A 57,671-nucleotide genomic window follows, 5' to 3' on the forward strand; every position below is an offset into this window, starting at 1 on the left:
GCGTACTCCGACCCGCAGTGGATCACCGTGGATCTCGGCTCCTCGCGCACCCTCTCCCGAGCCAGGCTGACCTGGGAGACGGCCTACGGGCGGGCCTACCAGGTCCAGGCCTCCGCCGACAACGCCACCTGGCGCACCGTCTACTCCACCACCACCGGGAACGGCGGCGTCGACGAGGTCACCCTCGACGGCACCGGCCGGTACGTGCGGGTCTACGGCACCCAGCGGGCGACCCAGTGGGGCTACTCCCTCTGGGATCTGAACGTCTACGGCGGCTGACCGGCCGTCCCCGCGGCGGTCCCGCGCCCGTCGCGGCGCGGGCCGCCGGCCCACCGGCGCCGCCTGAGGCGCCGTCCCCCCAGCCAGCGTTCCTGGAGCAACCATGTCTGCTTTCGCGCGCCTTCGAACGGTCGCCGGCGCGGTACTGCTCGCCTTCGCCTCGGTCGTGACGGCGGGAGCCGTCGACGGCACCGCCGGCGCCGCGGCGACCGCGGCGGGCCCGCCCGCCGCCTCGGTGCCCGCGGCCCCGCCCGCCCGCGCCGCCCTGCTGGCCCCGCCCGCCACCAGCGGGTTCGAGAAGGTCAAGCTGGACGGCGGCCTGTCGATGGGCGAGCCCATCGAGCTGTCGGTCCTGCCCGACGGCAAGGTCCTCTACATCAACCGGGGGTCCAGCGCCGCAGGCGGCCAGGTGCGGCTGTACAGCCCGGCCACCCGGACCACGAGCGTCGCGCTCACCGTGCAGCTCGACGCCCGGTTCGAGGACGGCCTCATCGGGATCACCCTGCACCCGCGCTTCGCCGCCAACCGCTGGGTGTACCTGTTCTACTCGCCGAAGGTGACGCCGCTGGTCAACCGGATCTCCCGATTCACCTTCAACGCCACCGCCAACGTCCTCGACCCGGCGAGCGAGGACATGATCATCGAATGGCCGACCGAGCGCGACCTGTGCTGCCACTCGGCCGGGTCGATGAGCTGGGACTCCAACGAGAACCTGTACTTCGCGGTGGGCGACAACACCAACTCCGGCGGCGACTCGGCCGGCATGGCGCCCATCGACGAGCGGACCGGCCGCAACCCCCAGTACGACGCGCAGCGCACCTCGGGCAACACCAACGACCTGCGCGGCAAGATCAACCGCATCCACCCGGAGAACAACGGGACCTACACCGTCCCGGCCGGCAACCTGTTCGCCCCGGGCACCGCGTCCACCCGGCCCGAGATCTACATCATGGGCACCCGCAACCCGTACCGCGTCTGGGTCGACAGGCAGGCGAACAACACCCTGTACTGGGGCGAGGTCGGCCCCGACGCGGGGGCGACCATCGCCAACCGCGGCCCGGCCGCCTACGACGAGTTCAACCGCGCCACCGGCCCGGGCAACTACGGCTGGCCGTACTGCGGCGGGCCCGACGTGGCCTACAACGACTGGGACTTCGCCGCCAACGCGCCCCGCGGCTGGTTCCCCTGCGGCGGCACGGCCGGGCCCGTCAACGACTCGCCGCGCAACACCGGCCTGCGTCAGCTCCCGCCCACCAAGCCCGCGCTGGTGTGGGAGCAGCACGGCGGCAGCAGGGAGTGGCCGGCCCTGGACAACCCCGGAGGCTGCGGCTCGCCCAACCACGCCGAGGTCTACCACTACAACGCGGGCCTCGTCTCGGACGTGAAGTGGCCCGCCTACTATGACGACAAGCTGCTGATCTCCGAGTACTGCCGCAACTGGATCAAGGAGGTCCAGTTCGGCGACGGCGACCCTTCCACCGGCACGCCGACGATCATCGAGCCGGTGCTGCAGGGCATGAGCTTCGTCCACCCCATCGACATGGAGTTCGGCCCCGACGGGTCGCTGTACCTGCTGGAGTACGGCAGCGGATACTTCTCCGGCGCCGCCGACGCCGGCCTCTACAAGATCAACTACGTGCAGGGCGGGCGGTCACCCGTCGCCGTCGCGTCGGTGAACAGGGACAACGGCCTGCCCCCGCTCGCGGTGACCTTCTCCAGCGCCGGCAGCTCCGACCCCGACGGCGAGCCGCTGACCCACGCCTGGGACTTCGACGACAACGGCACCACCGACTCCACCGCCGCCAACCCCTCCCACACCTACACCACCGCCGGCGACAAGCGGGCCCGCCTCACCGTCCGCGACCCCGGCGGGCGCACCGGGACGGTCGTGGTCGCGGTCGTGGTCGGCAACGACCGGCCGGCCGTGACGCTGTCGGGCCTTCCCGCCGGCGGCATGTACGGCTGGGGAGAGAACCTGACCGCGACCGGGGGTGCCACCGACCCGCAGGACGGCACCGTCCCCTGCGCGAGCGTCGTCGTCCGCGCCGCGCTCGGCCACCAGGAGCACGCGCACGAGGAGGGGGAGGGCACCGGCTGCGGCTTCACGGTCAACACCGGCCCCATCCACGCCGGCCTGGACGCGACGCAGTTCTTCGTCATGCGCTCCTCCTACACCGACAGGGGCGCCGCCGGCACCGTCCCGCTCACCGGCCAGCGGGAGATCACCCTGTGGCCCAAGCAGTGGCAGGCCGAGCACTACGTGCAGCTCAACGGGCCCAGGGTCATCGAGCAGAGCGCGGCCGAGGGCGGCAAGCGGCTCGGCGACATCCAGAACGGCGAGTGGGTCCGCCACCACCCGGTCAGCCTGAGGGGCATCAACCAGGTCAAGGCGCGGGTCTCCTCCGCCAACGCGGGCGGCACCCTGTCGTTCCGCTACGACTCGCCCACCGGCCCGGAGGTCGCGCGGTTCACGGTGGCGAGCACCGGGGGGTGGGACAACTACGTGGAGCTCACCGCGCCGGTCACCAAGCCCGACGACGGCACCCACGATCTCTACCTGGTCTTCTCCGGCACCAACACCGGCACCAGCGCCCTGTACGACGTCGACAGTTACACCTTCGCGGGCCCCGGCGTCAGCACCCCGTCCGGCACCGGCACCGACCTCGCGCGGGGACGGCCGGTGACCGTCTCCAGCGTCGCCGACGGCCTGACCGGCGCGAGCGCGGTCGACGGCGACTCCGCGACCCGGTGGGGCAGCGCGTACTCCGACCCGCAGTGGATCACCGTGGATCTCGGCTCCTCGCGCACCCTCTCCCGAGCCAGGCTGACCTGGGAGACGGCCTACGGGCGGGCCTACCAGGTCCAGGCCTCCGCCGACAACGCCACCTGGCGCACCGTCTACTCCACCACCACCGGGAACGGCGGCGTCGACGAGGTCGCGCTGAACGGCACCGGCCGGTACGTGCGGGTCTACGGCACCCAACGGGGGACCCAGTGGGGCTACTCCCTCTGGGATCTGAACGTCTACGGAACCTGACCGGAGCCGGCGGGTCACGCCGCGCCACGCCGTCCGGCACGGCGTGGCGCGGCTCGTGCATACCGGGCGTTAAGCGAGTGATCAGGCGATATAAGCCTAAATGTTTGCTTTGACCGCTGTGACCGCCCATGTCCGAAGGGGTATGGCGACATTGATCTGTTCCGCGAGTTTTCGGAAGGCGGTGAGGTTATGACCAGACCGACCGGCCTTGAGGCGCATCCGGACATCGTCCAGATGCGCGCCAAGTACGAGACGGCGAGCTCCAGCATGGTCGCCCAGATGATCGACGGGCTGACCCTGCTCGCGGGGCTCTATCTGGCGATATCGCCATGGGTGGTGGGGTTCAACGGCCTGTCGAGGCTCGCCGTGAACAACATGGTCATCGGCCTGGCGCTGGCGGCCCTCGCTCTGGGGTTCGCGTCCGCCTATGGGCGCACCCACGGTCTGACGTGGATCGCCCCCATCCTGGGGGTGTGGACGATCCTGTCGCCCTGGATCATCCGGTCGGCCACGACGAGTTCCATCTGGAACAACGTCGTCACCGGAATCGTCATCCTGCTGCTCGGCCTGGGTGCGATGGCCGTCGGCAACCGCCACATACCGACGCCCGCGGCCATGAGGTGAGCCGAGTGGTCCGGGTGTGGCGGCGCACACCACGCCACGCCCGGCCCCCGGCCCGCCTCGGGCGGACGCCCTGTTTGCCGGTCCGGGCGCGGGTAAGTGTGCGCCCGTGACGGAGCTTCGACACAGCGACCCCGCCGAGCCCGGCATCCGCCGCAGACGGCACGGCAAGGGATTCAGCTACCGCTGGCCCGACGGCCGCCCGGTGACCGGCAAGACGACGCTTGAGCGCATCCGGGGCCTCGGCATACCGCCCGCCTGGTCCGACGTCTGGATCTGCCGCTCGCCCGAGGGGCACATCCAGGCCACCGGCACCGACAAGGCCGGCAGGCGCCAGTACCGGTACCACGACGTCTGGCGGGTGGAGCAGGACCGGGTGAAGTTCGACCGGGTCCGCGAGATGGCGGCCCGGCTCCCGGACTTCAGGCAGACCGTCCACGAGCACCTGCAGGGGGAGGACCTGTCGCGACGGCGCGTGCTCGCCGCCGCGGCGCGCATGCTCGACATCGGCTTCTTCCGCGTCGGCGGCGAGGAGTACGACTCCTTCGGGCTGGCGACGCTGCGCATGGAGCACATCAGGTGCGACGGCGGCCGGGTGTCGTGCCTGTATCCCGCCAAGGGCGGCAAGACCCGGGAGCTGGAGCTCGTCGACACCGACGTCTGCAGGGTGGTCACCGCCCTGCACAAGGGGAGGGAGGAGGGGGAGCTGCTGCGGTTCGAGGACAACGGCACGTGGGTCGACGTCCGCAGCGCCGACATCAACTCCTACCTCCGCGAGACGCTCGACTGCGACGTGTCGGCCAAGGACTTCCGCACCTGGCACGCCACCGTGCTGGCCGCCGTCGGCCTCGCGGTGTCCTCACGCGCCCGGCACAGGACCGGCAGGAAGCGCGCGGTCAACCGCGTCGTCTCGGAGGTGGCCGAGTACCTCGGCAACACCCCGGCCGTCGCCCGCGCCTCCTACATCGACCCGCGGGTGATCGAGGCGTACGAGAAGGGGCGGACGATCGAACGGGCGCTCGCCCAGCTAGGGGCCGACGCCGCCTTCGGGCAGCTCGCGACGCACGGCGGCGTGGAACGGGCCGTCATCTCCCTGATCCGCCGCTCCACCTAGTTTGCCCCGCACGTCAGGGGGCACCCAGGCGACAAGCCGGAAAGGGGGTACGCATGACAAGCCTCAGAGAACGTGACGTCACGGCGCGCCCGGACGCGGCACCCACCACCGCGGACCTCATCAAACGACTCTCCGAGGAGGTCTCCCGGCTGGTCCGGGACGAGATCCGCCTGGCCACGCTCGAACTGTCCCGCAAGGGGCGCCGGGCCCGCATGGGCGCCGGCATGTTCGGCGGCGCCGCCGCGTGCGCCCTGTACGGCGCCGGAGCCCTGGTCGCGGCCGTCATCATGCTGCTGGCCACCGTGCTCACGCCCTGGATCGCCGCCGCCGTGGTCGGCGTGGTCCTGCTCGTGGTGGCCGGCGTGCTCGCGCTCGCGGGCAAGGGACAGGTGGGCCGGGCGACGCCGCCGCTTCCCCAGGAGGCCATGAAGAGCATCAGGGCCGATGTCGACGCCGTGAAAGAGGGGGCACACCGATGACCGAGACCGATCCCGCGAACACCTGGCACCGCCCGACCGCGGGCGAGGTGGGCCTGCACCGGCAGGAGCCCGGCACCGCGACCCCCGAGTCGGCGGGGCCGTCGCTCAACGTGCCCGAGGTGCACGCCCCGCCCAAGCCGTACGTCAAGCCCGTGGTCTCCCACGGGGCGGGCGACCCGCTCGCCGGGCTGTCCGGCCCCGCCCGCGCGGCGCACGAGGCGCCGCCCGCCGAGCCCGGGCACGACCGCCCGCCCGCCGGGGAAGGCGTCGCCGAGCGGGACGGGCACCGGCGCGGGGGGACGGAGGAGGAGGCGCTCCGCCAGGACATCGCCCACACCCGCGAGGAGCTCGGGCGCACGGTCGAGGCGCTGGCGCACAAGGTCGACGTCAAGGCCCGGGCACGGCAGCACGCCGTCCGGACCGGGGTGGTGGCCCGCGAGAAGGCCGTGCGGACGGGGGCGGTGGCCCGGGAGAGGGCCACCATGCTGGCCGACCGGCTCCGCGCCGCGGCCACCAACACGGGCGAGCCCAAGGGCCCCGGGCGCACGTACGGCGGGGACGGCGCGGGCGGCCCGGCCGGCGTCGCCGACCGCCTGGTGCACGAGGCGGCGCGCCGCCCGGTGTGGATCATCGCCGCGGGCGCGGTGACCATGGTCGGCGCGGGCTGGGTGAACCTCATGGGCAGGCGCTCGCGGCGCGTAACCGGCCGCCGGGGCGCCGCCGCGTTCCGCCGGTAGGCGGGGACGCTCGTGTTCACGAGCAGGCGGCCCCCGGGCCGCCTGCTCTCACGTGCGCTCAGTCGACCTCGGCGCTGCCCCTGACGCGCAGCTTGCGGCGGGCGCGCTCGTAGAACGTCGTGGTGCCGAGCCGCACCACGCGGCCGGCGCCGCGCAGCGCGGTCACCGTGACGCTGTCGCCGGGGCCCAGGTTGCCGCCGATGGTGCCGTCGACCTCCACGGCGAGCCTGCCGCTGCTGGGAAGCAGGTCGAGCGTCACCTCCTCCTCGGCCGAGAGCACCAGGGCGCGGTTGAACGAGGAGTGCGCGGCGGCCGGGACGACGAGGAACCCCTCCACCATGGGGGAGACCAGCGGGCCTCCCGCCGAGAAGCTGTAGGCGGTCGACCCGGTGGAGGTGGCCACGATCACCGCGTCGGAGGCGTAGCGGACGAACGGGTTGCCGCCCACCGAGATCGACACCGCGGCGAGCCCGTCGCCGGGGATGCGCACCAGCGCGATGTCGTTGAAGGCGGTCACCGCCGGCCCGCAGGAGAGCGTGGCCCGCACGGCCATGCGCGGCTCGATCGTGAAGCGGTGTTCGTCGATGGCCGACAGCGCGGTCGGCAGCTCCTCCACGTCGATCTCGGCCAGGAACCCCAGCTTGCCCAGGTTCACCCCGAGCACCGGAGTGGTGCGCCCGGAGACCAGGCGCATGGTGCGCAGCATGGTGCCGTCCCCGCCCAGGCTGACCAGCAGGTCGGCCGAGTTCACCAGGGTGGCGCTGTCGACCGCCACGGCGCTGCAGTGGATGCGGTCGACCTCGTCGGGGAGGCCGAGCACCGTGTTGCCACGGCCCTGCGCCCACTCGACGATCGTGTCGATGGCCTGCTTGGAGTCGCGCTGCGGGTGGAGTACGAGCCCGACGGTCTTGACCATGCCCATGGCGCAACTGTACGGCGGCCGCGGGACCCGCTCGTGACGGCGCCGGGCTTCGCCGCCCGCGCGGCGGTGGGAACGGGACGGGCATGCCTTCCCGGCGGCCCGCTATAGGTGAGTCATGCTCAATGACGACCGGCCCTTCCATGATGGAAGACCTGCCGTCCACGATATCTGTAGTCGGCGATATGACCGCTCACGCGTGCATATGGTGCTGAGACCAGCTCAGGGTGACGGGGGGCGGCCCGCGGTTCGGCGCGGCGCTGGTGGGCCCACCGATAAAGGTGCGGCCGCCCGAAACCGCGGAGTTACGCCTAGGGGGCGGCAATGTGTCGTGGTGTTCTCCGCGTGGGAGAGGCCGGAAGGCGGGTATATTCTTGAGGAGTTGAACTAAGCCCTGTGAAAGGAGTGCGAGATGGCGACACAGATCCAGACGCTTCTCATCGACGACATCGATGGGGGCGAAGCAAAAGAGACCGTCGTCTTCGCCATTGACGGCACCAGCTACGAGATCGATCTGAACGACAAAAACGCCAGGAATCTCCGTGAGGCCCTTTCGCCTTTCGTGTCCAGCGCCCGCAAGGCCGATGGCGGCGGTGCCGCCCGCGGCCGTAAGCGGGGCGGTGGCCAGCGGCCCTCTCGTGACAAAAGCTCCGAGATCCGGGCGTGGGCCAAGGCGCACGGGCTGAACGTCAGCGAGCGCGGCCGGATCGCCTCGCACATCGTCGCGCAGTACGAAGCGGCTCAGTGAATGAGTAACCCGTCCCACCTCGATTGAGCCGCCCCGACGAGCACGAGATCCGCCGGCCGGATCATCCCAGGGCCGCCTTTGTGGCGGCCGTGCTCGCATCGGGCGGGGTGGCCGCGCCGTCCTTCGGCGCGGGCGCGCCCGCTTCCCGCCGCCGGCGAAGACGGGCCTGGCCAGGGCCGTCACGGCTGTCACGACCGTGCCCGGACCGCCGGCGTCACGAGCCGGCTTTCGGGAAGGTGATGCTGACTTCAGCGAATTTGTCAGCGTGAGCCCTATTCGTTGCCTGCTCGTGTGTTAGCCGCCCCCGGTGGTCACCGGGGTGCCGGCCCGGCGAAATCCCGGCATCGCGGCACACCGTCATCGCCTCCGTCCATTCGGGTGATAACCCCTGCGATGGGGCGCCGATCCGTGCTCGGCTTGAGCCGCCGGGCTTCCGGGCACCCGTATGCGGGCCGGTTCTCGTGGCAATCCCGAAATCTCTGCCCTCCGTGACACTTGACGCGGAGGGCGATCTCCGCGATTATCAGGCCCTCGGCCGCCCGGGAGCCGATCCCGCGCCCCGAAGATCCGCCGTGCGCCACGAGCGCCGGCCGCGACCGGGCGCCCCCAAACTATTGGCCCGTGGCCGAGCATTGCCCGGGCCTATTTCCCCGCAGGGGCCGGTCAATCGCAGGCCGGAGCCCCGGCCGGCGGTGTGCCGGCCATTCGGGCGCCCGCCAATGGCACGCCTTACGTGGCGGCCGATAAGGCAATGCCCTGGCGCCATCGTTTTGCGCCTCATCTCCGACAGAGAGTAGGAATAATACGAGCAGCATTTTGTCACCTTGTGTGAGCAACCTATGGCGGTATGTCGTGACTTTTATCGCCGCCATATGGCCGGGCCCTCGCATCCGGAGCACCGCCGGGGCGGGGGGCGCTTCCGGGGGACGGCGACGGGCGCACCTGCCACGCCCGTGCCGTTCACCGCATGGTTCACACCGTTGGCCGTCGCGCGATTACCGCCGCGAACGTCAAATGGCGATCCATTCGGTGACCACCACGGCGTCGCCGAACCGGCAGCGCAGGCTGAACGGCCCCGCGGGCACCCGCTCGCACACGAAGCGGCCGGCGGCGTCGGCCGTCACCGCGGCCGGGTGGCCCAGCACCTCGATCTCGACCGGCAGGGGAGGGATCACCTGGCCGAGGACGCGGCCGGTGGCGCCGGCGACCGTGACCTCCACGTCGATGGTCACCCAGGGGGTGTGGAAGGTGGCCAGGCGCGGCTGGTCGCCGCCCCGCACGCGCGCGGGCTCGGCCAGCGAGTCGAAGGCCAGGGCGGCCAGCTCGGCGTCCATCGTGCGCAGCGTGAAGGCCTCCACGGCGATCTGGAGCAGCTCAGGCGGCACCGGGTCGATGAGCGCCGCCGCCTGGCGCAGCGCCTCCTCCAGCCGTGCGTCCTCGTCCATGGCCTCCTCGCCCGGCCCGCGGCCGTCCGCCGGGTCCCCGCCGGAGCCCCCGGCGCTCATCGCCGCGCCCGCCCGGCGCTCACCGGACGCCCCGCTCGGCCAGCAGCGCCCTCAGGCGGCGCAGGCAGCGCTGGCGGGTCGGCCCGATGCCGCCGACCGGGATGCCCAGCGCCGCCGACACCTCGGCGTACTGCGGGCGGGGGCTGGCCATCAGCACGCGCAGCAGGCGCCTGCAGGCCTCGCTCAGCTCCTCGAACGCCGCCCACATCACCCGCAGGCGCTCCGCCCGCGCGTCCTCCTCCTCCGACGACAGCAGCGCCTCCTCCGGCGTCCACGGGTCGGGGACGCGCTCGAAGACCTCGGGGTCGCCGGAGGGGGAGACCCGGCGGGCGGCCTGGATGATCTTCAGGCATTCGTGCCGCGCCGTGCTGGCCAGCCATGAGCCCACCTTCCCGGGCTCGCGGACGCGCGTGAGGTTCTGCAGGAGCCGGAACCACGTCGTCTGGAACACCTCGCGCCCGTCGGCGTCCGACAGCCCGTAGGCGCGCACGACCGACCACACGAGGGGGGAGAGCCCTTCGACGAGGGCCTTCCACGCGGCGGCGTCACCGCCCGCGGCGGCCACGAAGACGTCGCCGATCGTCTCACGGTCCACGGGAGATCCCTTACGGCGGGGATCATCATCGTACGCCGCACGGCCCCCCGCGCACGCCCGCTCCGGCGCTCTCCCCCGAGGGGCGGTCTCATGGCTGCGGCGGCGCGGGTAAGGGCGGGAAGGCGGCCACGGGCTGGGCGTCCCACCCGTCGGGGCGCAGGGCGCGCGCCCGCCGTCCCCGCACCGTCACGTGCTCGGAGCGATCCTGGATGAGGTCGCGGGCGGCGGCCCGAGGATCGGACACGTTCTTCTCGAGCATGTAGTTGACGACCATGGCGGCGACGAGCGGTGTGGCGAACGACGTGCCGCTCCAGATGGCCCGCCCGTCGAACTCGGCGGTCGACACCCGCGCGGGCGAGTCGGCGTCCTCGACGCTCAGCCGCCCGACGCGCGGCGGGAATCCGCAGGTGCAGTCGTAGTAGAACGGGCGGGGATCATCGGGGTCGAGCTTGTAGCGGCAGTGGTCGAACGTCGAGTGCTGGTACAGGTACGGGTCGTCGGTGCCGGCGCGGCCGGCGAACGGGCCGACCAGGCGCTCGCCGGGCGCGAACACGCTCACCCAGTCGCCGTGGTTGCTGAAGCACGCGCTGCCGTCGCCGTCGGCGCGCAGCGCGCCCACCGACAGCACGCCGGCGCGGTGCGGGGTGAGGGTGTGCGCCGCGGGCCAGAACGGCACGTCGGAGCCGTTGTTGCCGGCGGCGGCCACGAGCAGCGTGCCCTCCCTGACGTCCAGCTCCCGCATGAAGTCCTCCAGGCCCATCAGCGGCCCGCCGTCGTCGCTCTCGGTGCCGGCCGAAAGGCTGATCACGGCCGGCCAGTCGGGCCCCAGGGCGTCCAGCAGCGTCTGGCCGAAGTCGTCCTCCAGGATGGACCCCGCGTCGTTGAGCGCGGCCGACACCCGCACCCGCGCGGACGGCGCCACGGCGACCAGCAGCCCGGCGATGAACGTGCCGTGCCCGGCGTACATCGGGATGTGGCCGTCGGCGAAGGCGGGCTTGTTGAACCCCTCCGCCCTGACGTGCGCCATCCACGGATGCTCGGTCTCGAACCCCTGCAGCAGCCCGGTGTCGATGATCATCACTTCGACGCCGGAGAGCGCGGCGCCCGTCATGGACGGGCGCGGGTGCAGGTCGGCGTCGGTCGGCGCCGGCTCGTCGGAGGGGCAGGAGTTCACCACCCCGGGGGTGATGGCGACGACGTTGTTGCGGCTGAGCATCCGCCGCCCGTTGCGCGTCTCCATCTCCCGCAGTTTGCCGAGGGTCTCGGTCACCCCGCCGTCACGCGAGTCGGACAGGGAGGGGTCGACGACCTCGATCCGCACCAGGCCCGCCCGCGCCTCGCTCTCGTGCGGCACCCGCACGGACTCGGTCCGCCCCACGTTGACCGCGGGGACGACGTCGGGCAGCTCCTCCACGCGGGCCAGCACGTGGCCGCTCTGGTAGATGTACCTGGGGTCGTCGTCGTGCGGGCCCGCGACCAGCTCCACGCCCCCCATCGCCTCGGAGATGAGCCTCATCTGTTCCCTGAACCGGTCGAGCGCCATCGCAGCTCCCCTTCGAGCGGTGGTCGGTGCATGTCTTCGCCCGTAAGAGCCGGATGACGCTCGGCTGATACACGTGGACGCCCCCGAGCCCCACGTTTAGCATCTCGTGCGTGGGTGGGGGAAGCGCACCGGTGCGCGAGAGGGCGGGGTCGGCCGCCGACCTGCTCCCCATGGTGTTCGCGCGCCCCGCCGAGGCGCTGGCCCGGGCCCGGGCGCTGCTGTCCTCGGCGCCCCCGCCGCACGACGCCTCCGTCGCCCACCAGGTGATCGGCATCTGGGAGCGCGACTTCGGCGACCTCACCGTCGCCATCGGCCACCTGCGGCGGGCCCGCTCGCTCGCCCGCCGGAGCGGCTCGCCCGACCGGGAGGCCGACGCGCTCGCCGCCCTCGGCGTCGCCGTCGTCCACGCCGGCCGCACCGCCGAGGGGCTGGCCTGCCTGGACGCCGCGGCGGTGCGCGGCGACTCCCTGACGGCGGCCCGCGTGCTGTTCCGGCGCGGGCGCGTCCTGTGGATCCTCGGCCGCCACCGGGAGGCGCTGGACGACCTGCGACGCGCCGTCCCGGTGCTGCGGGCGGCCGGCGACACGATCTGGACCGCGCGCGCCCTGACCCTGCGCGGGCTGGTGCACCTTTCCTTCGGCGCCATCGAGCAGGTCGACCTCGACTTCTCCGCCGCCGAGCGGCTGTGGGAGCTCACCGAGCAGGACCACGACCGCGTCCTGGCCGTCTGGAACCGCGGCTCGGTGGCGTACCGCGCCGGCGACCTGCCCGCCGCCCTGCGCCACTACGACGAGGTGGCCATCCGGCTCGGCGCCCTCGGCACCCCCGCGCTGGCCCTGTACATCGACCGGTGCGCGGTGCTGCTCGCGGCGGGGCTGGCCGAAGAGGCGCTCCAGGAGGCCGACCGGGCGGCGGCCCTGATCGACCAGACGCGCGGGCAGGCGACGGTGAAGGCCGAGCTGGTGCTCGTCGCCGCCCAGTCGGCGATGGCCGCGGGCGACCCAGGCACCGCGGTCGCGCGCGCCCTCACCGCCCTGCGGCTGTTCACCAGCCAGCGCCGTGGCTGGTGGGAGGCCCACGCCCGGCTCGTGCTGTTCCAGGCCCGCGTCGCCGGCGGCCGGGTCTCCGGGCGCATGGTGGGCGACATCGCGGTGCTCGCCGCCCGCCTGGCCCGGCTCGGCTCGCCGGAGACCGTCCAGGCGTCCCTGCTCGCCGGCCGCGCCGCCCTGGCCCTGGGCTGGGCGTCCGACGCCGACCGGCACCTGGCCGCGGCGGCCTCCGGACGCCACCGGGGCCCGGCCCCGGCCCGCGCCGACGGCTGGCTGGCCGAGGCGCTGCGCGCCGCCGCCGCCGGCCGCGCCCGCACGGTGTTCCACGCCTGCCGCAGCGGCCTGGACGCGCTGGACGAGCACCGGCTGACCCTGGGCGCCTCCGAGCTGCGGGCGCGGGCCACGGCGCAGGGCGCCGAGCTGGCCGCCGTCGCCCAGCGCGCCGCCCTGCGCTCCGGCGACCCCCGGCGGCTGCTGGTGTGGAGCGAGCGGTGGCGGGCGACCGCGCTGGCCGTCCCGCCGTCCCGCCCGCCGGTCGACCAGGACGTGCTCCGGGACACCACCGCGTACCGCGAGATCACCGGCCGGGTCGAGGCGGCCCGGTCCGAGGGGCGGCCCGCCCCGGCGCTGGAGCGCGAGCAGCGGCGGCTGGAGCGGGCGATCCGCGCGCGGACGCTCCGCTCGCGCGGCGAGGGCACCGCCGAAGGCCGGCCCTTCGACCCGCGCGCGCTCCTGGAGGAGCTCGGCGACGGCTGGCTCGTCGAGATCGTCGACGTCGACGGCGACGTCCACGTGCTGCTGTGCGGCAGGGGCAGGGTCCGCCGCTTCCAGGCCGGCCGGGTGGCCGACGCCGCCGGCGAGATCGAGCACCTGCGGGCGGGTTTGCGCCGCCTGGCCTACGAGCCCGCCCCCGCCGGGCCGGCGGCGCGGCCGTCCGGCCCGGCGGCCGCGCGGCTGCTGGCGCTGGAGGCCGGGGCGCGCCGGCTCCAGGAGACGCTGCTGGGCCCCGCCGTGCGCCACCTGGGGCCGGGCGCGGTGGTGATGGTCCCGCCGGGCCGGCTGCACGGGGTGCCGTGGGCGGCGCTCCCGGCGCTGCGCGACCGCGTGCTCGGCGTCTCGCCGTCGGCGCGCGCCTGGCTGCGGGCCAAGCGGGTGCCGGCCCCGGCCGGGGGCGGCGTCGTGCTCGTGCGCGGGCCCGGCCTCGCCACCGGTGGCGGCGAGGTCCCCTCCCTGGCCGGCGCGTACCCGGCGGCGACCGTGCTGCGCGACGGCACCGCCACCGTCTCGGCCGTGCTCGCGGCCGTCGACGGGGCTCCGCTCGCGCACATCGCCGCGCACGGGGACTTCCGCGCCGACAGCCCGATGTTCTCCTCGCTGCGCATGGACGACGGCAGGCTCACCGTGCACGACGTCGAAGGGCTGGGCCGCGCCCCGTACCGCATCGTCCTGCCGAGCTGCGACTCCGGCCGCCTCGCGCCGGTGGGAGCCGACGAGCTGCTCGGCCTGGCCGCCGCGCTGCTGCCCCTGGGCACCGCGGGGATCGTGGCCAGTCTCGTGCCGGTCAGCGACGAGGCGGTGGTGCCGCTGATGCTGTCCCTGCACGACGGGCTGCGCGCCGGCCTGGGCATGGCCGAGGCGCTGCGCGACGCCAGGCGCGCGCTGCCCGGCGATCCCGGCCACCAGGCCACCGGCTGGTCGTTCACCGCCATCGGCGCGGCCTGAGCGCACCGGCGCGCTCTGCCCGGGGCCGCGCGCCGGAAGATGGGTAGCGCCTTACTCATGCGCGCGCGGCGCCGGCTTCCCAGCCTTGTCGGTACATCGACAGGAGGCCGAAGATGAGCATGACCTACGACGGCGAGCACACCCGGTACTGCGAGCTGGCGGCCCAGTCCGTACTGACCCCGGCCGACGGGCTGGGCGGCAGGCGACTGGCGGCCCTCGTCTCGGGACGGCTGAAGTGGCTGAACGGCACCGTGCTGCACTACTACTTCTTCGACCGCGAGACCGACGGCTCCATGGTCCAGATCAGCGACGGGCCGTCCAGGTTCGTCTCCTGGGTGGGCGACGAGGCGCAGCGCGAGGCCGTCCGCCAGGCGTTCCGCCAATGGAAGGAGGTCGGCATCGGCCTGGAGTTCACCGAGGTCGCCGACCGCGACGAGGCCGAGATCCGCATCGGGTTCATGCGCGGCGACGGCTCGTGGTCCTACCTCGGGCGCGACGCGCTGGGCATCCCCACCGGCGAGCGCACGGTCAACTTCGGCTGGCCGCTGACCACCGCCCACGGGCGCGCGACGGCGCTGCACGAGCTCGGGCACGTCCTCGGCATGCCCCACGAGCACCAGAGCCCGTTCGCCGGCATCGTGTGGGACGAGGAGGCGGTCTACCGCGAGCTGGCCGGCCCGCCCAACATGTGGTCCCGGCAGAAGACCTTCCACAACATCATCCGCAAGCTCGACCCGGCGGAGGTCGACGGCTCGCCGTGGGACTTCCAGTCGATCATGGAGTACGAGTTCGGGGAGGGGATGATCCTGGAGCCCGAGGAGTTCCGCAAGGGCCTGGTCCCCCCGGGCACGCTCTCCCGGCTCGACGCCGAGTTCGCGCGCCGCTGGTACCCCGCGACCGGCCCCGCGGGGCCGGTCCGGCTGTCGGCGTTCACCTCCGTCCCGCTCGACCTGGGGCCCGGCGAGCAGGCCGACCACCTGATCGTCCCCGAGGGCACCCGCGACTACACCGTCGCCACGTTCGGCCAGAGCGACACCGTGCTCGGGCTGTTCGAGGAGATCGACGGCGAGCCCCGTTTCATGGAGGCCGACGACGACGGCGGACGGCCGCGCAACTCCTCGGTCACCGCCCATCTGGTGAAGGGCCGCCGGTACGTCGTGCGCGTGCGCCTGTACTCGGCCCGAGGGTCGGGACAGGCCGCGCTCATGTACTGGTGAGGCCGCGCCGTCCCCGTGACGCCGGGTCAGGTGCCCGTCAACTCCTGCCCAAGTGCGTGTGACATCCAGGTAGCCGTGGGGGGATATGGGTAGCCATCCGAGCAGTTGTCCATCAAGGGGGAGATGGCATGAAGCGTGCTGTCATGGGGGCGGTGACGCTCGGCGGGATCGGCATGGGGACGATGCGGTGGCTCGCGTCGCGCCGGACCAAGGAGAAGGCCTACCGCGAGGCGAGCAGGTGGTTGATGGTCACCGTCAACCGGCGGCCCGAGGAGGTGGTGCCGGAGGGGCGCCTGCCCGAGCCGCTGGCCAGGCTCGGGGACACGATCGAGGTGATGGTGCGCGAGGCGCCGGGCGACCGGGGCACCGAGCTGGGCGCCCGGCCGCTGGCCCCGGTGCCCTCGGGGGCCGAGGAGGTCATGGCCCGGCTCGGCGGCACCGATCCGCGCCAGGCGGTGCGGCGGGCGCTGCGCGAGTCGAAGTGCCTGATCGAGACCGGTGAGGTGCTGCGGTCGTCGAGCGTCTCGGGGACGAGGCGGCCGACTCCGGCGGGCGCGCTGGTGGACATGGCCGCGCGGCGCGCGGGCGGGGAGGGACGGCTGTGAAGGCACTGTGCTGGCAGGGTGTGAACGAGCTGATGGTCGAGCGTGTGCCCGACCCCGGCATCGTCAACGACCAGGACATCATCGTCCGGGTGCGGCTCACGACCACGTGCGGGTCCGACCTGCACCTGCTCGGCGGGTACATCCCGGCCATGCGCTCGGGCGACGTCATCGGGCACGAGTTCCTCGGCGAGGTCGTCGAGGTCGGCTCGCAGGTGCGCACGCACAAGATCGGCGACAGGGTGGTGGTGTGCTCGATCATCGGCTGCGGGCGGTGCTGGCAGTGCGAGCACGGCATGTGGTCGCTGTGCGAGAACAGCAACACCAAACCGGGCATCACCGACATGATGTGGGGCGGCGACACGGCGGGCATCTTCGGCTACTCCCACGCGATGGGCGGTTACCAGGGCAGCCACGCCGAGTACGTCCGGGTGCCGTTCGGCGACCAGACCGCCTTCGCCGTGCCCGACGGGGTCGACGACATGAACGCCCTGTTCGTCTCGGACTCGGCGCCCACGGGCTGGATGGGCGCCGAGATGGGCGGAGTCCGCCCCGGAGACGTGGTGGCGGTGTGGGGGTGCGGGGCGGTCGGGCAGATGGCGGCGCGCGCGGCGATGCTGCTCGGCGCCGAGCGGGTCATCGCGATCGACCACCTCCCCGAGCGCATGGCCATGACCGAGCGCCACATCGGCGCCGAGACGCTCGACTACACCCGCACCGACATCTACGCCGAGCTGAAGGAGCGGACCGGCGGCCGGGGGCCGGACGTGTGCATCGAGGCGGTCGGCATGGAGGCCGACGGTCCCGGCGCTCTCGGCCTCTACGACAGGGCCAAGCAGCGGGTCAGGATGCAGACCGATCGGCCCACCGCCGTGCGGGAGGCGATCCACGCCTGCCGCAAGGGAGGGTCGGTCTTCGTCCTGGGGGTGTTCGCCGGGATGGTGGACAAGTTCCCGCTCGGCGCCCTGATGAACAAGGGCCTGACGCTGCGCGGAGCCCAGCAGCACGGCCAGCGCTTCATCCCGAGGCTGCTGGACCTGGTGGAGCAGGGGGAGCTGCGCACGGCGCACCTCGCCACGCACACCATGTCCCTCGACGACGCGCCGATGGGCTACGACATGTTCAAGAACAAGAAGGACGGCTGCGTGCGGGCGGTGTTCCGCCCCTGGGTGTAGGCGGGGCCGCGCGGCGGTCAGCCCGGCGGTCGCGGGCCGCCGGGGGGCAGGAGGCGCCGTGTCGCCTCCAGCTCCCTGGTGAGCGCTTCGACCTGCCGTTCCAGCTCCAGGATGCGGCGGATGGCGATCAGCGTCATGCCCTCGTCGGACAGTTCGACGACGTACTGCACGCGCGTGATGTCGTCGCGGGAGTAGCGGCGCTGGCCTCCGGCGGACCGGTGCGGGCGGACCACCTCGAACTCGTCCAGGCGGCGCAGGAAGGCCTGCTGCACCCGGAGCATGTCGGCGACCTGGCCCAGGGAGTACAGCGGGGCGAGGTGGTCGTCGATGGGCAGTCGGGCCATGTGTGCCTCCAAACGGACGGGCCGGCGCCGCGTCAGGCGGCGCCGGCCCGTGGCGTGCGTCAGGCGCGGATCGCCCTGGTGTCGCCACGCTGGATCTCGACCTTGCGGGGGCGGGCCTTCTCCAGCACCGGGATGCGTAGCTGTAGCACCCCGTTGTGGTAGGCCGCGTCGACGTGCTCGCTGTCGAGGTGCTCGGACAGGTAGACGCGCCGGGTGAAGGCGCCCATGACACGCTCGCGGACGAACACCCGGTCGTCCTCGCCGAACTCCTCCTCGCGGCGGGCGCTGACCGACAGCACGCCGCGGTCGACCGTGACCTCGATCGAGTCGGGGTCGGCGCCCGGCAGGTCGAAGCGGAGCACGACGTCGTCCTTGCGGCGGATTCCGTCCAGCGGCATGACCGCGCTCGCGCCTCCCTCGCCGCCGCTGAGGGCCCTGCGGGTCAGGCGGTCGAACTGGCGCTCGAACTCCTGGACAAAGGGATCGACCGACGTCAACAGCATTTGGGGAACCTCCTTGCTGCTCGGTGGTGAGGAAATCTCTAAGTTCAGTTGTAGGTTAGCTCGCTCTGCGCCTGGATGCAACCCCTTGGCGGAAACCGAGGTTCCCTCGGCGTGGCGGTCCGGGCGTGACGGGCCGGCCGAAGGTCCCTCCCCGGCGGGGACCTTCGGCGCTGACGGCCTGGCGCGCCGGGAGGGATGCTGGAGGCGGGGAGCGAGGAGGCGATCGACGATGACGCTCGGGAACTTCGCGCGGGGATCGGGCGGCCGGGTCCCACCGGCCGGGGACGGCGGGGGAGCGGGCCTGGCCGGCGCTCCGGCCCCGCCGCCGCGCGGGGGCGCGCGATGACCGGGCGGGTCGTCGTCGGCGTCGACGGCTCCCCCTCGGCGGCGGCCGCGGTGGCCTGGGCCGCCGACGACGCCGGGCGCCGGGGGGCCCGGCTGAGGATCGTGCACGTGCGGGAGCCGTGGACGTACGACTTCCCGCTGAAGGCGGCGCCGGACTCCGAGGACTCGGTGCCCTCGTACTGGCACGACGCGCTGGCCGCCGCCGTGGCGTGGGTGCACGGCAACGCGCCGGGGGTGGAGGTCAGCGCCGCGCTGGTCACCGGCGCCGTGGCCGAGAGGCTCACCACCGAGGCCGAGGACGCCGACGAGCTGATCCTCGGCAGCAGGGGGCTCGGCGGCATCGCGGGCCTGGTGCTCGGCTCGGTCGGCAGGTCGGTCGCCGGGCACGCCGCCGCGCCCGTGGTGGTCGTGCGCGGCCCGGCCTCCACCTGTCACGGCGAGGTGGTCGTCGGCTACGACGGCTCCGAGACGGCCGACGCCGCCATGGAGTTCGGCATGCGGGAGGCGGGGCTGCGCGGGGCGCTGCTGCGCGCCGTCCACGCCTGGCCGGTGCCGCCGTTCCCGCCCTTCGCCGCCGCCTACGCCGGGGGAGCGCAGCAGGCCCTGGCCCAGGTGTCCCGGGGGGTGCGCGATCGCCTGCTGTCCTGGCAGGAGCGCCACCCCGACGTGCCGGTGGCGGCCCGGACGGTCCGGGGCCACCCGGTCTCGGCCCTGGCGGACGCCTCGCGGACGGCGGACCTGGTCGTGGTCGGTTCGCGGGCGCTCGACTCGGGCCCGCCCGTGCTCGGCCCGGTGGGCCAGGGGGTGCTGCGGCACGCCCGCTCGCCGGTCGCCGTCGTCCGGCCCCGGCGCACCCCCGATGGAGGGCCATCCACCTAATAATTACCGAATGTGGCATTAATCCGTTATGTACGGGTTCGTCCCGGTTGTGCGGTGGGACACTCCTTGTATGGCGGATGTCGAACCGCGCTCGCTCATGCCGCACATGCGCCTGGACGAGCTGCTGTCCGAGCTGCGGATCCGGCTGGAGACCGTGCTGGCGACCCGCGACCGGATCCGGGCGCTGCTCGAGGCCGTCGTCGCGGTGGGCGGCTGCCTCGACCTGGAGACGATGCTGCGCCGCATCGTCGAGACCGCCACCACCCTGGTGGACGCCTCCTACGGCGCGCTCGGGCTCATCGGCGAGGGCGACACGCTGATCCAGTTCGTGCCCGTCGGGCTGAGCGAGCAGGAGATCGCCGCCATCGAGCACTGGCCCCACGGGCTCGGCCTGCTCGGCCTGCTCATCAAGGAGCCCAAGACGCTGCGCCTGCACCGCATCACCGACCACCGGGAGTCCTACGGCTTCCCGCCGGGACACCCGCCCATGGGCTCCTTCCTCGGCGTCCCCATCAGGGTGCGCGACGAGGTCTTCGGCAACCTCTACCTCACCGAGAAGCGCGGCGGCGGCGACTTCGAGGAGGAGGACGAGGCCATCGTCGTCGCCCTCGCCACCGCCGCGGGCGTCGCGATCGAGAACGCCCGCCTGTACGAGGAGAGCCGCAGGCGCGAGGCGTGGCTCCAGGCGTCCTCGGAGGTCACCACCAGTCTGCTGTCGGGCGCCGGCTCCCAGGAGGTGCTCGCCCTGCTGGCCCGCCGGGCTCGCGAGATGGGCGACGCCGACGTGGCCGCCGTGCTGCTGCCCACCCTGGACGGCGACAAGCTGCGTGTCGTCATCGCGCACGGCGCCGACGGGATCATCTCCGACGGCGAGAAGGCGGTGGAGGCGGCGGCCGGGTCGCTGCCCGGCCGGGCCTTCGCTGAAGGGCTGCCGGTCGTGGTCACCGGTCTGCCCGAGACCGAGGCGCTGGCCGCGGTCGCCGGCGAGGTGCCGGTCGGCCCCGCCCTGGCGGTCCCGCTCGGGGCCGCCGACGCGGTGCGCGGCGTGCTGGCCCTGTGCAAGCGGTCGGGGCGCACCCCCTTCAGCCAGTCGCAGGTGCGCGTGCTGCACTCGTTCGCCGGGCAGGCCTCCGTCGCGCTGGAGCTGGCCGAGGCCCGCAGGGACGCCGAGCGGCTCGGCCTGCTGGAGGACCGCGACCGCATCGCCAAGGACCTGCACGACGTGGTCATCCAGCGGCTGTTCGCGGCCGCCATGACGCTCATGAGCGCCGAGCGCCTGGTCGAGCGGCCCGAGGCGTCCTCCCGCGTCAGGCACGCGATCGACGAGCTGGACGGCACCATACGCCAGATCCGCTCCACCATCTTCGCCCTCCAGGCGCCCCGGGACGCCGGGGACCCAAGCCTGCGCGGCCTGGTCGCCGAGCTGGTGGAGGGCTCGCGCGGCCACCTCGGCTTCATGCCCGGCCTGCGCATGGACGGGCCGCTGGACAGCGGCGTCCCGCCCGCGCTCGCCGGCCACCTGCTCGCCGTGCTGCGCGAGGCGCTGTCCAACGTGGTGCGGCACGCCAGGGCCTCCAGGGCCGACGTCACGGTCGAGGTGGCGGACGGCTGGCTGTGCCTGACCGTCCGGGACGACGGCGTCGGGCTGCCCCCGGGCGCGCGGCGCAGCGGCCTGCGCAACCTCCAGGACCGCGCCGACCGCCTCGGCGGCGCGTTCACGGCGTCCGGGCGCGAGGGCGGCGGCACGTGCGTCCACTGGCGGGTCCCGCTCGGAGGGTGAGCCGGTAGGCGGCGCGGGGCCCCCGTCAGGGCCGGTGGACGGCCCCGAGCCGCGCGGCCAGGGCCGCGGCCTGCGTGCGGCGCCGCATGTCGAGCTTGGCCAGCAGGTTGGACACGTAGTTCTTCACGGTCTTCTCTGCCAGGAACAGGCGCTCGCCGATCTGCCGGTTGGTCAGCCCCTCCCCGATCAGCTCCAGGATGTGCCGCTCCTGCCCGGTCAGCACGGCCAGCGGATCGCGCCTGGCCGCCTGGTCGCGCAGCCGCCGGAGCAGGGAGGCGGTGGTGGCCGGGTCGAGCAGGCACCGCCCGCCGGCGGCCGTCCGCACGGCGCCCACCAGGTCGGAGCCGTGGATCTGCTTGAGCACGTAGCCGGCGGCCCCCGCCATGACCGCGCCGAACAGCGCGTCGTCGTCGGCGAAGGACGTGAGCATCAGGCACGACAGCCCCGGGGTGCGCGACAGCACCTCGCGGCACACCTCGACCCCGTCGCCGTCGGGCAGGCGCACGTCCAGGACGGCGACGTCGGGCTTGAGCGCGGGGATGCGGGCCAGCGCCTGCCCGGCGGTCCCGGCCTCGCCGGCGATCTCGATGTCGCCCTCGGCCTCCAGCAGCGAGGCCACCCCGCGCCGCACGATCTCGTGGTCGTCCAGCAGGAAGACCCGGATCACCTCGGCGGCCCCGGGCCTCGGCGCGCCCGGGAGCGCGCCGGAGGGCTCGCGTGCGCCGGCCGGCGGCGCGTCGGCACGGCCATGTCGACCTCCTAGGCTTCCCCCTCCATCTGACGCCGTGACGGGGCGGCGGTACCAGGGGGTGAAGGTGGTGAATGCCCAAAATTTCGCGGGTGCGGGCGGTGCCCCGGTGGCGCGGGCCAGGCAGGGCCCGATCGTCAGGTCCGGGCGTGTCCGGGCGGCCCGAGGGGGGCGGGCTCACTAAAATCCCCCGGGGGCGAGGCGACGGGGAGAGTTGAAGGCTTCATGCTGCACGGGGTAGATGTGTCCAACTGGCAGGGAACCGTCGACTGGGCGGAGCACGCCGACGGCGGTGTCGACTTCGCCTTCGCCAAGGCCAGTGAGGGAACCGGCTTCACCGACAAGTGGTTCGCCCGCAACTGGGTCGGCATGCGGGAGAACTGGCTGGTCTGCGGGGCCTACCACTTCGCGCACCCCAGGGGCGACCCCGACGACCAGGTGCGCCACTTCCTCGACGTGCTCGACGCGGCGGGCGGCCTGCACCGGGGCGACCTGATCGCCCTCGACCTGGAGCGCTCGGGCCACCTGCCGCCCCGGGAGGTGGCCGCGTTCGCCAGGCGCTGGTGCCACGTGGTGAGCCGCCTGACCGGCGTCACCCCGCTGATCTACACCTTCCTGGCCTTCGCCAGACGCGGGTACTGCCAGGGCCTGGGCGACTACCCCCTGTGGATCGCCGCCCCCAGCCACCCCAAGGGGCACCCGGTCGTGCCGCCGCCCTGGAACAGGTGGACCATCCACCAGTACGGCCACGGCTCCACCGACCGCAACGTCTTCCGCGGCACCCGCGCCCAGCTCACCGCGCTCGGCTACCAGCCCCAGCAGCTCCGGCGCAAGGCGTAGGGCGCCGGGCGGTCGCCGGCGTCATCGCCGGGCGGATCGGCGGTAACATCGGCACGATAAGCGAACGCCCGCCGAGCCCCTGGAGCAACCGTGTCCGCCGCCCCTGAAATACGCGTCACCCTCGCCGGAGCCGAGCGTGCGGTCGCGCAGGGGACGACGGCCGGGGAGGCGCTGGAGGCCGACGGCCGCACCGTCGTCGCCGCCCGGGTCAACGGCGAGCCGCGCGACCTCGCCACCGCCGTCGCCGACGGCGACGTCGTCGAGCCGGTCACCGCCGCCTCCGAGGAGGGGCGGGCGATCCTGCGCCACTCCACCGCGCACGTGATGGCCCAGGCCGTCCAGGAGCTCTTCCCCGGCGCGCGGCTGGGCATCGGGCCGCCCGTCGAGAACGGCTTCTACTACGACTTCGACGTCGAGTCGCCGTTCACCCCCGACGACCTCAAGCGCGTCGAGAAGCGCATGCGCGAGATCGTCAAGCAGGGCCAGCTGTTCGCGCGCCGCGCCGTCTCCGACGAGGCCGCGCGCGAGGAGCTCGCCGCCGAGCCGTACAAGCTGGAGCTCATCGGGCTCAAGGGCGGCGCCGCCGACGAGGAGAGCGTCGAGGTGGGCGGCGACCAGCTCACCATCTACGACAACCTCGACCCCAAGACCGGCGCCCTGTGCTGGAAAGACCTGTGCCGCGGCCCGCACGTGCCCACCACCCGGGCCATCCCCGCGTTCAAGCTCATGCGCTCGGGCGGCGCCTACTGGCGGGGCAGCGAGAAGAACCCCCAGCTCCAGCGCATCTACGGCACCGCCTGGGAGTCCCGCGAGAAGCAGGACGACTACCTGCGCATGCTGGAGGAGGCCGAGAAGCGCGACCACCGCAAGCTCGGCGCCGAGCTCGACCTGTTCTCCTTCCCGACCGAGCTGGGCTCGGGCCTGGCGGTGTTCCACCCCAAGGGCGGCGTCGTCCGCCGCGTCATGGAGGACTACTCGCGGCGCAGGCACGAGGAGGCCGGCTACTCCTTCGTGAACACCCCGCACATCACCAAGGAGCACCTCTACCAGACCTCCGGCCACCTCGACTGGTACGCCGACGGCATGTTCCCCCCCATGGAGCTCGAGGGCGCGCGCTACTACCTCAAGCCCATGAACTGCCCCATGCACAACCTGGTCTTCAGGTCGCGGGGGCGGTCCTACCGCGAGCTGCCGCTGCGCCTGTTCGAGTTCGGCACCGTCTACCGCTACGAGAAGTCCGGCGTGGTGCACGGCCTCACCCGCGTGCGGGGCATGACCCAGGACGACGCGCACATCTACTGCACCCGCGACCAGATGCAGGACGAGCTCAAGAGCCTGCTGCGGTTCGTGCTCGGCCTGCTGCGCGACTACGGCCTGGACGACTTCTACCTGGAGCTGTCCACCCGCGACCCCGAGAAGTCCATCGGCACCGACGAGGTCTGGGCCGAGGCCACCGAGGCGCTGCGGGCCGCGGCCGGGGCCGAGAGCCTCGACCTCGTGCTCGACGAGGGCGGCGCCGCCTTCTACGGGCCGAAGATCTCCGTGCAGGCCAAGGACGCCATCGGCCGCACCTGGCAGATGTCCACCATCCAGGTCGACCTGAACCTCCCCGAGCGCTTCGAGCTGGAGTTCCAGGGCGCCGACGGGTCCCGGCAGCGGCCCGTCATGATCCACCGCGCGCTGTTCGGCTCGATCGAGCGGTTCTTCGGCGTCCTGGTCGAGCACTACGCCGGGGCGTTCCCGCCCTGGCTCGCGCCCGTGCAGGTGACCGGCATCCCCATCTCCGACACCCACGCGCCCTACCTGGCCGAGATCGCCGAGAGGCTGCGCGCCAAGGGCATCCGGGTGGAGGTCGACGGCTCGGCCGACCGCATGCAGAAGAAGATCCGCAACGCGCAGAAGTCCAAGGTGCCCTTCATGCTCCTCGCGGGCGACGACGACGTCGCCAAGGGCGCCGTCTCGTTCCGCTACCGCGACGGCGAGCAGAAGAACGGCGTCCCGGTGGAGGAGGCGATCGCCGAGATCGTCGACGCCGTGGAGCGCCGCGCACAGGTGTGACGCGACCGCCCGGCGCGAGCCGGGCGCTCTCGTCTTATGCTGCATGGCATGCAGGAGCCGATTGAGCAGTCCGGTGCCGGAGAGCCCGACAACTTCCAGCGTCTGTGGACGCCCCACCGGATGGCCTACATCAAGGGGGAGAACAAGCCCACCGGCACCGGGCCGGGGGACGGCTGCCCGTTCTGCGTGATCCCCGAGATGAGCGACCAGGAGGGGCTCGTCGTCGCCCGCGGCTCGCGTGTGTACGCCGTGCTCAACCTGTACCCCTACAACTCCGGGCACCTGATGGTCTGCCCGTACCGGCACGTGGCCGACTACGCCGACCTCGACGACGACGAGACCGCCGAGCTGGCCGCCTTCACCAAGCGGGCGTTGCTGTCCCTGCGCAAGGCGAGCGGCGCGCAGGGGTTCAACGTCGGCATGAACCTCGGCCACGTGGCGGGCGCCGGCATCGCGGGGCACCTGCACCAGCACGTGGTGCCCCGCTGGGGCGGCGACACCAACTTCATGCCGGTGGTCGGCCACACAAAGGTGCTGCCGCAGCTCCTGCAGGAGACCCGCGACCTGCTGGCCGGCTCCTGGCCGGCCTGAGGTCAGGTCGTCACGGGGCGCAGCACGGGCGCGGGCTCCGGCGCGGTGCCCGGCTCCAGCGTGCGAACCCCCGCCGACAGCAGCAGCGGCACCGCCAGGGCCAGCGCCATCGACAGAACGGCGGCGCCCGAGTCGTTGACCAGCATGCCGACCACGCCGCTCACCAGGGCGCCCACCAGGCCGGCCCGCAGCATGGGCGCGCGCTCGAACACCGCGGGGAGCAGGCCGGCGGTGGCCGCGCCCGGGCGGAACACCGCGAAGACCAGGAACGCCGCGGCGGCGATCACGATCGGCATGAGGTTGGGCGACAGCAGGGTGCTGAGCATGGCCTCCAGCTTCCTGAGGATCACCGGCAGGAAGGTGCCGTCGGCCACCTGGCCGGCGAAGCGCCCCAGGTGGGTGCGTGAGCCGGGCGGGCGCAGGTAGTCGAGGTAGGCGATGCCCATCACCAGGACGCCGCCCGCCACGCAGAAGGCCCCCAGCTTGAAGATCGACACCCGGCTGCCGGCGACCAGCAGCGCCGTCACCGCGATGCCGGGGACGAAGGCGATCACGCCGCCGAAGTCGCTGCCGACCCCCGGCCAGCCGTCCAGCACGACCGCGAACGCGCCGAGCGACGCCACCAGCGCGACGGCGGCCCGGCGGCGGCCGTTGCGCACCAGCCCGTCGGCCATGATCGTGGCGACCAGGAGCACGGCGGTGGCCATCAGGGCGAACGGGATGTTGCCCAGCCCGTAGTAGCGGGCCCCCACGACGCCGGTGTAGCCCATGAGGCTGTCGAGCTGCAGCGTGGTGCCGGTCAGCAGGTCGCCGAGCAGCGTGGCGGCCGTGACGCCCGCCACGATCGCGGCCGGTCCGAGGACGTCTCCCGAGCCGGGACGGCCCCGCAGCCGCGCCCACAGCCCCGGCAGGGCGAGCGCGGCGGTCGTGAGCGCCGCCGCGCAGCCCAGCACGCCGGCGACCAGCGCCGTCGCGGGCGCGGAGGCGCGCTCCCAGGGCAGCAGGTTGACCAGGTAGGTGGAGACCGGCAGCGACGCCAGGGCCAGCGCGGCGACCCGGACGCCGCCGAGGCCCCGGCGGCGGCGCAGCAGCAGGAAGGTGAGCCCGTAGAACAGCACCTGCAGCACCGCCAGGGTGGTGAAGAACCCACCGCCCAGCTGCCGGATCGTCTGCCCGGCCACGTCGGCGTGGCGCAGCGCGGCGGCGGCCTCGTCGGCGCCTGCCGGCTCGCCGGCGCTCCAGGGCACGCCGATGACCGTGTGCGGCACCTCGACGCCGGCCGTGCGCAGCATGGTGGCGGTGAGGTCGGGCACGATCACCATGTCGCCGCGGTGGGTGGAGGCGGCGCCCAGGAATCGCCCGCCGGTGCCCGCCGCCCGCCACATCGCGGCCCGCAGGTGCGGCTCGGATCCGTGGTCGGCCAGGCCCGCGAGCAGCACGTCGGTGCCGGGCGGCAGCATGCCCAGCACGGCGCCGGCCTCGGCGTCGGCGGCCCGCAGCGCGGCGGCGCGGGCGGCGGGGGAGAGCTTCTCCGGGACGCCCGACAGCACCTCCCCGTCGAGGTAGGGGCGCACGAGGTCGTCGACGTCGACGGCGATCAGGCGGCACGCCGACCAGTCGGTGAGCTCGGCGGGCGTGGGCGCGTACCGGTCGACGCGCCCGGACCGGTCGGCGAGCGCCAGCACCGCGCCCGGGCCCACCGCCGTGGTGCACTGCCCGGCCGCGTGCGCGGCCTCGCCGAGCGTGCCGGCGTGCTCGGCGTCGCGGACGGTCCACAGCCAGTTGAAGTCGGGGATGAGGGCGCCCGGGCCCGGCGTCTCGAACCTCGGCGGCGGCCCGCAGCGCGACCCGACCGACGACCTGACCCCGGCCGAGACCGTCAGCCAGCCGTCGTAGGGGCAGGTCGTCCTGCCGACCGTGCGCACCGACAGCGAGCCGAGCGCGCTCTGGCCCGCCAGCCGCCACAGGTTGGGGGTTGCGGCCGCGGTCAGATCGTGCCAGCGAAGCCCCGGGACGCCGATGAGGGCCACCCGCCGGGGATCCTCCGCGTCCGCGCTCGCGGCGGGGGCCATGATCAGCCCCAACAGGATCACGGCCAACGCGCCCAGCGTCCGCCTCACCACTGACCTCCCATGACGTCCACCGGCAAATCCCTGGCACCGTACGGGAAACCGGCCTCGCGGTCCAGGGATTCGGGCTGAACGTCGCGCGAACGAGCCCGCGCGGCCTCAGGTGAGCGGGGCGGCCGCGGGGGCGCTCTCGTTGCCCAGGCGGTCGACGGCGGTCACCAGGTAGGCGCCGCCGTCGGCGGCCGGATGGGCCTGCTCGGCCGTCCCGGTGGCCGGCACGACGGCGACGAGGTTGCGGGCGTCGGCGGTGGCGCACGCGTCGGCCTTGCCGTTCGCCACCCGGTAGACCGCGTACGCGCGGGCCCCGGGGGAGGCCTTCCACAGCAGCGACTCGCCCGACCGGCGCAGACCGGCGGGCACGGCCGGCGCCGTGCCGCCCCGCTGTGGCATCAGCGGGAGCAGCGCCGGGCGGGTGTAGTGGTCCTTGACCAGGCGGTCGAGCACGCCCAGCGGGTTCTTGGCCAGGTGGGCCGCGCTGAAGTAGACGTCGCCCGCGACCTCGGGGTGCTTGCGGTTGAGCGTCAGGTGGGCGGGCAGCTCGCCGGCCTTGGTCCACGCCGGGGTGTCGCGGGTGCCCACCCGGTACAGCGCCTGGCCGACGTACAGGTGGACGCCGGTGGAGCGCACCTCGCGCGCCCACCAGGGGACGAGCTTGGCGTAGTCGGCGGCGGCGAAGCCGCGCGGCCAGTAGAGCTGCGGCATGACGTAGTCGACGGACCTGGCCTTGATCCACGCCCGGGCGTCGGAGTAGATGGAGTCGTAGGCCGACAGGCCCTTGGTGGCCGAGCCCGTCGGGTCGTTGGAGGAGTTGCGCCAGATGCCGAACGGGCTGATGCCGAACTTCACGTGCGGCTTGGCCGCGTGCACGGCCTGGCCGACCTCGGCGACCAGCGTGTTGACGTTGGCGCGGCGCCAGGCGGCCAGGGACTTGCCCTTACCGTACTTTGTAAAGGCGCTCTTGTCGGCGAACTTCGTGCCCTTGCCGGGATACGGGTAGAAGTAGTCGTCGAAGTGGACGCCGTCGACGTCGTACCGCTGCACGACGTCCTGGATCACCTTGACGGTGTGCGCGCGCACCTGCGGCAGGCCGGGGTTGTAGTACAGCTTGCCCTCGTGCCTGACGACCCACGAGGGGTTGCGGCGCGCGGGGTGCGTGGCGGGCAGCTTCGCCGGGTCGCCGCCGTCCCCCGCGCGGTACGGGTTGAACCACGCGTGGAACTCCAGCCCCCGCCGGTGGGCCTCGGCGATGAGGAAGGGCAGCGGGTCCCAGCCCGGGTCGCGGCCGGCGGTGCCGGTGAGCCACTGCGACCAGGGCTCGTGGGGGGACTTGTAGAAGGCGTCCGAGGCGGGGCGCACCTGGACGAACACCGCGTTGAGCCTGCGCTTGACCGCGTCGTCGAGGATGCGGACGTAGTCGGCCTGCTGGCGGGCGGGTGACAGGCCGGGCTTGGCGGGCCAGTCGATGTTGCGCACGGTGGCGATCCACACGCCCCGGAGCTGCCGTTTGGGATAGGCGGCGTCCACCTCGCAGGCCGCGGCGCCCGCGGCGCTCCGCGCCCCCTCGGAGGCCTGGTCGGCCGTCCGGTCGGCCGCTCGTCCGGCGGCGGTGTCCGCCGGGGCGGGCCCGGGACCGAAGACGTAGGCGACGCCTGCGGTGGCCACGGCGACGGTGGCGGCGGCGAGCAAGGGCCGGTGTCCGTTTCGCATGGGACCTCAGTCTGGCATCGGCAAAGGGGTGGTAAGGCCGAATAAAAGAAACGGTATCGTGATACTCCTGTGACTTTTGGGGCTGCCGTGCCGGGTGGGATCGGGTACCCCTCGCTGATCTGGGCCGATGAGAATCACTCGATCTATGGCGATTGCCGGGCAAATCGAAATGATTCGCCGCCTGCCGACATGAACGGAGGGACGAACCCGCCCACGACAGGAGGCCGCCCATGGGAACCGCCCGTGGATGACACCCGCAGAGACCGGTACGAAGCCGTCTACCTAGCCGGCTACGAACGGATCCTCGGCTACGCCATGCGCCGCTGCGACTCACCCGAGGACGCGGCGGACGTGGTGGCCGAGACGTTCGAGATCGCGTGGCGCCGCGTGGCCGACCTGCCGCCCGGTGAGGAGGCGAGGCTCTGGCTGTACGGCGTGGCGCGGAACGTCCTCGCCAACCACCGCCGCCGCCAGACGCGCCACCACGCCCGTCGCGCCGAGCTGACCGAGGAGCTCGCCCAGCTGTACGCCCGGCCCTTCCCGGCCGAGGAGAACCTGGAGATGGGCGCCATCGGCCGGGTGTTCCGCGAGCTGCCCGATGACGACCGGGAGCTGCTGGCGCTGGTCGCCTGGGAAGGGCTGGACGCCGGCGAGATCGCCCGCGTCCTCGGCGGGTCGCGCAACGCCGTACGCATCCGGCTGCACCGCGCCCGGAGGCGTTTCTCGCGCGCGCTGGCGGCGGCCGGGGTCGAGTACATGCCGGTGAGCCGGAGCGCTCAGGTACAGACGGGGAGGTCGTTGTGAGCGGCACCGAAGAGCTGGTGGGCCGGCTGGCCCGCGTCCACGATCGTGAACTGGCCGGTCAGGCGTCCGCCACGGGGGCGCGGGCACTGCTCGACTCCATCGTGTCCGGCCCGGGCGAGGCCCCGGCGCTCCGGCGGCGGGCCTGGGGGGCGCGCGTGGCGGTGGGGACGGCGATCGCCGGCACGCTCGTCGCCGCCGTGGCGTTCGGGCCCGGGGTGCTGCGCGGCGGCGGCGCCACGAGCTACGCGAACTCCGCGCTGGACATCAGCCTGGAGGGCGGGCGCTACGTCGCCCGGATCACCGACCCGTTCGCCGACCACCGGAAGTACACCGAGGCCTTCCAGGCGGTCGGCCTGGACATCCGGCTCCGCCCGGTGCCCGTCTCGCCGGGCGCCGCCGGCACGATCCTCGGCCGGATGATCACCATGCGCGGGGCCCCCGACCCCGGGCCGGTGGAGCCGGCCGGCCCGCGGATCGGTGGCCTCGCGCTGACGATGGACACGAGCCCGCCCGGATGCCGGCCGGGCCGCGACGACGGCTGCGTGATGGTGATGCGCATCCCGGCGGAGTTCACCGGCACGGTGGACGTCCGGCTCGGGCGGCCCGCCCGGGCGGGGGAGGAGTACGCCGACTTCGACCGGGCCATGGCGCCGGGCGAGATGTTCGCCGGGGTCCGGCTCGGGGACGGCCGCCCGGTGGCCGAGATCGCGGCCGAGGCGCGCAGGCGCGGCCTCACCACGGTGTTCAGCCTCGTGAGGACCGACCCGGCCGGCGGCGGCCTGTCCTTCGAGCCGCTTCCCGCCGGACGGGTCGGCGCCGGTTGGACGGTGTGGAACGCCTGGCAGGTCAAGGCGGGCGTGATCCGCCTGCTGGTCACGCCCGACCGGCTGAAGCGGAACCCGTTCCACAACGGGAGCGCGCCGCCGCCCGGCTCGTGACGCGCCCGCCGCGTCCCTGCGGGAGCCCGGCCGCCTCGGGGCGGACGGGCTCCCCGGCGCGGCTCCGCCGGGGGCCCGTGGCCGCGAGAGGGCTAGTCGGAGGCGGTTCTCATCTTCTCGGCCAGGTGGGAGGGGAGCGGCTCGTAGCGCAGGAAGCTCCGGTGGAAGCTGCCCGTGCCGTGCGAGAGCGACCGCAGGTCGATGGCGTACCGGGTGATCTCCAGCTGCGGCACCTCGGCCTTGACCAGCGTGCGTCCGGTGCCGACCGGCTCGGTGCCGAGGACGCGCCCGCGCCGCGAGGACAGGTCGGACATCACGCCGCCGACGTGCTCGTCCTCCACCAGCACCGAGACCTCGTCGACGGGTTCGAGCAGGAGCGCCTGCACCTTGGCCGCCGCGTCCTTCAGCGCGAGCTGCCCGGCGATCTGGAAGGCCATGTCGGAGGAGTCGACCGAGTGGGCCTTGCCGTCGTACAGCGTCACCCGGACGTCGACCATCGGGTACCCGGCCAGCACGCCCCGGTCCATCTGGGCGCGCACGCCCTTCTCGACCGAGGGGATGAACTGGCGCGGCACCACGCCGCCGACGATCTTGTCGACGAACTCGAACCCGCCGCCCGACGGCAGCGGCTCGACCTCCACGTGGCAGACGGCGTACTGCCCGTGCCCGCCGGTCTGCTTGACGTTGCGTCCCATGCCCCGGGTCTTGCCGCCGAACGTCTCGCGCAGCGGCACCCGAAGCTCGACGCGCTCCACCTCGACGCCGTGCCGCCGGGTCAGGTGGTCCAGCAGCACGTCGGCGTGCGCCTCGCCCATGCACCAGAGCACGAGCTGGTGGGTCTCGGGGTTGTTCTCCAGGCGCAGCGTCGGGTCCTCGGCGACCAGGCGCCCGAGCGCCTGGGACAGCTTGTCCTCGTCGGCCTTGGACTTGGCGCGGACGGCGACCGGCAGCAGCGGCTCGGGCATCGTCCAGGAGGTGACCAGCAGCGGCCGGTCCTTGTCGGACAGGGTGTCGCCGGTCTCGGCCCGGCCGAGCTTGGCCACGGCGCAGATGTCGCCGGCGACGCACTTGGCGATCGTCCGCTGGTGCTTGCCCAGCGGCGAGGACAGCGCGCCGATGCGCTCGTCCAGGTCGTGGTCCTCGTGGCCGCGGTCGCCGAGGCCGTGCCCGGAGACGTGGACCACCATGTCGGGGCGCAAGGTGCCGGAGAAGACGCGCACCAGGCTGATGCGGCCGACGTAGGGATCGCTGGTGGTCTTGACGACCTCGGCGACCAGCGGGCCGTCGGGGTCGCAGGTGATCGCGGGCGCCGGCTTGCCGTCGATGGTGGTGATCTCGGGCATGGAGTGCTCCATCGGCGACGGGAAGCCCTGGGTGATCACCTCCAGGAGCTCCTCCATGCCGACGATCGGGCCGGAGCCGGGAGCGGCGCAGGTCGCCAGGACGGGGTAGAAGCCGCCGCGGGCCACGGCCTTCTCGAGGTCCTCGATCAGGGCCTTGTCGTCGATCTCCTCCCCGGAGAGGTAGCGGTCCATGAGGGACTCGTCCTCGCTCTCCTGGATGATCCCCTCGATGAGCGAGCCGCGGTAGGTGTCGATCTGGTCCTGGTAGCCGGCGCCGGGCGCCTTCTCGGTGCGGGTGCCGGTGGCGTAGTTGTAGAACTTCTGCGACAGCAGGCCGATGAGGCCGTTGACGTGCCCGTCGGTCACCACGGGCAGGTAGAGCGGGGCCACGCCGTCGCCGAAGACGCCCTGGCAGGTGGCGACGACGTCGTCGAAGTCGGCGCGCTGGTGGTCGATCTTGGTGATCACGACGGCCCTGGGCATGCCGACCAGGCCGCACTCCTCCCAGATGATCCGGGTGAGCCCGTCGACGCCGTCCACGGCCGAGACCACGAACAGGGCGGCGTCGGCCGCGCGCAGGCCCGCGCGCAGGTCGCCGACGAAGTCGGCGTACCCGGGCGTGTCGAGCAGGTTGATCTTGATGCCGTTGTGCGTGAGCGGAGCGACCGACAGGTTCACGGAGCGCTGCTGGCGCACCTCGACCTCGTCGAAGTCGCTCACCGTGGTGCCGTCCTCCACGCGCCCGGCACGCTGGATGGTGCCCGTCGCGGCCAGCAGGGCCTCGACGAGCGTGGTCTTACCTGATCCGGAATGGCCGACCAGCACGACATTGCGCACCGCATCCGGCCGGTCGGCCGAGGGTGCTCTGCCGGCGGCTCCCGATGGTCCGCCCGATGTTCTTTCCGGCACGTCGCCTCCCGCGTCTCGCCGTGGGATGCGGCCGCGCGCGACCGCATCGTCCGCCGCCGCGCCCGCCGCCCCGAAGAGCGCGGTTGTTCATCCACCCTTAACCTCTGTGGCGCGTATCACAAGAGGGAACCGGCAAAAGTGCTTGCAGAAGAATGCCGAGCCACTCGACGGTAGATTCGCCTGATTGGTGGCCTATTGTCGATTTTCTCCCTTTCTTCCGTTTCCCTGGCGCCGGCGGGCCGTCCCAGTGGCTCCATTCGAACCCCAGGCCCCAGGTGGCCTACGATCGGACCGCGATGTTGAAGCTTCTGCGTCCCGCCGTCACCCGCGTGCTCACCCCGCTAGGCCGGGCGCTGGCCCGTGGCGGCGTCAGCCCCAACGCCGTCACCGCGATCGGCACGCTCGGCGTGGCCGCGGGGGCGCTGGGGTTCTACCCTCGGGGCGAGCTCTTCTGGGGCACGCTCGTCGTCGGCCTGTTCGCCTTCGCCGACCTGCTCGACGGCGTCCTCGCGCGCATGCTCGGCACGGGGAGCACCTGGGGTGCCTTCCTCGACTCCACGCTCGACCGCGTGGGCGACGCCGCGATCTTCTCCGGCCTGATCCTGTGGTTCGTGTCCACCGGAGATCTGCTGCTCGCCTCCGTCGCCCTGTTCTGCCTGGTCGCCGGCGCCGTGGTCTCCTACGCCAAGGCGCGCGCCGAGGGGCTCGGGCTGAACTGCGACGTCGGCCTGGCCGAGCGGCCAGAACGGCTGGTGGTCGTGCTGCTGGCGGCCCTGCTCGCCGGCCTCGGCGTGCCGTACGCCCTGGCGGCGGGCCTGTGGCTCCTCGCCGTCGTCAGCGCGTTCACCGCCGCCCAGCGGATCTTGCACGTTTACCGCCAGACGGTGCCAACATGAAGATACGACCCGCCTCGCCGGCGGCTCGGCCTACTTCCCTACCGTGGGGTGAACCTCCCGATGACTGATCGGCTCGTCGCCTGGGCCTACCACCTGGGCTGGGTGCTGGTTCCCAAGCTGCCGGAACGCGTGGCCGCGTGGGCCTTCCGCCTCATCGCCGACATCCTGTGGCGCCGCAGGGGCAAGCCCGTGCGGCGGCTGGAGTCCAACCTCGCCCGCGTCACGGGCAAGGACGTCGAGGACCCCTCGATCCGCGACCTCAGCCGGGCCGGCATGCGGTCCTACTTCCGGTACTGGATGGAGGCGCTGCGCCTGCCGGTCATCGGCCGCGAGCGCATCCTGACGAAGATGCACGACGTCCACGGAGACCGCATCTTCAACACCGTCGACAGCGGCCGCGGCATCGTGCTCGCCCTTCCCCACATGGGCAACTGGGACCTGGCGGGCGCGTGGCTGGTCCACCGGGGCTACCCGTTCACCACCGTGATGGAGCGGCTCAAGCCCGAGTCGCTGTACGAGCGCTTCGTCGGCTTCCGCGAGAGCCTGGGCATGGAGGTCCTGCCCCTCACCTCCAAGGGAGGCGGCACCGCGCACGCCTTCGGCACGCTCGCCCAGCGCCTGCGCGCGGGCCGCGCCGTCTGCCTGCCGGCCGAGCGCGACCTGACCGAGCGCGGCATCGAGGTCGACTTCTTCGACGGCAGAACCCGCATGGTCGCCGGCCCCGCCCTGCTGGCCGTCCAGACCGGAGCCGCCCTGCACCCCGCGACACTGTGGTTCGAGGGCGACGGCTGGGGCGTCCACATCCACGAGGAGATCCCCGTCCCGGCCGAGGGCACCCGCCAGGAGAAGGTCGCCGCCATGACCCAGAGCCTGGCGCGCGTCTTCCAGGAGGGCATCGCCGAGCACCCAGAAGACTGGCACATGCTCCAGCGCCTGTGGCTGGACGACCTGGAGCCCCGTACGCCGTCCCCCGAGGTGGCCGGGTGAACACGCCCACTCGGCAGGTCGACCGCGTCACCGACACCGGGCCCGCCGCTCCCGCCGTCCGGCCGGGAGCCGTGTCGGCCGCGCCGGCCATGGGCGGCCGGCAGCGTAACGGCGTGCCCGGAGCCACGCCCACCACGCCCGCCGTCCGACCGGGAGCCGCGCCGGCCATGGGCGGGCGGCCGGGTGACCGTGTAGCCGGGGCCGGGCGCGCCACGCCCGTCGTCCGGCCGGAAGCCGTGTCGGCCGCGCCGGCCATGGGCGAACGGCCGGGTGACCGTCTAGCCGGGGCCGCCGTCCGGCCCGGAGGCTTGGTGGCGGCGCCATGAGGATCGGCATGGTCTGCCCCTACACCTGGGACGTCCCGGGCGGGGTGATGGCCCACGTCCGCGACCTGGCCGAGGCGCTCATCGCCGACGGCCACCAGGTCTCGGTGATCGCCCCCGCCTCCGACGACGCGCCGCTGCCCTACTACGTGACCTCCGCCGGCCGAGCGATCCCCGTGCCCTACAACGGGTCGGTGGCGCGCCTGGCGTTCGGGTTCCTGTCGGCCAACCGCGTGCGCAAGTGGCTGCGCGAGGGCCGCTTCGACGTCCTGCACGTCCACGAGCCCGCCGTGCCCTCGGTCGGCCTGCTGGCCTGCTGGGCGGCCCGCGGCCCCATCGTCGCCACCTTCCACGCCTCCTTCCAGCGCTCACGCGCCCTGTCGGTGTCGGCGCCGGTCCTGCAGAGCGCCCTGGAGAAGATCACCGGCCGCATCGCCGTCTCCGACGCCGCACGCAAGACCCTCGTCGAGCACGTCGGCGGCGACGCCGTCCTGATCCCCAACGGCGTCACCGTGAGCCGTTACGCCGAGGGCGAGCCCCTTCCCGGGTGGGGCCCCGACGGCGGCGTGATCGGCTTCCTCGGGCGCATGGACGAGCCCCGCAAGGGCCTGCCCGTGCTGCTGGAGGCGTTCACGCGGCTCGCGCCCGACCGCCCCGGCGTGCGCCTGCTGCTGGCCGGCCCGGGCGACGCCGACGACGCGCTGGCCAAGGTCCCGGCGTCGCTGCGCGACCGCGTCGGCGTCCTCGGCATGGTGAGCGAGCACGACAAGGTCCGCGCCTACCACTCCGTCGACGTCTTCTGCGCGCCCAACACCCACGGCGAGAGCTTCGGCATCGTCCTGGCCGAGGCCATGGCCGCCGGGGCCGCCATCCTGGCCAGCGACATCCCCGCCTTCCGCAAGGTGCTGGGCGAGGGCCAGGCGGGTGCCCTGTTCACCACCGGGGACGCCGCCTCCCTGGCCCAGGGCGCCGCCGCGCTCCTGGACGACCCCGCCCGCCGCGCCAAGCTCTCCGACGAGGCCCGCCTGGCCGTCCGCGAGTACGACTGGTCCACCGTCGCCCGCGACGTCGTCCGCGTCTACGAGACCGTCACCGCCACCGGCGCCGGCGTCGTCGAGGAGGAGCAGACGGGCCGCCCCCGCACCGCCGAGCCCCCCGCACCCGAGCCCCGCCCGGCCCCCGCACGTGACCACGCCGAGCCCGACGGGCAAGCCCGTCCAGGCCGGGCATCTGAACACGCCGAGGCCGACGGGCAAGCCCGGCCACCGGAGGCCGCCCACGTGCACCCCGGTGAGGCCAGGTGAACCTCGTGACGACGATCGTCGTACTGGCGGTCGTGGCGGTGATCACCGCCGTCTACGTCTCCTGGCGCGCCGGCCGTCTCGACCGCCTGCACATCCGCCTGGAGAGTGCGCGCGAGGCCCTGGACGCCGCCCTGGTGCGGCGGGCGGCCGTCTGCCTGGAGCTGGCGGCGTCCCGCATCCTCGACCCCGCCACCAGCCTCGTGCTGGCCGCCGCCACCCACGAGGCACGCACCGCCGGCCCCGAGGAGCGCGAGCACGCCGAGAGCGACCTGTCCCGCACCCTGCGCGCCGTGATCGACCAGGAGCGCTTCAAGGAGCGCCTGGCCGAGACCCCCGCAGGCCCCGAGCTGATCGCCGAGCTGGACACGGCGGTGACCAAGGTCATCTACTCCCGCCGCTTCTACAACAACGCCGTCGGCCAGACCCGCCACGCCCAGCGCCGATGGCTCGCCAAGACCCTCCGCCTCGCCGGCCACACCGAGTACCCGTCGTTCTTCGAGATCGACGACGACGAGCCCGCCACCTTCGCCAAACACACCTGACCGCCCCCGGCCCCGCGTCAGCCAAGCGCCGCTCACATCTCTCCGGCGGCGGCCCTCTGAAACGGTGCCTTCGGCGCAGCCCTCTCAGAGGCGACTCTCACCCAAGCCGACCTGGCGGTCGCGCAGGCGAACCGCCGTGGACGAGGACGAGCTCGGCACCTTCGTCAAACACACCTGACCGCCCGTTCCCGGCCCGGCGCTGCCCACATCAATCCGGCGGCGGCCCTCTGAGATGGTGCCTTCGGCGCAGCCTTCTCAGAGGCGACCCTTGCCCCCAATCCCACCTCGCCGTCGCGCGACAGAACCGCCGTCAAGCCCCGTCCTCTCCGTAACATCCTCCGTGGGGCGCCGTCTGCTCTTCTCGATCTTGTACCGTGATGCATCGCGGTGTCTCGCGCCGGGCGGCTGCGCATGGGGCGGATCTCGGCTCAAGCTCGGCGTACCCGGCGAATCGATGAGGCGGACGGCAAGGGGGTGTGATGGATCGGGACCTGCCGTTTCTGCGGAGAATACGAGTGCGGAACTACAGGAGCATCGCGTCATGCGATGTCACGTTCGCGCCGCTGCTTGTCCTATTGGGCCCGAACGCGGCCGGCAAGAGCAACTTTCTCGACGCTCTGCAGTTCCTGGCCCACGCCCTTGGCACGACACCGGCCAATGCCCTCGAAACGCGCGGAGGCCTGGAAGAAGTCCTCCGGCGCCCGGCGGAGGACGCCGACGAGCTGAGCTTCGACCTGGAGCTCATGGTGCCCTTCGAGGGCGAGTCGATACGCGTGCGGTACGGATTCGCCATCGGTCGCGACCGTTCCGGCCGTCGTCCCTTCGAAGTGCGCTGGGAGCGGTGCCTCGCTCACCGCCACCCGGGAATGGGCGACACCTCAGTGGCCGGCGGACAAGGCTCCGTCCCTGGCGAAGACGGCTTCAGTGTCGGCGGTGGTCGTATCACCGGTGGTTCCGCCCGTGAGGGCCGCATCGAGAAAGACCGGCTTTACCTCCCGGTCGCCGCCGCTGTGGAGGGTGTGTTCGCGCGGATCCATCTGAACCTGATCTCCATGTTCTTCTACCAGGTGGACGTCGAGCGGATGAGGCGGATCGAGTCCCGCACGCGGCAGCGGTATCTGGGCCCGTCCGCCGAGCATGTGGGGTCTTTCCTGGGAACGCTCGACCGTGAGCATCCGGCGTGGAAGGCACGCATCGACGACTACATCCGGGCGATCGTCCCTGAAGCCACGGGGGTGAGCGAACGTGTCCTGGACAGCTACTCCACCGTCGAGCTGCGCACCCGTCACGGGGACCGAGACCTGGCCTTCGGGCCGGAGGCGATGTCCGAGGGCACCCTGCGCGCCGCCGGTGTGTTGACCGCGCTGTTCCAGCCCGCCGTACTCGAAGGCGAGGTGGCCCTGCTGGGCATCGAGGAACCCGAGACGTCACTGCATCCAGCGGCTGCCGGGGCGCTGTTCGACGCGCTGACCGAAGCGAGCGAGCGTGTCCAGGTGGTGGTGACCACGCAGAGCGCCGATCTGCTCGACCGCGACGAGATCGATCCGCGGTCCGTGCGAGTCGTGACCATGTCAGAGGGGATCACGACGATCGGTGAGATCGACGACGTCAGCCGCCGCATCGTCGAAGACAGGCGAGCCACGATCGGTGAGCTGATGCGCGGGAGTCAGCTCCAGCCCAAGCCGCCCGCCGAGACCGGGTTCGGGGCCGGTCCGGAGGGGGCCGAATGACCGAGGCGATCACCATCGCGGCGGTCGTAGAAGGCGATGGGGAGGTCAAGGCGCTCCCTGTCCTGCTCCGAAGGATCGCGGAGGAGCTCTCGATCCGGACCGTGGCGATTCCCCCTCCTCGCCGGGTTCCACGATCGAAACTGCTCAGCCCCGGCGGAGTCGAAAGCGCGGTGCTGCAGGCCTCCTACCAGGTCGACGGCCGAGGCGGCATCCTGCTGCTCATCGACGCGGACGATGACTGCCCCGCGGCCCTGGGGCCGGAACTCCTGGCGCGGGCCGGGCGGGCGCGGAGTGACAGGAACATCTCGGTGGTGCTGGCCAACCGGGAGTTCGAGTCGTGGTTTCTCGCCGCCGCCCCCTCGCTCGCGGGCCGCCGAGGACTGGCGAGTCCCCTGGAGCCCCCCGTTGATCCCGAAGGTCCGCGCGACGCGAAGGGATGGCTCTCCGTGCGGAAGGTCGACGGCACCTCCTATCGGCCGACGGTCGACCAGGCAGGCCTCGCCATGGTCTTCGACATGGCTCAGGCACGTAAGAACGCGCCCTCCTTCGACAAGTTCTGGCGTGACGTCGCTCGTTTGCTGGAGGGCGGCCGGTGAAGGACGTCGACGGCGACATCGGAGCGATGTCACCGGCCCGTTGACGACGAGGCGGCAGCCCGTCCCGGTGGCCTCGATCGGCTGACGGAGGACCCGGAGGGCTGTGGCTTGGGCAGGCCTCGTCTGGGTGAGATGGTGATTTATCGGGATATAAGGGTGCATTCCACCTGCACAAACCCGCTTCGGCGTGCGGTCCGCGAGGAGCGGCGCCTGGGCGGTTGGAGCGCGTCACCGCCGAGGTTGGACCGTGGGCCGGAGTGCCTTTCGCGGCGAAGTGGAGAAACCTTTACCGCGCGGTGACCGTGAATCTTGGGAAGTTCGGTCGTAGCAGCGGGAACCTGTGGCCAGCATCGGTAAGCTCATGGCGATTTCCGGCAAATCGGGAGGAGCCCTACTGTGCGGGTTTTTCGGGTGATCGGCGTCGCGCTCGCGGGGGCCGCCGTGCTAGTGCCCGTGGCGGCCTGCTCGTCGGGGGATGAGAGGGCGCCTGCCACGCAGGGGGCGCAGCCGGTGACGTCCGCGCCGGCCACGCCTGAGCCGCCGCCCGAGCATCCCTTCACGGGGCAGCCGGTGGCCGCGCGCAAGCCCGTGCTGGCGGTGAAGATCGAGAACACGGCGGCCGGGCGGCCCCAGCAGGGGCTGCGCAGCGCCGACCTGGTCTACGTCGAGCAGGTCGAGGGCGGGCTCACCCGCCTGATGGCGGTGTTCTCCTCCAAGATCCCGGCCAAGGTCGGCCCGGTGCGCAGCGCACGCATCTCCGACCTGCACATCCTGTCCATGTTCGGCAAGCCCGCCCTCGCCTACTCGGGTGTGCAGACCAAGATGATCCCCCTGGTGCAGCAGGCGTCGCTGTTCGACGTCTCCGACAGCGCGCGGCCGGGGGCCTACTTCCGCCAGCCCGGGCGCTCGGCGCCGTACAACCTGTTCGCCGAGCCCAAGAAGCTGCTGTCGGCGGCGCCCAAGGCGACCAAGGCCAAGGACATCGGCTTCGAGTTCGGCGACGTCCAGGAGGGCGGCACCGCCCGCAAGTCGTTCACCGTGCGGTACCCGGCGGCGAACTTCACCTTCACCTGGTCGGCCGACCAGAAGCGGTGGCTGGTGGCGCAGGACGGCGCCAAGAACATGGCCGCCGAGGGCGGGCAGCTCGGCGCGCCCACCATCGTGGTGCAGTACGCCAAGACCACCCGCTCGCAGTTCCACGACTTCACCGGCAGCTACACGCCGCTGATCCAGTCCACCGGCAAGGGCAAGGCGGTCGTCCTGCGCGACGGCAAGGCATACAGCGCCCGGTGGTCGCGCCCCTCGGAGGAGGAGGGCACGAAGTTCACCACCCCGGACGGCGAGCCGATGACGTTCAGCCGGGGCCAGGTCTGGATCGTGCTGGCCGCCCCCAAGCCGGTGCAACCCTGACAAGGGCCCGCCATCCTGTCCAAAACCGGGGGCCCTTTATGACGGTACGTAGGGTCTAGGGCCGTTCCGATCAGCGCCTAACATGGAAGCTGAAACCATCGTCGCGCGCTCGTGAGGTAGGACCGTGTCCAGCAGCACCCCCGAAGTCAACGACGCCGCCAGCACCGGCACCGCCCGTGTGAAGCGCGGCATGGCCGAGATGCTCAAGGGCGGCGTCATCATGGACGTCGTCACCGCGGAGCAGGCGAAGATCGCCGAGGACGCCGGCGCGGTGGCCGTGATGGCCCTCGAGCGTGTGCCCGCCGACATCCGGGCCGAGGGCGGCGTGTCGCGCATGAGCGACCCCGACATGATCGACGGCATCATCGCCGCCGTCTCCATCCCCGTCATGGCCAAGGCCCGCATCGGCCACTTCGCCGAGGCCAAGGTCCTGCAGGCCATCGGCGTCGACTACGTCGACGAGTCCGAGGTCCTCACGCCCGCCGACGAGGCCCACCACATCGACAAGTGGGCCTTCACCGTCCCCTTCGTCTGCGGGGCCACCAACCTCGGCGAGGCGCTGCGCCGCATCTCCGAGGGCGCCGCGATGATCCGCTCCAAGGGCGAGGCCGGCACCGGCAACGTCGTGGAGGCCGTGCGCCACATGCGGCAGATCCGCGGCGACATCCGGCGCCTGGCCGGCCTCGACGAGGCCGAGCTGTACGCCGCCGCCAAGGAGCTGCGCGCCCCCTACGAGCTGGTCGCCGAGGTCGCCAAGGCCGGCAAGCTGCCCGTCGTGCTGTTCACCGCCGGCGGCATCGCCACCCCGGCCGACGCCGCGATGATGATGCAGCTCGGCGCCGAGGGCGTGTTCGTCGGCTCGGGCATCTTCAAGTCCGGCGACCCCGCCAAGCGGGCGGCGGCGATCGTCAAGGCCACCACCTTCCACGACGACCCCGACGTGATCGCCAAGGTGTCGCGCGGCCTGGGCGAGGCCATGGTCGGCATCAACGTGGCGACGCTGCCCGACTCCGAGCGCCTGGCCACCCGGGGCTGGTAGCCCGCCGGGGGCCCTGACGCCTTCCCGGCGCCGCCACTTCCGGGGCGCCGGGAAGAAATGGGGTGATCGTCTGAAATACCCCCGTTGACCTGGGTGTCGCTATGCACGGCGTTTGCCGTGAATAGCTGATGATCGTGGTGTGCTCGACAGGCGATCGTTCCTCGTCCTGGGGCTGGCGTCCGGGGTGCCGATGCCGCCCCTTCGAGTCGCGTACGGAGAGCCCTTCCTGCTGGGCGTGGCGAGCGGCGACCCCACGCCCGACGGCTTCGTGCTGTGGACGCGCCTCGCGCCCGTCCCGCTGGCCGAAGACGGCTACGGCGGCATGCCGGCCACGTCCGTGCCGGTCTACTGGGAGGTGGCCGGCGACTCCGCCTGCACGCGGGTGGTGAGGCGCGGCACCGAGCACGCCGTTCGCGAGTGGGCGCACAGCCTGCACGTCGAGGTCACCGGCCTTGAGCCCGGCCGGGAGTACTGGTACCGCTTCAAGGCCGGCCCCTACGTCTCGCCGATCGGCCGCGCGGTGACCGCGCCCGCCGCCGGAGCCGCCGTCAAGGCGCTCACCCTGGCGGTGACGTCGTGCGCCAACTACGAGCACGGCCACTTCACCGCCTACGCCAGGGTCGCCCAGGAGCGCCCCGACCTGGTGCTGCACCTCGGCGACTACCTCTACGAGTACGGCAAGGGCGAGCGGCAGTGCCCGGGCGGCAACGTCCGCACGCACGAGGGGCCCGAGGCGCGGACGCTGGCCGGCTACCGGCGCAGGCACGCCCTCTACAAGACCGACGCCGACCTGCGCGCCGCCCACGCGGCCGCGCCGTGGGTGGCGATCATGGACGACCACGAGGTGCTCAACAACTGGATGGCGCCGGGCTCGGCCGACCGGTGCGAGGCCGCGTTCCGCGCCTACTACGAGCACATGCCGCTGCGCAAGGAATGCGTCCCGCACGGGGCCGCGATCCGGCTCTACCGGCGGCTGGAGTGGGGCGGCCTCGCGACGCTGCACATGCTCGACACCCGCCAGTACCGCGACGGCGTGAACTGCGGGGCCGGTTTCAAGGACTGCGAGGACTCCGACGACGACCAGCGCACGATCATGGGGGCCGAGCAGGAGCGATGGCTGCTGGACGGGTTCGGCCGGTCGCACACGACCTGGGACCTCATCGGCCAGCAGGTCTTCTTCGGCCGGCGCAGCAGGGACCCCGGCTCGGCCGACGTGGTCAGGCAGGACGCCTGGGACGGCTACTCCGGCTCCCGGACGCGGGTCACGCGCGGCTGGGTGGACGCCGGCGTGCGCAACGCGGTCGTGCTCACCGGCGACGTGCACTCGCATTGGGCCGGCGACCTGGCCCTCGACTACGACGACCCCGACTCGCGCGTGGTCGGCACCGAGCTGGCGGTCACCTCGATCTCCAGCGGGGGAGACGGGCACGACCACGACCGCGCCCGGGACGCCCTGGTCGACAAGAACCATCACCTGCGGTTCCACCTGCGGCGGCGCGGATACCTGCTGCTCAAGGTCGAGCCCACCGTGCTCACCGCCCACTTCAAGATCGTGCCCTACGTGAGCAGGCCCGGCGCCCCGGTGCGCACGGCCAGGACGTTCACGATCGCCGACGGGTCCCCAGGGCTCGTCCGCAAGACCTGACCGCCCGGGGCCGGGGCCCCGGCGCCTTCGCCGCCGCGATCCGGGAAGTCCAGCGGCGTTTGGGACGTTGTCTCCCATGGCCGTACGCTTTCCTGACGCATGCACGAGCCGGAGCCGCACGCGTCCTGGCGTGCGGAGGGCGGCGTCCCGACGGGGGAGCACATCTGTCCGGGGGCGCGTCCGCGGCCGTACCCGTGCCCGCGCGGCACGCCGGCGTCCGTGCGGGGGATCGATCAGGAGGAACACCGGTGACGTCTGCGCCGAAGATCGGCGTGCTCGCCCTGCAGGGCGACGTGCGTGAACACGTGCGCTCCCTCGAAGCCGTGGGCGCCTCGGCCGTGGCCGTCCGCCGCCCCGCCGAGCTGGAGGCCGTCGACGCGCTGGTCGTCCCCGGCGGGGAGTCCACCACCATCTGGAAGCTCGCCGACGCGTTCGAGCTGCTCGACCCGCTGCGCATGCGCGTCAAGTCCGGCATGCCCACCTACGGATCCTGCGCCGGGATGATCCTGCTGGCCGACCGCATCCAGGGCGGCATCGAGGGCCAGCAGACCCTCGGCGGCATCGACATGGTGGTGCGGCGCAACGCCTTCGGCCGCCAGGTCGACTCCTTCGAGGCGTCGCTGGACTTCGCGGGCCGGGGCCGCCTGAACGCCGTCTTCATCCGGGCGCCGTGGGTCGAGTCGGTCGGAGCCGACGTCGAGGTGCTGGGCGTCGCCGAGCCGGGAGATAGGATCGTCGCGGTCCGGCAGGGACCTCTGCTCGCGACGTCCTTCCATCCGGAGCTGACGGGGGACACGCGGGTACATTCGTATTTTCTCGACATGGTGAGGGAGCTCTAGCCGATGTCCGGCCACTCCAAATGGGCGACGACGAAGCACAAGAAGGCCGTGGTCGACGCCAAGCGCGGCAAGCTGTTCGCCAAGCTCATCAAGAACATCGAGGTGGCCGCCCGCACCGGCGGGCCCGACCCGGACGGCAACCCCACGCTGTACGACGCCGTGCAGAAGGCGCGCAAGAACTCCGTCCCGCTCGAGAACATCGAGCGCGCCCGCAAACGCGGCGGCGGCCTTGAGGCCGGCGGCGCCGAGTGGCAGACCATCATGTACGAGGGCTACGCGCCCGGCGGCGTCGCGGTGCTGGTCGAGTGCCTCACCGACAACCGCAACCGCGCCGCCTCCGAGGTCCGCGTCGCGATGACGCGCAACGGCGGCTCCATGGCCGATCCCGGCTCGGTGTCCTACATGTTCAACCGCAAGGGCGTCGTGATCGTCCCCAAGGGCGAGCTGGGCGAGGACGACGTGCTGGTGGCCGTCCTGGACGCCGGGGCCGAGGAGGTCAACGACCTCGGCGACTCCTTCGAGGTGGTCTCCGAGGCCGGCGACCTCGTGCCGGTGCGCAAGGCGCTGCAGGAGGCCGGCATCGACTACGACTCCGCCGAGAGCAGCCTCCTGCCGACCCTGAGCGTCCCGCTCGACGAGGAGTCCGCCCGCAAGGTCTTCCGCCTCATCGACGCGCTGGAGGACAGCGACGACGTGCAGAACGTCTACGCCAATTTCGACGTCAGCGACGAGGTCCTGGCCAAGCTCGACGACTGACCGGCGTCCCTCCCCGGCCGGCGCGCCGCCGGCCGGGGACGGAAAACGACTCGACCGGCCCCCGCGCCGGCCCTAGGTTTGGCCGTTGTGGAAATCCGTGACCTCGCGGTCGACGACCTCGACGCCGTCCTCGACGGCCGCAAGCGGGCCTTCGGCCCCATCCCGGCGGGCGACGCCGGGCTCTGGCGTGAGATCGTCACGCCGATGCTCGGCGCCGGGCGCTACCTCGGCGTCTTCGACGGCACCCGCCTGATCGGCACCAGCAGGATCAACGACTACGACCAGTGGTGGCACGGCCGGCCGCTGTCCATGGGCGGCGTCGCCGGCGTCACGGTCGCCCCCGAGGACCGCGGCCGCGGCGTCGGGCGGGCCCTCATGCGGGCCACCATCGAGCGCTGCGCCGACCTCGGCCACGTGGCCTCCGCGCTCTACCCCGCGACCACCCCGCTGTACCGCGGCCTCGGCTGGGAGCACGCCGGGAGCCGCCACCGCGTCACGCTGCCCACCGAGGCGCTGCGCACGCTCGGCGACGGGGGCGGCGGCGTCAAGCTGCGCAGGATCGGCCCCGACGACGCCCCGGAGCTGAGGAACGTCCTGGAACGCGTCTACGGCGCCTCGCGCGCCTCCGGGCCGCTGGGCTGGGAGGAGCGCGTCACCCGCCTCTGGCTCTCCGACGAGGACGACTTCGCCTACCTGGCAGACGACGGCTTCGCGGTCTACCGCTGGCACAAGGGCGACATCAACGTCGACAACCTCGTCGCCGGCTCCGAGGCCACCGCCAGGGCGCTGTGGTCGCTGGTCGGCACCGCGTCGACCGTCGCCTCCACCGTGACCGCCAGCGTCGAGCCCGACGACCCGGTGCTGTGGCTGCTGCGCGAGCGCTCGCACGACGCGGTCCAGCAGGTCCGCTGGATGTTCCGCCTCGTCGACCTGCCCGCCGCCGTCGCCGCCCGCGGCTACCCGGCCGGCGTCACGCTCGACACCGTGGTGAGCGTCGACGACCCCGAGCGCCCGGCCAACTCCGGCGCCTGGCGCCTGGAGGTCTCCGGCGGAAAGGGCACGCTCTCCGCCGCCGGCGGCCGGGCCCCGGAGGCGCCGCGCTTCTCCATCGGCGGCGTCTCGGCCCTGTTCGCGGGCGTCCAGCCCGCCACCCTGCGCCGCACCGGCCTGGTCACCGGCGGCGCGCCGGCCGTGGACGAACTCCTCGGCAGCGCGTTCGCCGCCAAGCCCTACATGATCGACTACTTCTGACCCGGCGACGCGTCGGTGGGAAGCGGGACGGAGAGGCCGGCGCCGCCGTACGTCGCGCGACCTGGTGATCGTTCCTGCGGGTCGCACTCGTGCCGACCCGGGTTCGGCGGCCGGATCACGAGACGCTTCCACAGGGCCGACACGGGCGGGCGTGCCGGGGTGCGCGGGTGGGTCGGTCGCGGTAGAGTTCGGGGCCGAACAGGTGTTCGGCGACTTTGGGAGGCGAGCCGGTGCCGCTGCCCGAGCTGCGGGTGATGGGGGTCGACCCCGGGCTCACCCGCTGCGGCCTCGGCGCCGTCCAGGGGCGCGCGGGCGCGCCGCTCACGCTGGTCAGGGTCGGCGTCGCGCGCACCCCCGCCGGGGACGACATCGGCGCGCGGCTGGTGGCCATCGAGGCCGAGATCGAGCGCTGGCTCGACGACGTGCGGCCCGACGCCGTGGCGGTCGAGCGGGTCTTCAGCCAGAGCAACCTGCGCACGGTGATGGGCACCGCCCAGGCCTCCGCCGTGGCCATCGTCTGCGCGGCCAGGCGCGGCCTGCCGGTCGCCCTGCACACCCCCTCGGAGGTCAAGGCCGCGATCACCGGCTACGGCAACGCCGACAAGGCGCAGGTCGGTGCGATGGTCACCCGCCTGCTGCGGCTCGACGCCATGCCCAAGCCCGCCGACGCCGCCGACGCGCTGGCGCTGGCAATCTGCCACATCTGGCGCGGCGGCACCCAGAACCGCCTCGCCGAAGCCGTCGCCAAGGCCAGACGCCCCGCCGCACCGCGCGGGGCGCCGGTGAAGGGAGCGCAACGGTGATCGCCTCGGTGTCCGGGCGGGTGGCCGCCCTCGGTCCCGACGCCGCCGTGGTCGAGGTCGGCGGCGTGGGGGTGCTCGTCCACTGCACCCCGGGCACGCTGGCCACGCTGCGAGCCGGGGAGGACGCCCGGCTGGCGACGTCGCTGATCGTGCGCGAGGAGTCCCTCACCCTCTACGGCTTCGGCACCGACGACGAGCGCACGGTCTTCGAGATGCTCCAGACCGCCTCCGGCGTCGGCCCCCGGCTCGCGCTCGCCATGCTCGCCGTGCACGCCCCCAACGCGCTGCGGGTCGCGGTCGCCACCGCCGACGTCAAGGCGCTCACGCTGGTCCCGGGCATCGGCCAGAAGGGCGCGCAGCGCATCATCCTGGAGCTGAAGGACAAGCTCGGCACGCCCGACGCCGCCGTCGCCGCGGCGCTCAACGGGCACGCCAGGGCGCCCGCCTGGAGCGAGCAGGTGCACTCCGGTCTCGTCGGCCTCGGCTACTCGGCCAAGGACGCCGACGAGGCCGTCGCCACCGTGTCCCCCGAGGCCGACGCCGAGATCGCCGCGGGCCGCGCCCCCCAGGTGGCGGCCCTGCTGAAGGCGGCCCTGCGGGCCCTGAGCAAGCGATAGGGCCGCGATGACCCCCGACAGAGAGCTCGTGTCCCCCGACGCCGAAGGCGACGAGCGGGCGATCGAGTCCGCGCTGCGGCCCAAACGGCTCAGCGAGTTCATCGGCCAGGCCCGCGTGCGCGAGCAGCTCTCGCTGGTGCTCGAAAGCGCGCTGCGCCGCGCCCGCCCGCCCGACCACGTGCTGATGAGCGGCTCCCCGGGGCTGGGCAAGACCACCCTGGCGATGATCATCGCCGCCGAGCTCGGCGCGCCGCTGCGGCTCACCTCCGGCCCGGCCCTGGAACGCGCGGGCGACCTGGCGGCCATCCTGTCCACCCTCGCCGAGGGCGAGGTGCTGTTCATCGACGAGATCCACCGCATGGCCCGCCCGGCCGAGGAGATGCTCTACCTGGCCATGGAGGACTTCCGCGTCGACATCGTGGTCGGCAAGGGGCCGGGGGCCACCGCGATCCCGCTGGAGATCGCCCCCTTCACGCTGGTGGGGGCCACCACCCGCGCCGGCCTGCTGCCCGCGCCGCTGCGCGACCGCTTCGGCTTCGTCGCCCACATGGACTTCTACGACGTCGGCGAGCTGGAGCAGGTGCTGTACCGCTCGTCGCGGCTGCTCGGCCTGGACATCCCCGACGAGGGGGCGCACGAGATCGCCCGCAGGTCGCGCGGCACGCCCCGCATCGCCAACCGCCTGCTGCGCCGCGTGCGCGACTTCGCCGAGGTCCGCACCGACGGCGTCATCACCAGGGAGATCGCCTCCACGGCCCTCGACCTGTACGAGGTGGACGCCGAGGGGCTCGACCGGCTCGACCGCGCGGTGCTCGGCGCGCTGCTGCGCAAGTTCGGCGGCGGGCCCGTCGGGCTGTCCACGCTGGCGGTCGCGGTGGGGGAGGAGCCCGAGACCGTCGAGGTCGTCGCCGAGCCGTTCCTGGTGCGGCAGGGCCTGCTCGCCCGCACCCCCCGCGGCCGGGTGGCGACTGCGGCGGCGTGGGGCCACCTGGGCCTGACACCGCCGCCGGACGCCTTCGGCGCCGCCGGGTATCCGATGCTCTTCGACACCCCCTGAGCGCGCGGCAGGCGTTCTGACACGGCCGTTGACAAGCCTCCGGCGGCCTGCCGCCTCCGGCCGCCGCCCCGCCGCCCGGCGCCCCCGGCCGGCGGCACCGGACGGCGGCCCGTCCCGCCGCGCGGAGTAGCCGGTGGGGGCGGGAGACCGGAAAGTTTCAAGGTTGCTGTATGGGGCGGTCACAGATCGGTGACAACGGGAACTTTCCCGCCCGCTGAAGCGTGGGTTCGTTGCCGGGCTTTGACAAGCTCGCCTAAACTCCGTGGCTTGGCTGGCTGTGTACGCTGAGACGATCAGCGTGCCGCCGTGCTGCTCGCCGTCAGACAATCCGGCGCAGGCCGGTCAGCTCGTAACCGGAAGGAAGCCCCGTGCAGGGCCTTGGATCGTTCGTGCCACTGATCTTGCTGGTCGTGGTCTTTTACTTCCTGCTCATCCGCCCGCAGCGAAAGCGGCAGCAGGAGCAGGCGCAGATGCAGAACAGCCTGACCCCGGGCGTCCGTGTGATGACGACGACCGGCCTGTTCGCCGACGTCGTCGCCGTCGAGGACGACGACGTAATCCTTGAGCTGGCCCCCGGCGTGCGAACCCGGTGGGTCAAGGGCGCCATCGGCCGTGTGCTGACTCCGGTCGAGGACGACCCGGTGGACAATAGAGATGGCCTTCACGAGTCCATCGCCGACGAAGCGGCGACCGACGTCCCCGACCGCCGGGGAGACGAGGGCCCGACCAGCCCGAGGGCCTGAAGGTAGGCTCGCCGCAAACCCCTTGACGAAAGAACTGACCACCAGTGGCCTCATCGACCAGTAGCCAGAGCAAGCCGGGGCGTGTGCTCCTGGCGCTGCTGGCGCTCATCCTCGCCATGGGCGCGGCGATGCTCCTGCAGCAGTCGTTCGTGCCCAAGTTCGGCCTCGATCTCGCCGGCGGCACCACGGTGACGCTCTCGCCGCAGACCGAGACCGGCGCGGCGCCCACCGAGGAGAGCCTCGACCTCGCCGTCAACATCATCCGCGAGCGGGTGAACGGCAGCGGCATCTCCGACGCCGAGGTCGCCAAGTCGGGTGACAACATCATCATCTCCGTGCCCGGCGCGGGGTCCGATGAGGTCGTCAAGCGTCTCGGCACCACCGCCGAGCTGCGGTTCCGCCAGGTGCTCGCGTGGGCGCCGGCCGCCATTCCGCCCGGTGCGCTCCCCACCGCCCCGGCGACTCCGGCGCCGTCCGGCAGCGGCGGGGCCACCCCGGCGCCGTCCACGTCCGCCAAGCCCGGCGCGACGGCCGAGCCGGCGCCCAGCGGCACCCCGGCCGGCCGGGCGCTGTCGTCGGCGCTGACCGCCCCGACGCCCGCCCCCTCGCCGTCCGCCGAGAAGTCGGGCGAGGCCACTCCCAGCCCCGGCACCCCCGCGCCCTCGGGGCAGCCCTCGGCCCCCGCCGAGCAGGACCCGCTCGCCGGCGTCGACATGACCGGCATCGACCCCGCGGTGGCCGAGCAGTTCAAGAAGCTCGACTGCGCGAAGAACGCCGGCCAGGGCACGCAGGACAACCCCGACAAGCAGTACGCGGCGTGCAGCGACGACGGCACCGCGAGGTACATCCTCGACAAGGCCGCGGTGAAGGGCACCGAGGTGTCCGGCGCCACCTCCGGCGTCGACTCCACCACCGGCGAGTGGATCGTCTCGGTCAACTTCAAGAGCAAGGGCGCCAGCCAGTTCGCGACCATCACCGGGCAGATCACCAGCGCCCCGGAGCCGCGCAACCAGCTCGCGATGGTGCTCGACGGCGTGGTGATCTCGGCCCCCACCATCGAGGAGCCCATCCCCGGCGGCCAGGCCCGCATCTCTGGCAGCTTCACGCAGGTGACGGCCGAGGCCCTGGCCAACCAGCTCAAGTTCGGCGCGCTGCCGCTGAAGTTCGTCCAGAGCTCCATCGAGGAGGTCTCCTCCACGCTGGGCGCCGACCAGCTGCACGGCGGCCTGCTCGCCGGCGGCATCGGCCTGATCCTGGTGGTCCTGTACTGCCTGTTCTACTACCGGGGCCTCGGCCTGGTCGCGGTGGCCAGCCTCGCGGTCGCCACGATCCTGACCTACCAGGCCGTGGTGATCCTGGGCCACAACGCCAACTTCCGGCTGTCGCTGCCGCACATCATCGGCCTGGTGGTCTCGATCGGCATCACCGCCGACTCCTTCATCGTCTACTTCGAACGCATGCGTGACGAGATGAAGGAGGGCAGGCGCTCGCTGCGGGTCGCCGTGGAGGTCGCCTGGGTGCGCGCCCGGCGCACGATCCTGATCGCCGACGCGGTCATGTTCATCGCCGCGATCGTGCTGTACTTCCTGGCGGTCGGCGGCGTCGCCGGGTTCGCCTTCGCGATGGGGCTCACCACGCTGATCGACATCGTGGTGGTGTTCCTCTTCACCAAGCCGTTCGTCGCGGCGCTGGCGCGGTCCCCGTTCTTCGCCAAGGGCCACAAGCTGTCGGGCCTGGACGCCGAGCGCATGAGCCGCGAGACGCCCGCCGTCCGCACGACCATTCCGCAGGAGGGCTGATGTCGCGCATCGGGGTAATCGGGCGCCGCCTGTACCGCGGCGAGGTCGACATCGACTTCGTCGGCCGCTACAGGCTCTGGTACTCCCTGTCCGGCGTGCTGCTGGCGATCTCCATCCTGGGCCTGGTGGTCCAGGGGCTGAACCTCGGCGTGGAGTTCAAGGGCGGCTCGGTCTTCAGCTTCGCCAAGCCCGCGTCCTCGACCATCGAGCAGGTGCGCGAGACGTTCCAGGACGCCGGCGTCCACCAGGTCATCGTCCAGGAGGCCGGCCCCCGCTGGCGGGTCACCACCGAGAGCCTTCCCGCCGCCGAGGTCAGCCGGGTCCAGAACGCCGTCGCCGGCACCTACGACATCCCCGGCACCGAGATCAGCAAGCAGATCATCGGCGCCACCTGGGGAGGTGAGGTGCTGAACAAGGCCATCATCGGCCTGATCGTGTTCATGATCGCGATCATCCTGTACCTCACCATGGCGTTCGAGTGGAAGATGGCGCTGGCCGCGGTGGTCGCGCTGTTGCACGACCTGGTGATCACCGCCGGCGTCTACGCGTGGTCGGGGTTCGAGGTGACCCCCGCGACGATGCTGGGCTTCCTGACGATCCTCGGATACTCGTTGTACGACGCCGTCGTGGTGTTCGACATGATCAAGGAGGTCACGGCCAAGCTCGGCGCGACCTCCAAGATGACCTACACCGAGGCCGCCAACAACGCGCTGAACCACACCCTGGTCCGCTCGCTGAACACCTCGCTGGTGGCGATCCTGCCGGTCGCGGCCATCCTGTTCATCGGCACGACCCTGCTCGGCGCCGGCACGCTGAAGGACCTCTCGCTCGCCCTGTTCGTCGGAATGATCGTCGGCACCTACTCCTCGCTGTGCGTGGCGACCCCGCTGCTCGTGCGGCTCAAGGAGCGCGAGCCGAAGTACCTCGCGCTCAGCAAGCGGCTGGCCGCCAACCGCAAGGCCGACGTGCAGGACGCCCCCCGCGTCGTCAAGGGCAAGGAGCCGGCGGCGGCGGGGTCGCAGTCCTCCGCCACCGGCGCGAACGCCGGGGCCAAGCGCAAGAAGCGCTGACGACCGGGCGCCGCCGCGAGGCCCCTCCCGCCCGGGAGGGCCCTGGCGCGGCGCCCGGCCCGAGGCACCACCGACGCGCCCCCGCGACACCCGGTGTCGCGGGGGCGCGTCGCCGCCGGGAAGGATCCCCCAGATGCGCGACCTGACCGAGCTGATCCTCGACCTGATCAGGGACGTCCCCGACTACCCCAAGCCCGGCATCGTCTTCAAGGACATCACCCCGCTGCTGGCCGACCACGCCGCCTTCTCGGCCGTGATCGACGCCCTGGCCGAGGGCCTGGACGTCGACAAGGTCGTCGGCATCGAGGCCCGGGGCTTCATCCTCGCCGCCCCGGTGGCCCTGCGCGCGGGGGCCGGTTTCGTCCCCATCCGCAAGAAGGGCAAGCTGCCCGCGGCGACGTTCGACGCCTCCTACGACCTGGAGTACGGCTCGGCGGTGATCGAGGTGCACCGCGACGCCTTCGCCCCGGGCGAGCGCGTGCTCGTCGTCGACGACGTGCTCGCCACCGGCGGCACCGCCCGGGCGGCGGTCGAGCTGGTCAACCGCGCGGGCGCCCACGTGGTGGGCGTCTCGGTGCTGATGGAGCTCGCCTTCCTCAAGGGCCGCGAGCGGCTCGACGGCGTCGAGCCGCGGGCTCTGGTCGTCGTCTGATCGGCTCGCGGAAGACGGGCCCCGCACCACGGATACACTGGAGCATCTGGACTCGACGTGAGGAGTCTGAGTGCCCCGTGACATGGCCCCGCCCGACGTGACCGACACCCCTGAGCCGGTATCCGCGCCCGCGGAGGAGACGGGTTTAGCCATGTCCGCAGGCACCGACGAAAGACCGGCGCCTGCCGTACGCCGCAGGCTGTCCCGGTTCGGGGGGCAATGGGGTGGCGCGATGAATCCGGTGCTGGAACCTCTGTTCAAGACGGTCCGGGCCACACATCCCAAGGCCGATCTACGGCTGATCGAGCGGGCCTACGACGTCGCGGCGCACCACCACCGAGACCAGAAGCGCAAGAGCGGCGATCCGTACATCACCCACCCGCTCGCGGTGGCCACCATCCTCGCCGAGCTCGGCACCGACGACGAGACCCTGTGCGCGGCCCTGCTGCACGACACCGTCGAGGACACCGCCTACGGGCTCGACGAGCTGGGCAGCGACTTCGGCGAGAACATCGCCCTGCTGGTCGACGGGGTCACCAAGCTCGACAAGGTCAAGTTCGGCGACGCCGCCCAGGCCGAGACCGTGCGCAAGATGGTCGTGGCGATGTCCCGCGACATCCGCGTCCTGGTGATCAAGCTCGCCGACCGCCTCCACAACATGCGCACCCTGCGCTACCTGCCCCGGCACAAGCAGGAGCAGAAGGCTCGCGAGACGCTGGAGATCTTCGCGCCGCTGGCCCACCGGCTGGGCATGAACACCATCAAGTGGGAGCTGGAGGATCTCGCGTTCGGGATGCTCTACCCCAAGCGGTACGACGAGATCGCCCGCATGGTGTCCGAGCGCGCGCCGCGCCGCGACCTGTTCCTGCAGGAGGTCATCGAGAAGGTCTCCGCCGACCTGCGTGACGCGAAGATCCGCGCGGCGGTCAAGGGCAGGCCCAAGCACTACTACTCGATCTACCAGAAGATGATCGCGCGCGAGGTCGCGTTCGACGACATCTACGACCTGGTGGGCATCCGGGTGCTCGTGGACACCGTTCGCGACTGCTACGCGGCGCTCGGCACCATCCACGCGCGGTGGAACCCCGTCCCCGGGCGGTTCAAAGACTACATCGCGATGCCCAAGTTCAACATGTACCAGTCGCTGCACACCACCGTCATCGGCCCCGAGGGCAAGCCGGTGGAGCTGCAGATCCGCACCCGCGCGATGCACCACCGCGCCGAGTACGGCGTAGCGGCGCACTGGAAGTACAAGGAGGAGATGGGCGTCAGCGGGCCCGCGGGCGCGCGGGTGAAGTCCGCCGGCGACATGGCCTGGCTGCGGCAGCTCCTCGACTGGCAGAAGGAGACCTCCGACCCCGGCGAGTTCCTGGAGTCGCTGCGCTTCGACCTGTCGGTCTCCGAGGTGTTCGTCTTCACCCCGCGCGGCCAGGTCATCGCCCTGCCCGAGGGCGCCACGCCGGTCGACTTCGCCTACGCGGTGCACACCGAGGTCGGTCACCGGTGCATCGGCGCGCGGGTGAACGGCCGCCTGGTGCCGCTTGAGTCGCGGCTGAGCAACGGCGACGCCGTGGAGATCTTCACCTCCAAGTCGCCCGACGCCGGCCCCTCCCGCGACTGGCTGAAGTTCGTCAAGAGCGGCCGGGCCCGCAACAAGATCCGCCAGTGGTTCTCCAAGGAGCGGCGGGAGACCGCCATCGAGGCGGGCAAGGAGGCCATCGGCCGGGCCATGCGCAAGCAGGGCCTCCCGCTGCAGCGGCTGATGTCCGGCGAGAGCCTGCTGGCCCTGGCCAGAGACCTGCGCTACCCCGACGTCTCGGCGCTGTACGCGGCCGTGGGCGAGAGCCACATGAGCGCGCAGACGGTCGTCGAGAAGCTCGTGCAGTCGCTGGGCGGCGTCGAGGGCGCCGAGGAGGACATCGCCGAGGCCGCCGTCCCCACCAAGCTGCGGGGCAGGCCGCGCACCGGCACCAACGCCGGCGTGATCGTCGCGGGCGAGTCCGACATGTGGGTCCGGCTGTCGCGGTGCTGCACGCCGGTGCCCGGAGACGAGATCGTCGGGTTCGTCACCCGCGGCCACGGGGTGTCGGTGCACCGCACCAACTGCCCCAACATCGACCAGCTCCGCGCCGAGCCCGACCGCCTCGTCGAGGTGAGCTGGTCGCCGGGCGACGACTCGGTGTTCCTGGTGGCCATCCAGGTGGAGGCCCTCGACCGGCCGCGCCTGCTGTCCGACATCACCCGCACGCTGTCCGACCAGCACGTCAACATCCTGTCGGCGTCGGTCACCACCTCGCGCGACCGCACCGCGGTCAGCAAGTTCACCTTCGAGATGGGCGATCCCAAGCACCTCGGGCACGTGCTGAAGGCCGTGCGCAACGTGCAGGGCGTCTACGACGTCTACCGCGTCAACAGCTGAACGCGTCCACCCGGACGGGCACGGTGCTCGTCCGGGAGGGGCGGGGAGAGTCGCGAGCGGGTCAGGAGAACTCGGCCAGGGTGCGCTCGGCCTCCTCCAGCCAGGAGCGGCGGGCGGCGATGGCCTCCTCCGACTCCTTGACCTCCTTGTCCTTGCCGGCGGCCCTGGCCTTGGCCAGGCGGCCCTCCAGCTGGTCGAGCGACCGGCGGAGCTGGTCGACGGTGGTCTGGGCGCGGGCGCGGGCCTCGGGGTTCGACCGCTTCCACTCGGCCTCCTCGGCCTTGCGGACGGCGTCGTCGATCTTCCGTAGACCGCCCTCCAGCTTGTCCCTGGACTCGCGCGGCACCGGGCCGACCGCCTCCCAGCGTTCCAGCACCGTCCGCAGCGCCGCGCGCGCGGCCCTGGCGTCGGTCACCGGCAGGATGCGCTCGGCGTCGGCGAGGATGCGCTCCTTGGCCTCGGCGTTCTCCCGCAGCGAGGCGTCGCGCTCGGCGAACACCGCCGAGCGGGCCTGGAAGAACTGGTCCTGGGCGCCCTTGAAGCGGTTCCACAGCTCGTCCTCGGCCTCGCGCGAGGCCCGGCCGGCGGTCTTCCACCGGCGCATGAGCTCGCGGTAGGCCGAGGCCGTCTCGCCCCAGTCGGTCGAGGTGGCCAGCGCCTCGGCCTCGGCGACGATGCGCTCCTTGAGGCTGCGCACCGACTCGCGCTGCTCGTCCAGACCGGCGAAGTACGACTTGCGCCGCTTGGCGAACGCGGTGCGTGCGGCCGACAGGCGCTTCCACAGGGCGGCCTCGGTCACCCGGTCGATGCGCTCGGCGCCCTTCCACTCCTCGACGAGCTGGCGCAGCCGCTCGCCGCCGGACTTCCAGTGGGTGGCGTCCTCGGCGATGCGCTCGGCCTCGGCGACGATGCGCTCCTTGATCTCCCGCGACTGGGCGCGTGCCTGGTCGCGGGCGGCCTTGACCTCCTCGCGGCGCTTGCCGACCAGCTCGGAGAGCGCCTCCAGGCGGGACTCCAGGCCGGCGAGGTCGCCGACGGCGTTCGCGCCGGCGATGGACTCGCGCAGCTTGACGATCGTCGCCTCGGCCTGTGCGGGCGGCAGGTCGGTTCCCCGGACCCGCTGTTCGAGCAGCTCCACCTGCGTGGCCAGCTCGTCGTACTTGCGATGGAAGTAGGCGAGGGCCTCTTCCGGTTCGCCGGCCTGCCAGGACCCGACGGCCCGTTCTCCCTCGGCCGTACGAACGTAGACGGTGCCGTCGTCGTCTACCCGGCCCCACGGGTCGGTGCTCACCGTGTCCTCCCGCACTCGAATCAGCCTCCAGGACGCTACGCGTCCTTGGTTGTATTACGTCAGCTCTTGCCAGAGATTGTCACGCGATTGATTTCGACGGGCTCTTTGGGGGCTCCGGTGCCATCGCCCATGCCGCCCGGCAGGACGCCCTTCTTGGCCACCTTGTCGAGGATTTCGAGCCCCTTTGTGACGGTACCGAACGGTGTGTAGTTCGGGGGGAGGGTCAGGTCGCCGAAGATGATGAAGAACTGGCTTCCGTTGGTGCCCGGCCCCCCGTTGGCCATCGCGACCACCCCGCGGGTGTACTTGGCGTCCTTCAGGTTCTCGTCGGAGAAGCGGTAGCCGGGGCCGCCCTGGCCGTCGGTCGGGTTCTTGCCGTCCGCCTTGGCCAGCGGGTCGCCGCACTGCAGCATCGGGAAGGCGTCCGGGCCCATGCGGTGGCACTTGCTGCCGTCGAAGTACTTCTTCTTCGCCAGGAACGCGAAGGAGTTGACCGTGCAGGGCGCCTTGTCGGTGGCCAGCTTCACCACGATGTCACCCTGGCTGGTGGCCAGGGTCATGCTCTTGGGGGAGGTGTCGGCCTTCGCCGGGGGCACGCCGACGTTCTTGGAGGGGCCGCCCGCGGCGTCGGCGACGTAGTCG

Annotated in this window: 50 protein-coding genes (2 of these 50 running past the window's edge); 38 read left to right on the plus strand and 12 right to left on the minus strand. The window is 72.6% G+C overall.

Going from position 1 to position 57,671, the window contains the following annotated elements; translation table 11 throughout:
• From PYR91_RS18120 to PYR91_RS18145, 6 genes are all read left to right on the plus strand, one after another.
• On the plus strand, positions 1-279 hold the end of the coding sequence (locus tag PYR91_RS18120) for a ThuA domain-containing protein (protein WP_279781046.1). The gene continues 1,479 nt to the left of window position 1, outside the view; only the last 279 of its 1,758 coding nucleotides appear in the window; the start codon falls outside the window, past its left edge; it ends in the stop codon at positions 277-279.
• Between the two features lie 103 nt (positions 280-382).
• Complete coding sequence (locus tag PYR91_RS18125; protein ID WP_279781047.1) at positions 383-3,316, plus strand: carbohydrate-binding protein; 2,934 nt, start codon at positions 383-385, stop codon at positions 3,314-3,316.
• A gap of 189 nt (positions 3,317-3,505) precedes the next feature.
• Positions 3,506-3,940, plus strand: a complete 435-nt coding sequence (locus PYR91_RS18130; protein ID WP_279781048.1) for an SPW repeat protein — start codon at positions 3,506-3,508, stop codon at positions 3,938-3,940.
• Positions 3,941-4,046: 106 nt separating this feature from the next.
• A complete protein-coding gene (locus PYR91_RS18135) occupies positions 4,047-5,051 on the plus strand; it encodes a DNA topoisomerase IB (RefSeq protein ID WP_279781049.1) in 1,005 nt (334 codons plus the stop codon).
• A 53-nt stretch (positions 5,052-5,104) separates the two neighbouring features.
• A complete protein-coding gene (locus PYR91_RS18140) occupies positions 5,105-5,530 on the plus strand; it encodes a phage holin family protein (protein WP_279781050.1) in 426 nt (141 codons plus the stop codon).
• Positions 5,527-6,267: a DUF3618 domain-containing protein gene (locus PYR91_RS18145; protein ID WP_279781051.1), complete on the plus strand. Its 741-nt coding sequence runs from the start codon at positions 5,527-5,529 to the stop codon at positions 6,265-6,267. The genes PYR91_RS18140 and PYR91_RS18145 overlap by 4 nt, the downstream gene beginning before the upstream one ends.
• Positions 6,268-6,325: 58 nt before the next feature.
• Here the strand turns inward: PYR91_RS18145 and PYR91_RS18150 are convergent, their stop codons facing one another.
• The gene (locus PYR91_RS18150) at positions 6,326-7,189 is read right to left on the minus strand and encodes an NAD(+)/NADH kinase (protein ID WP_279781052.1); all 864 of its coding nucleotides are present in this window, start codon (positions 7,187-7,189) and stop codon (positions 6,326-6,328) included.
• Positions 7,190-7,598: 409 nt separating this feature from the next.
• On the opposite strand from PYR91_RS18150, the gene PYR91_RS18155 reads away from it, so the two are divergent.
• Positions 7,599-7,934, plus strand: coding sequence for an Lsr2 family protein (locus PYR91_RS18155; protein ID WP_279781053.1), 336 nt, complete (start codon positions 7,599-7,601; stop codon positions 7,932-7,934).
• A 1,010-nt stretch (positions 7,935-8,944) separates the two neighbouring features.
• Here the strand turns inward: PYR91_RS18155 and PYR91_RS18160 are convergent.
• The 3 genes from PYR91_RS18160 to PYR91_RS18170 all read right to left on the minus strand — a co-directional run bounded on the left by PYR91_RS18160 (position 8,945) and on the right by PYR91_RS18170 (position 11,577).
• The gene (locus PYR91_RS18160) at positions 8,945-9,379 is read right to left on the minus strand and encodes a hypothetical protein (protein ID WP_279781054.1); all 435 of its coding nucleotides are present in this window, start codon (positions 9,377-9,379) and stop codon (positions 8,945-8,947) included.
• Positions 9,380-9,458: 79 nt separating this feature from the next.
• Positions 9,459-10,034, minus strand: coding sequence for a sigma-70 family RNA polymerase sigma factor (locus PYR91_RS18165; RefSeq protein WP_279781055.1), 576 nt, complete (start codon positions 10,032-10,034; stop codon positions 9,459-9,461).
• A gap of 88 nt (positions 10,035-10,122) precedes the next feature.
• Positions 10,123-11,577, minus strand: coding sequence for a S8/S53 family peptidase (locus PYR91_RS18170; protein ID WP_279781056.1), 1,455 nt, complete (start codon positions 11,575-11,577; stop codon positions 10,123-10,125).
• Between the two features lie 110 nt (positions 11,578-11,687).
• Between PYR91_RS18170 and PYR91_RS18175 the strand changes: the two genes are divergently transcribed.
• From PYR91_RS18175 to PYR91_RS18190, 4 genes are all read left to right on the plus strand, one after another.
• Positions 11,688-14,348, plus strand: a complete 2,661-nt coding sequence (locus PYR91_RS18175) for a CHAT domain-containing tetratricopeptide repeat protein (RefSeq protein ID WP_279781057.1) — start codon at positions 11,688-11,690, stop codon at positions 14,346-14,348.
• 113 nt (positions 14,349-14,461) lie between these two features.
• Positions 14,462-15,565: a M12 family metallopeptidase gene (locus PYR91_RS18180; RefSeq protein WP_279781058.1), complete on the plus strand. Its 1,104-nt coding sequence runs from the start codon at positions 14,462-14,464 to the stop codon at positions 15,563-15,565.
• A gap of 128 nt (positions 15,566-15,693) precedes the next feature.
• On the plus strand, positions 15,694-16,170 hold the full coding sequence (locus PYR91_RS18185; RefSeq protein WP_279781059.1) for a hypothetical protein: 477 nt from the start codon (positions 15,694-15,696) through the stop codon (positions 16,168-16,170).
• On the plus strand, positions 16,167-17,342 hold the full coding sequence (locus PYR91_RS18190) for a glutathione-dependent formaldehyde dehydrogenase (RefSeq protein WP_279781060.1): 1,176 nt from the start codon (positions 16,167-16,169) through the stop codon (positions 17,340-17,342). Before PYR91_RS18185 ends, PYR91_RS18190 begins: the two co-directional genes overlap by 4 nt.
• A gap of 17 nt (positions 17,343-17,359) precedes the next feature.
• On the opposite strand, the gene PYR91_RS18195 is transcribed toward PYR91_RS18190, so the two are convergent.
• Together PYR91_RS18195 and PYR91_RS18200 are read right to left on the minus strand one after the other, a co-directional pair.
• Positions 17,360-17,686, minus strand: a complete 327-nt coding sequence (locus tag PYR91_RS18195) for a MerR family transcriptional regulator (protein ID WP_279781061.1) — start codon at positions 17,684-17,686, stop codon at positions 17,360-17,362.
• Between the two features lie 59 nt (positions 17,687-17,745).
• Positions 17,746-18,189: an Hsp20/alpha crystallin family protein gene (locus PYR91_RS18200; protein ID WP_279781062.1), complete on the minus strand. Its 444-nt coding sequence runs from the start codon at positions 18,187-18,189 to the stop codon at positions 17,746-17,748.
• Between the two features lie 342 nt (positions 18,190-18,531).
• Between PYR91_RS18200 and PYR91_RS18205 the strand changes: the two genes are divergently transcribed.
• Positions 18,532-19,413: a universal stress protein gene (locus PYR91_RS18205; protein ID WP_279781063.1), complete on the plus strand. Its 882-nt coding sequence runs from the start codon at positions 18,532-18,534 to the stop codon at positions 19,411-19,413.
• A gap of 70 nt (positions 19,414-19,483) precedes the next feature.
• Positions 19,484-21,193: a GAF domain-containing protein gene (locus tag PYR91_RS18210; protein WP_279781064.1), complete on the plus strand. Its 1,710-nt coding sequence runs from the start codon at positions 19,484-19,486 to the stop codon at positions 21,191-21,193.
• 25 nt (positions 21,194-21,218) lie between these two features.
• Here PYR91_RS18210 and PYR91_RS18215 read toward each other — a convergent pair whose 3' ends face one another.
• Positions 21,219-21,860, minus strand: coding sequence for a response regulator transcription factor (locus tag PYR91_RS18215; RefSeq protein ID WP_279781065.1), 642 nt, complete (start codon positions 21,858-21,860; stop codon positions 21,219-21,221).
• Positions 21,861-22,166: 306 nt separating this feature from the next.
• Here PYR91_RS18215 and PYR91_RS18220 point away from each other — a divergent pair, with 306 nt between their 5' ends.
• The 3 genes from PYR91_RS18220 (at position 22,167) to PYR91_RS18230 (ending at position 25,430) form a co-directional block, all read left to right on the plus strand.
• Complete coding sequence (locus PYR91_RS18220; RefSeq protein ID WP_279781066.1) at positions 22,167-22,781, plus strand: glycoside hydrolase family 25 protein; 615 nt, start codon at positions 22,167-22,169, stop codon at positions 22,779-22,781.
• A 90-nt stretch (positions 22,782-22,871) separates the two neighbouring features.
• Positions 22,872-24,839, plus strand: coding sequence for a threonine--tRNA ligase (thrS, locus tag PYR91_RS18225; RefSeq protein WP_279781067.1), 1,968 nt, complete (start codon positions 22,872-22,874; stop codon positions 24,837-24,839).
• A 48-nt stretch (positions 24,840-24,887) separates the two neighbouring features.
• Positions 24,888-25,430: an HIT domain-containing protein gene (locus tag PYR91_RS18230; RefSeq protein WP_279781068.1), complete on the plus strand. Its 543-nt coding sequence runs from the start codon at positions 24,888-24,890 to the stop codon at positions 25,428-25,430.
• Between the two features lie 2 nt (positions 25,431-25,432).
• Here PYR91_RS18230 and PYR91_RS18235 read toward each other — a convergent pair whose 3' ends face one another.
• Together PYR91_RS18235 and PYR91_RS18240 are read right to left on the minus strand one after the other, a co-directional pair.
• A complete protein-coding gene (locus PYR91_RS18235; RefSeq protein WP_279781069.1) occupies positions 25,433-27,550 on the minus strand; it encodes a hypothetical protein in 2,118 nt (705 codons plus the stop codon).
• Positions 27,551-27,658: 108 nt separating this feature from the next.
• Entirely contained in the window at positions 27,659-29,266 is a 1,608-nt protein-coding gene (locus PYR91_RS18240; RefSeq protein WP_279781070.1) for a family 10 glycosylhydrolase, read from the minus strand.
• 243 nt (positions 29,267-29,509) lie between these two features.
• Between PYR91_RS18240 and PYR91_RS18245 the strand changes: the two genes are divergently transcribed.
• Both PYR91_RS18245 and PYR91_RS18250 read left to right on the plus strand, forming a co-directional pair.
• Complete coding sequence (locus PYR91_RS18245; RefSeq protein ID WP_279781071.1) at positions 29,510-30,070, plus strand: RNA polymerase sigma factor; 561 nt, start codon at positions 29,510-29,512, stop codon at positions 30,068-30,070.
• On the plus strand, positions 30,067-31,008 hold the full coding sequence (locus tag PYR91_RS18250) for a hypothetical protein (protein WP_279781072.1): 942 nt from the start codon (positions 30,067-30,069) through the stop codon (positions 31,006-31,008). Before PYR91_RS18245 ends, PYR91_RS18250 begins: the two co-directional genes overlap by 4 nt.
• Positions 31,009-31,100: 92 nt before the next feature.
• Here the strand turns inward: PYR91_RS18250 and PYR91_RS18255 are convergent, their stop codons facing one another.
• Positions 31,101-33,260 (minus strand): elongation factor G-like protein EF-G2, encoded by a 2,160-nt coding sequence (locus PYR91_RS18255; protein ID WP_279781073.1) that lies wholly within the window; start codon positions 33,258-33,260, stop codon positions 31,101-31,103.
• Positions 33,261-33,556: 296 nt separating this feature from the next.
• Here PYR91_RS18255 and pgsA point away from each other — a divergent pair, with 296 nt between their 5' ends.
• The 20 genes from pgsA (at position 33,557) to PYR91_RS18355 (ending at position 55,738) form a co-directional block, all read left to right on the plus strand.
• A complete protein-coding gene (pgsA, locus tag PYR91_RS18260) occupies positions 33,557-34,156 on the plus strand; it encodes a phosphatidylinositol phosphate synthase (protein WP_279781074.1) in 600 nt (199 codons plus the stop codon).
• 60 nt (positions 34,157-34,216) lie between these two features.
• On the plus strand, positions 34,217-35,143 hold the full coding sequence (locus PYR91_RS18265; RefSeq protein ID WP_279781075.1) for a phosphatidylinositol mannoside acyltransferase: 927 nt from the start codon (positions 34,217-34,219) through the stop codon (positions 35,141-35,143).
• Between the two features lie 322 nt (positions 35,144-35,465).
• On the plus strand, positions 35,466-36,770 hold the full coding sequence (locus PYR91_RS18270) for a glycosyltransferase family 4 protein (RefSeq protein ID WP_279781076.1): 1,305 nt from the start codon (positions 35,466-35,468) through the stop codon (positions 36,768-36,770).
• A gap of 5 nt (positions 36,771-36,775) precedes the next feature.
• Complete coding sequence (locus PYR91_RS18275) at positions 36,776-37,312, plus strand: hypothetical protein (protein ID WP_279781077.1); 537 nt, start codon at positions 36,776-36,778, stop codon at positions 37,310-37,312.
• Positions 37,313-37,791: 479 nt separating this feature from the next.
• Positions 37,792-39,042: an AAA family ATPase gene (locus tag PYR91_RS18280; RefSeq protein ID WP_279781078.1), complete on the plus strand. Its 1,251-nt coding sequence runs from the start codon at positions 37,792-37,794 to the stop codon at positions 39,040-39,042.
• On the plus strand, positions 39,039-39,638 hold the full coding sequence (locus PYR91_RS18285; protein ID WP_279781079.1) for a DUF4276 family protein: 600 nt from the start codon (positions 39,039-39,041) through the stop codon (positions 39,636-39,638). The genes PYR91_RS18280 and PYR91_RS18285 overlap by 4 nt, the downstream gene beginning before the upstream one ends.
• A gap of 396 nt (positions 39,639-40,034) precedes the next feature.
• The gene (locus tag PYR91_RS18290) at positions 40,035-41,048 is read left to right on the plus strand and encodes a DUF3048 domain-containing protein (protein WP_279781080.1); all 1,014 of its coding nucleotides are present in this window, start codon (positions 40,035-40,037) and stop codon (positions 41,046-41,048) included.
• 124 nt (positions 41,049-41,172) lie between these two features.
• The gene (gene pdxS / locus PYR91_RS18295; protein ID WP_279781081.1) at positions 41,173-42,087 is read left to right on the plus strand and encodes a pyridoxal 5'-phosphate synthase lyase subunit PdxS; all 915 of its coding nucleotides are present in this window, start codon (positions 41,173-41,175) and stop codon (positions 42,085-42,087) included.
• Between the two features lie 139 nt (positions 42,088-42,226).
• The gene (locus PYR91_RS18300; protein WP_279781082.1) at positions 42,227-43,732 is read left to right on the plus strand and encodes an alkaline phosphatase D family protein; all 1,506 of its coding nucleotides are present in this window, start codon (positions 42,227-42,229) and stop codon (positions 43,730-43,732) included.
• 248 nt (positions 43,733-43,980) lie between these two features.
• Positions 43,981-44,571 carry a pyridoxal 5'-phosphate synthase glutaminase subunit PdxT gene (gene pdxT, locus PYR91_RS18305; protein WP_279781083.1) on the plus strand — a complete coding sequence of 197 codons (591 nt, stop codon included), beginning with the start codon at positions 43,981-43,983 and terminating at the stop codon, positions 44,569-44,571.
• A 3-nt stretch (positions 44,572-44,574) separates the two neighbouring features.
• Positions 44,575-45,327, plus strand: a complete 753-nt coding sequence (locus PYR91_RS18310; protein ID WP_279781084.1) for a YebC/PmpR family DNA-binding transcriptional regulator — start codon at positions 44,575-44,577, stop codon at positions 45,325-45,327.
• Positions 45,328-45,414: 87 nt separating this feature from the next.
• Positions 45,415-46,578 (plus strand): GNAT family N-acetyltransferase, encoded by a 1,164-nt coding sequence (locus PYR91_RS18315; protein WP_279781085.1) that lies wholly within the window; start codon positions 45,415-45,417, stop codon positions 46,576-46,578.
• 245 nt (positions 46,579-46,823) lie between these two features.
• Positions 46,824-47,381: a crossover junction endodeoxyribonuclease RuvC gene (gene ruvC, locus PYR91_RS18320; RefSeq protein WP_279781135.1), complete on the plus strand. Its 558-nt coding sequence runs from the start codon at positions 46,824-46,826 to the stop codon at positions 47,379-47,381.
• A complete protein-coding gene (gene ruvA / locus PYR91_RS18325) occupies positions 47,378-47,998 on the plus strand; it encodes a Holliday junction branch migration protein RuvA (RefSeq protein WP_279781086.1) in 621 nt (206 codons plus the stop codon). The genes ruvC and ruvA overlap by 4 nt, the downstream gene beginning before the upstream one ends.
• Positions 47,999-48,005: 7 nt before the next feature.
• Positions 48,006-49,055, plus strand: a complete 1,050-nt coding sequence (gene ruvB, locus PYR91_RS18330; RefSeq protein WP_279781087.1) for a Holliday junction branch migration DNA helicase RuvB — start codon at positions 48,006-48,008, stop codon at positions 49,053-49,055.
• A gap of 389 nt (positions 49,056-49,444) precedes the next feature.
• Positions 49,445-49,798 (plus strand): preprotein translocase subunit YajC, encoded by a 354-nt coding sequence (yajC, locus tag PYR91_RS18335; protein ID WP_279781088.1) that lies wholly within the window; start codon positions 49,445-49,447, stop codon positions 49,796-49,798.
• Positions 49,799-49,842: 44 nt separating this feature from the next.
• A complete protein-coding gene (gene secD / locus PYR91_RS18340; protein WP_347943247.1) occupies positions 49,843-51,597 on the plus strand; it encodes a protein translocase subunit SecD in 1,755 nt (584 codons plus the stop codon).
• Entirely contained in the window at positions 51,597-52,667 is a 1,071-nt protein-coding gene (gene secF, locus PYR91_RS18345) for a protein translocase subunit SecF (protein WP_279781089.1), read from the plus strand. The genes secD and secF overlap by 1 nt, the downstream gene beginning before the upstream one ends.
• Before the next feature lie 133 nt (positions 52,668-52,800).
• On the plus strand, positions 52,801-53,319 hold the full coding sequence (locus PYR91_RS18350; protein ID WP_279781090.1) for an adenine phosphoribosyltransferase: 519 nt from the start codon (positions 52,801-52,803) through the stop codon (positions 53,317-53,319).
• A 232-nt stretch (positions 53,320-53,551) separates the two neighbouring features.
• Positions 53,552-55,738, plus strand: a complete 2,187-nt coding sequence (locus PYR91_RS18355) for a bifunctional (p)ppGpp synthetase/guanosine-3',5'-bis(diphosphate) 3'-pyrophosphohydrolase (RefSeq protein ID WP_279781091.1) — start codon at positions 53,552-53,554, stop codon at positions 55,736-55,738.
• A 61-nt stretch (positions 55,739-55,799) separates the two neighbouring features.
• Here the strand turns inward: PYR91_RS18355 and PYR91_RS18360 are convergent, their stop codons facing one another.
• Complete coding sequence (locus PYR91_RS18360; protein ID WP_279781092.1) at positions 55,800-57,029, minus strand: DUF349 domain-containing protein; 1,230 nt, start codon at positions 57,027-57,029, stop codon at positions 55,800-55,802.
• 59 nt (positions 57,030-57,088) lie between these two features.
• Positions 57,089-57,671 carry the 3' portion of a peptidylprolyl isomerase gene (locus PYR91_RS18365; RefSeq protein ID WP_279781093.1) on the minus strand. It continues 281 nt past the right edge of the window, so only the last 583 of its 864 coding nucleotides appear in the window; its start codon lies off the right edge, out of view; it ends in the stop codon at positions 57,089-57,091.

The organism is Sphaerisporangium sp. TRM90804 (genome assembly GCF_029846175.1).
Classification (GTDB): Bacteria; Actinomycetota; Actinomycetes; order Streptosporangiales; family Streptosporangiaceae; genus Sphaerisporangium.

Excerpts from the sequence above, each read along its gene's own strand:
- PYR91_RS18125 (WP_279781047.1), top strand. The coding sequence starts at position 383 with ATGTCTGCTTTCGCGCGCCTTCGAACGGTCGCCGGCGCGGTACTGCTC.
- PYR91_RS18130 (WP_279781048.1), top strand. The coding sequence starts at position 3,506 with ATGACCAGACCGACCGGCCTTGAGGCGCATCCGGACATCGTCCAGATG.
- PYR91_RS18140 (WP_279781050.1), top strand. The coding sequence starts at position 5,105 with ATGACAAGCCTCAGAGAACGTGACGTCACGGCGCGCCCGGACGCGGCA.
- PYR91_RS18145 (WP_279781051.1), top strand. The coding sequence starts at position 5,527 with ATGACCGAGACCGATCCCGCGAACACCTGGCACCGCCCGACCGCGGGC.
- PYR91_RS18150 (WP_279781052.1), bottom strand. The coding sequence starts at position 7,189 with ATGGGCATGGTCAAGACCGTCGGGCTCGTACTCCACCCGCAGCGCGAC.
- PYR91_RS18155 (WP_279781053.1), top strand. The coding sequence starts at position 7,599 with ATGGCGACACAGATCCAGACGCTTCTCATCGACGACATCGATGGGGGC.
- PYR91_RS18160 (WP_279781054.1), bottom strand. The coding sequence starts at position 9,379 with ATGGACGAGGACGCACGGCTGGAGGAGGCGCTGCGCCAGGCGGCGGCG.
- PYR91_RS18170 (WP_279781056.1), bottom strand. The coding sequence starts at position 11,577 with ATGGCGCTCGACCGGTTCAGGGAACAGATGAGGCTCATCTCCGAGGCG.
- PYR91_RS18180 (WP_279781058.1), top strand. The coding sequence starts at position 14,462 with ATGAGCATGACCTACGACGGCGAGCACACCCGGTACTGCGAGCTGGCG.
- PYR91_RS18185 (WP_279781059.1), top strand. The coding sequence starts at position 15,694 with ATGAAGCGTGCTGTCATGGGGGCGGTGACGCTCGGCGGGATCGGCATG.
- PYR91_RS18195 (WP_279781061.1), bottom strand. The coding sequence starts at position 17,686 with ATGGCCCGACTGCCCATCGACGACCACCTCGCCCCGCTGTACTCCCTG.
- PYR91_RS18200 (WP_279781062.1), bottom strand. The coding sequence starts at position 18,189 with ATGCTGTTGACGTCGGTCGATCCCTTTGTCCAGGAGTTCGAGCGCCAG.
- PYR91_RS18205 (WP_279781063.1), top strand. The coding sequence starts at position 18,532 with ATGACCGGGCGGGTCGTCGTCGGCGTCGACGGCTCCCCCTCGGCGGCG.
- PYR91_RS18210 (WP_279781064.1), top strand. The coding sequence starts at position 19,484 with ATGGCGGATGTCGAACCGCGCTCGCTCATGCCGCACATGCGCCTGGAC.
- PYR91_RS18220 (WP_279781066.1), top strand. The coding sequence starts at position 22,167 with ATGCTGCACGGGGTAGATGTGTCCAACTGGCAGGGAACCGTCGACTGG.
- PYR91_RS18230 (WP_279781068.1), top strand. The coding sequence starts at position 24,888 with ATGCAGGAGCCGATTGAGCAGTCCGGTGCCGGAGAGCCCGACAACTTC.
- PYR91_RS18240 (WP_279781070.1), bottom strand. The coding sequence starts at position 29,266 with ATGCGAAACGGACACCGGCCCTTGCTCGCCGCCGCCACCGTCGCCGTG.
- pgsA (WP_279781074.1), top strand. The coding sequence starts at position 33,557 with ATGTTGAAGCTTCTGCGTCCCGCCGTCACCCGCGTGCTCACCCCGCTA.
- PYR91_RS18265 (WP_279781075.1), top strand. The coding sequence starts at position 34,217 with ATGACTGATCGGCTCGTCGCCTGGGCCTACCACCTGGGCTGGGTGCTG.
- PYR91_RS18270 (WP_279781076.1), top strand. The coding sequence starts at position 35,466 with ATGAGGATCGGCATGGTCTGCCCCTACACCTGGGACGTCCCGGGCGGG.
- PYR91_RS18280 (WP_279781078.1), top strand. The coding sequence starts at position 37,792 with ATGGATCGGGACCTGCCGTTTCTGCGGAGAATACGAGTGCGGAACTAC.
- PYR91_RS18285 (WP_279781079.1), top strand. The coding sequence starts at position 39,039 with ATGACCGAGGCGATCACCATCGCGGCGGTCGTAGAAGGCGATGGGGAG.
- PYR91_RS18310 (WP_279781084.1), top strand. The coding sequence starts at position 44,575 with ATGTCCGGCCACTCCAAATGGGCGACGACGAAGCACAAGAAGGCCGTG.
- ruvB (WP_279781087.1), top strand. The coding sequence starts at position 48,006 with ATGACCCCCGACAGAGAGCTCGTGTCCCCCGACGCCGAAGGCGACGAG.
- secF (WP_279781089.1), top strand. The coding sequence starts at position 51,597 with ATGTCGCGCATCGGGGTAATCGGGCGCCGCCTGTACCGCGGCGAGGTC.
- PYR91_RS18350 (WP_279781090.1), top strand. The coding sequence starts at position 52,801 with ATGCGCGACCTGACCGAGCTGATCCTCGACCTGATCAGGGACGTCCCC.
- PYR91_RS18355 (WP_279781091.1), top strand. The coding sequence starts at position 53,552 with ATGAATCCGGTGCTGGAACCTCTGTTCAAGACGGTCCGGGCCACACAT.